This window comes from Vibrio sp. S/42/10 (assembly GCF_029890535.1).
In the GTDB taxonomy this organism is placed as follows: Bacteria; Pseudomonadota; Gammaproteobacteria; order Enterobacterales; family Vibrionaceae; genus Vibrio; species Vibrio cyclitrophicus.
Genome location: NZ_JAKMZC010000002.1, coordinates 346,030 through 394,535, shown reverse-complemented (window position 1 = coordinate 394,535; position 48,506 = coordinate 346,030). Strand labels below are relative to the sequence as shown.

The following is a 48,506-nucleotide window of genomic DNA, read 5'->3' as shown; positions in this document are numbered from 1 at the left end:
ATGACGTGCCATCTAAGTATTGCCTAGCAATGATACATTTTAGCTCTCGGCTATATTTGGACATAAAAAGACCCCCAATAATTGGTGTCCAACTATTGGGGGTCAGTTCAAAATGCGGGGCTTTTTTATTTATAATTAATATACTTAGTCTTTTAAGTTATAACCTGAACAATATATAAAATTCGGCATATCATTTAATTTCATATTCATTATTGCCCTCCTCTCATTTGAATAGAAAACCATATTCATAAACGCCTCATTAATAAATTATTAATTCCCAAAGACTCAAGCTTGCTTAAGTTTTCAACTCATTGAACAAAATACTAAAACTCGTAATTTTGCAATAGAGTGAATTTTACATCGTATGAGTTGTTGTATTTTGTGGTCTGATTTGTGAAATTACATTCAAGTAAATCCAAGTCTCGTCGATATATATAATCACAGAAACAATATTTACTTTAATCTTCGCAAAGACAGTGAGAAGGGGAAAATTCAATGAAATTTAGCCATAAGGTGGTTGCTGCATCATCAGCCTTGCTGCTAGTGACAGTATCATTGCTTTCAATACAACAACTTTACACCGTGAGAAGTGCGGTAGAAAACCACGTCAGTGCGAGCGTTAATGAGATGGTCTCAGGTGTTAAGAACACCGTAGTATCTGAAATGAACGCCAAGAAAGCATTGGCTCAATCAACAACTGAAGTCATCGAGATCGCTCCTCAAGATCATGCTTATGTAAAAACTATCCTAGAAAAGCCTAAGCTTAAAAATAGCTTTCTCGCAGTTGGTTTTGGCTATGAGGCAAACGGTTTCGTCATTGAAAATGATGACGGATGGGAAGCCGGCCCAGATTACGACCCACGAATTCGCCCTTGGTATATTGATGCTAAATCCAAAAACAGTTTAGTAGTTACCGCTCCTTATGTGGATGCATCAAGCAAAAAGGTCATCATCTCAGTAGGTACACCCGTAAAAGACAACGGCCGCTTCACTGCTGGCATGTTCTACGACTTAGAGCTGACTAACCTAGCGACCCTAGTAAATCAAGTAAACTTGTTTGATGCAGGTTACCTATTCCTAGTAACAGCCGACGGTACGACCATCGCCCACCCAAATGCAAAGAACAATGGTGAAATGCTCTCAAGCTACATGCCACAAGCTACGATTCGTGAAGGCTCTCAAGAAATTGAAGTCGATGACAAAACGTTCCTAGTAAACTTCACTCACATTCCAAGTGAAGATTGGTATATTGGGGCAATCGTTGATGAAGCAATAGCTTTCCAAACCGTTGAAGACCTGAAAAACAGCTCGATGATTTACTCGTTGATTGCCGTAATTCTCAGCATCATTGCACTAACGGTTCTGATTCGTGTATTAATGCGCCCACTTGATGCACTTAACGAAGCAATTCAGGACGTAGCAAGCGGACAAGGTGACTTAACTAAGCGCCTAGATACCAACACAGACAAAGAGTTCTCTGACCTAGCGAAAGGCTTCAACACCTTTACCGAAAACCTACAAAGCCAAATCATTCAATCTAAAGCAATTGGCGTTGAGATTAAGCGTGGTACTGAAATCACAGTTAGAGGTGCAGGTGAATCAGCAAACGCAATGAATACGCAATTGCAAGAACTTGAACAGCTAGCAACCGCAATGAACGAAATGGCAGTGACTGCAACAGAAGTAGCAAACAACGCTCAAGGGGCGGCTGCAGCAGCTCGTGAAGCTGACGAAGCAACACTAGACGGTACTTCAGTAGTAAGTGACACCACGCAAGCCATTGATAACCTCTCAGCTCGTATCGACCAAGCCGTTGCAGAAGTACAAGTACTTGAATCAGCAACAGCAAACATTGAAACGATTCTTAAAGTAATCAACGACATTGCTGACCAAACTAACCTACTGGCATTGAACGCTGCGATTGAAGCCGCGCGTGCGGGTGAATCAGGTCGTGGTTTCGCAGTTGTAGCCGACGAAGTTCGTACTCTGGCGCAACGTACTCAAGAGTCGACAACTGAAATCCGCAACATGATCGAGCAGCTCCAAGCTGGCGCAAGCTCAGTATCTAACGCGATGAACCAAAGTAAAGACACTGCGACTGACGCCGTTGAACGCGCGCAGCAAGCGAACTCTTCACTTGACCGCATCCGTGACGCGATTCAGCGTATCTCTGATATGAATATTCAGATTGCTTCAGCAGCAGAAGAACAGAGCTTGGTAGCGGAAGAGATCAATAACAACACGGTTAAGATCAAAGACCTTTCAACACAAGTATCAAACTCAGCTCAAGAAGCGAATACGGCAATGCAAGTGCAAACTGATAATGTTCGTGCGCAGGATGAACTGTTGAATAAGTTTACCGTGTAAGATTGCATCTAAGATGAAACCAACAAAAAAGGCATGCTTAATCATTATTTGAGCATGCCTTTTCTTTTGCGAATCAGTAATTACAAACCTCTGATTTCCTAACTATTTTAGCCTAAATGCATCCATCAGCTATTAGTAATCAACATCATACATTGGTTAGGTTCAACCTTAATGGTTAAAGCCTTGTCTGCACATTCAAACACGTTACCGGACAATAAATCCGTCACATCACCCGTCCAAGTTAGTGATGCCGTTTTACATCGCTTAGATTTATTAATCACCACAATGCCTTTGTCTCCACGAACAAACACCAACAAATCATCATTCGCTTCAACCACACGCATTGCTTCGCCATGAACATGATTATGAAATTGAATCATATTTTTCATGTAAGGCGCTTGCCAGTCGTTAAGCCATCGAGGCTGGCCGTTCTGATCCAGAATACCGCTTGTGCTCAACTCACTGTAAACAAGCGGTACACCGCCATCTCGACCCAGAATGAAAGCATGTGCCAATCGTTCGTCCACTTCATCCATCACATGTTCCAAAAACACCTCGTTGTTTGGAATATCATGAGTCACAGCAAACGTAATGGCTCGCATGTTCGATAGCGCCTGACCAAAACAGTACGGATTGATAAGAGACTTAAAGCTGCCCTGCTCTTCAAAGGCTTTGAAAATGGTATTGAACAGCGGGAAATCATAAGCGCCTAAGCGAGTGTGTTTGAGGTATGGCTCAAGGAACAACTCATACTCTTCTTCCGTCGCACCACCATCAGTAATGATCTCGCCAAAGATGTGCATTTCTTCGCAGATGTCATCAGTCCACACCTTACGCAGATGTGACAGTGTCATGTGCTTTGCGGCATCAATACGGAAACCTTTCACGCCAATAGCTTTCAAGGCTTTGAGATAAGCTCTTTGCTGCGCGACCACATTGTCATTATCTAATAGCGTTGGTAAGCCGGGATCGCTCGCTCCACCGGTAATACGTCCATTTTGTACTTCCCAAGTATCTTTCCAATTCTTAATACCAAACGCTTCTACAAAGTCGTTTTCATCAAACAGAGTTTCAGAAAGATCACCAAACAAACGTATGGATTCGTAATACTCAGAATCTTGCTGGTAGGATGCCATATCTTGTTGATTGGGATACGTTAAATCACCTCGGATGCCAGATTCGTTGGCCATGTGATTGAACACGACGTCCACATAGGTACGAAGCCCATATTGTTTTAACGTGTTCACCATCGCGATGAAATCTTGCGTGTCGCCAAGTTGATTATCAATCACACGATAGTCTTGTGGCTGATAACGTTGCCACCATTCGGTACCAGACTCTCGGTCACAACCTTTGGGGCCGCGTAACGACTTCATTGCTGGTGAAACTAAAACCGATTTATAACCCAACTCTTGAATCAGTGGGGCGTTCTTCATTACGTCAGCGTAACACCAGTCAAAGGCATGCAATATGACATCTGTCGCTGGGTTGCTTAACATAGCTGAACTCTCCATGTTGTTCTCCTACCAAACTTGTTTACAGCTTTCTAGATAAAGACAAGGCTAAAAGGCAAAGCTGCATAAATTTCCTTAAGAATGGCATTTATTATATGACTTACTCATTAAAACCCCTCCTCCTCCTATCAATTAGTCACGGCGGATAGTTGAGGGCGTAGCACCAATTATCGCATAACGTCTGGGATGAACACTCAGCCATCATGCTTTTAAATACGCCAAAAAGTGACAAAAAAGGAGCGTACATACGCTCCTTTTATTCTATTGCACACATATCTTACACTAGGTTCTGTAAAGAACCTTAACCACGTGCCAACCAAATTTTGTTTTTACCAGATGTGGTACCAACGTCTCGCCAGAGAAACAAACCTTATCGAACTGAGGCACCATTTGACCTTTTTGGAACTCGCCTAAGTCACCTCCCTTTTTACCCGATGGGCAAGTAGAGTGCTTCTTCGCTAGTGTTTGAAACTTAGCGCCTTTCTTAAGCTGTTTAATGATGTCTTCTGCTTGTTCTTTATGCTTCACTAAAATGTGAAGCGCTGCTGCTTTTCTTGCCATGATAATTCTCAGTTTGTTTCTGTCAGTTCGTTACTGCTAGTTCTAACGATCAGTTTATCGCGATTTGCCCGTCGACTAGCTTCATCGACAGAAATTGTTCAGCAACTCGCATTTAGCGTGATTTTAACCCAAGAACCACTATTCTTCACTCTATAACCGAAAACAACCCTCTTAAAGGCCCTTAAAAACGGGTTAGTCACTTGCCCCTGCTTCCATTTCCCTTTAAATTAATCCTTATAAGTTAAGCGCGTATTAAGTAGGAGCCACATATGGCTAAAACAATCAGTAAAGCGAGTCAGTCACAGGGAATGTTGATGTTCAAGTTATCCCTCACTCAAAGTTTTGCGATTGGCACGCTTAAAGTTAGAGAAATCGTTCCTTTCCAACCAATGACCCAAATCCCCTACTCTCATCACCACGTCATTGGCACCGTCACTATCCGTGATCTTACGGTTCCTGTCATTGATATGTCTGCGGCGATTGGCTTTCGTCCTATCACCCCTGCTGAATACCAAAGCTGTGTACTCATCGTCACCGATTGTTTAAGAACCGTTGTTGCATTCTTGGTTCGTTCGATTGATAAGATCATTGAGTGTGACTGGAAGAGCATTGAATCGCCGCCCACCAGCGTTGGTCGCAATGTATTTGTTACGGGTATTACACGTTTTGAAGATCGTATCGTGCAGATGCTCGATGTGGAGTTATTGCTTTCTAAAATCTACCCACATTACGAAAATGCGCATATTCCGATGCTTACCGATGTCGAGAGAGAGCGCCTCAAAGCGCTGAATATCTTGTTGGTTGATGATTCTTTGATCGCGCGAAAGCAGCTGTCTGATGCCTTAGACAGTATCAACATCCCATATAGCATTTGTAACAACGGGTTAGACGCAATCGATCTGATGCGACGAGAGGCTAGCAAAGGTAATGCGATTGATCTTCTTGTAAGCGATATCGAAATGCCGGGGCTCGATGGTTATGAGCTTGCGTTTGAAGTACAAAACGACAACGCACTGAGGCATGCTTACTGTATTTTGCATACTTCACTATCGAGTGAGATCTGTGTCGACCGTGCCAATCAGGTAGGGGCTCATGAAGCACTTGAGAAGTTCAATGCAGGTGAATTAATCGAAGCCATGCTACGCGGTGCAAAAGTTTTAAACGAAGCATCTTCGGCTGCTTAGACGCTATTTTGGAAGCTAAACCTAGCATCATGCTTAATGGTTTAGCTTCTTAAGCATCAGAGATAAATCAGTGTAGAACTCTTCCTTAAGATTTCTTTGGCATAGAATAGCTCTTACTCACAAATTCCACTTCTTCAACTTCATTGACATGATTGGTAAAAGACGCCAATGCATAGAGTGTGTTCGCGACTAAGTTAGCGTATTTAAAAAGAATCGGATCTGGCGATTTTTTACTTTCATGATGCTCAATACTCACCAAGGCTCGCACGACTTTTTTAGCCTGACAACGACATAAGTGAAGCTCGCTGGACACTCGGTGCCCGCCCGGTAAGACAAACCCTTTGAAACCACCTTCTAGCTGATCGCGAATGTGATGATAATCTTGCTTGAGATCGACCAATTCAGATTCGGTGATGGCGAGCTTACCGCGCACAGAACCATTCAAGTGATAAATGTTCGGCTGCAAGCGTTGCAAGATCTCACGAACCTGAGGCTCTAGGTCTAAAGACAGTACTAATCCAATACGACAACAAAGTTCATCCGACAAAATTTCAAAATCACAGATAGGACTGTCTTCATAAATAAATGGGTAACAGAACTCATCCCAATCTCGACTTACTGGTTTCACGTATCGATCCTTACACACAAAATATTAATCAGATGCCAATATAGCAAACTCTTTGATTTAGACATAAAAAAGCCCTCACATTAGAGGGCTCTTAAAACAATAGCTTAAGCTAAGTTACTCGTTAGACACTTTTTTGTGGCCTTCTTGTAGGTGAACGAAATCCACCAGATCGTCACCTGACACTTGGTATGCCTGACCAAAGCCTTTAACGAACAGACCGTTCTCTGCTTTAAGGTTGAACAGAGAGAAATCTTGAAGCTGGCTCAGACCATCGATGATCTCGCCGAAACGCTCTTGCATCTGGCAGATCACTTGAGTCCAAAGCTCCGTTTCACGCTCTACAACACTTGCCTGAGCATCAAACGTTAAACGCTTACGTGCGTAAAGCTGCTTCGAGCTCTCTTCGTCTTCAATCATCATCAAAGAGACTTGAGGGTTTGCTTTCAAGTTACGAGCATGACGAGCAATATCAGAAATTAGAATAAAGTAACCTTCTTGGTTCTGAACGAAAGGCGCGTAACTTACGTTCGGGCGACCTTCTTCATCAACCGTTGCAAGTTGAAGGGTACGGCGCTCTTGGCGAAATTCTTTAATTTCTGGACCTAGGCGACCTTGTAGACGTTCTTGTTTTACTTGCTGTTCCATGGGTAATTCCTTTATTCACTTTCTCTGATTTATTATTTTTGCTCGAGGTTGAGCGATCATTAGCGAACTAAACGATCCTCGAGCATTGATGTCTTATTAATTATTACTGCTGATTCTGTTTAAGCTTGTGCTTTTAGCGCTTTGAAGCGTTCTACTTGATCGGCAATAAGCTCACGCTTTTCATTGCGGCCTAGGTAGATCTTAAAAATGTTCTCGCCCGTTTCACTGAAGAAACCGAAGTAATGACTTTCACGACCCATGAACGCTTTGCTCACCAAACCGATCTGTTTCACGTTGTCGAGTTTCAGGTGGCCATGAAGCTCGCCTTCTTTGCCCATAAGGTTGTAGTAACCACGCGCTACTTTGCCTTTAGGGAACGGCGCTTTTACTTCGAAGATTGATCCGAATGAATGCACGATTGTGGTCACAGGGCCCCAACCCACTAAACCTTCTAGAATTTCTTGAGCACGGCTACCATCTAGCATCACCGCCATGTCGTTTGGAAAAGCAGCAACCACTTCAACCTCTGAAACACCTAGCTTCTCAGCAATCGCAGTAGGAAGCAGTTTTGGTTCTTCTTCTAGAATGCGAGCGACACGTTGTTCTAGAGTTTCAGTCATTTCTAATGTTGTATCTGTCATTGAATATGTTTCCGTATAAACGAGTAATTTACGTAAGTTCTAAATTTAAAATTCGATATTAAGCGTGCTTCAAGCTTGCATGCGGGTGAACGCCCGAAGCTGACACTTTCGGTGTAGGGTGCATCGCTTGATATTCAGCGTTAAGCACTTGAATCACACTCTGAGCGAGGCTTACCGCCCAGAAGCTACCAGCAATAGTCAGGCTCAGGTAATTCTCTGAAAGCTCAACTAAACCATTCTGCTCCCAACGTGAGAACAAAGGCTTCAAGTAGTCGAACGTGTCTTGTCCCAAAAAGGTCGGTAACGTACTTCTTCTAACAACACCAGAGTCAAAGCCTGCCTTTAATGTCGAGAAGGTTGGCTCTAGTGAGCTTTGCTTCGTCATCATCGCAATCGGCAGCTGACCTTGTTTTATAGACTCCATGTAGCTGTCTAAAGTTCGATGTTGCATCACTCCATGACCACCGATGTTGCCACCAGCACCACAACCAATCGGCAGAACTTCGGCATAAGTTTTCGCTAAGCTGTTGTAAATACTGCGTTCTCGGTTATCACGAGTCCAGTGATTCACGCTCAGTTGCTTGACCTTATTTTTTGCCATGAACTCGACGCCCGCCAAGTACATACTCGCCTTATCTGGCGTATTGGCAGGCGGTGGGATTTTTCCTTTCTCAACGAGATTAAGCATAGGTGCATTACCCCCAACAATCAGTTGATAGAGGTCAATACCGTGTGCACCAGTAGACATGTAGTCTTCTAAATCTTGTTGGAACACTTCCATTGACTGGTATGGCAATCCGTATAACAGATCAAGAACGATTGGCGCTTGCTCGGTACGACTCAAAGCACTGACCCGTTCTAGCACAATCTCTCGGTCATCTAGGCGCTTAGCACTGCGTCGAACTTGAGTATTAAAACTTTGAATACCGAATGAGAAACGATTGAAACCACCTTCAAGCGCACGATCAAACATCTCGTCGCCAAAGCGATTGATGCGCCCTTCCAATGTCATCTCAACATCGTTTGCTAGTGAGAAATATTGGCGAATAGCCTTACCTAATTGCTCTACTTGTTGAGGTGATAAATCGGTAGGTGTTCCGCCACCAATGTAGACAGCGTGAAATAATCCAGACTGAGCCCAAGGCGTTTTGGCTTTTTGCTTCAACTCAACCATCAGAGCATCGAAGTAATCATCCACTAATTTGCGGCTTGCGGCATTTTGGAAGAAGTTACAGAACGTACAGCGCACACGGCAGAAAGGAATATGGATATACAAGCAACGCTTATCCTGTTTTTTCCCTTCGCTTAGCATCAGTTCATCAAAAAGCTCCAACTTCTTACTCGGGTCGACCGGAATTGTACTTCCTCCGGCGTGTGCAGAATGCTTTTTAGCAAACGCAAAACGAAGCGGATCTGGGGTAGAAACCCCCACAATTGATTCGTCAAATTTATAAATATCAAGACTCATATAATCTCTCTAAACACTTACATAGCAAAGTCTGAAAGACTATTCGCTAAAACTGAAAGAATCATAAATAGACGTAAATGATAATGCAATTGATAATTGATCTTATTTAGATTCTAAGCAATAATCCGATACAGAATTTTGATTTGGTAAAGGATTGAGTGTGAACGTTCCTAGATATGTTATTGCAGGCGGTGCATCGTTGGTGATTCATGCAGCGCTGTTGTTTGTCGCTCAAGAATCCAAAGTATTCGCGATGCCTGCAGGTAGCCAATCGAACACGGTATCGATCAACTTCACGCCTAAGAGCACGCCTTCTCAAGCTCAACAAAAAACCATCACAGAGCCGGTTGAACCAGAACCAATCAAAGAAACAGTCTCACAAGCTGAACCTAAACCTGTCGAACCCAAGGCCGTTGAGCCAAAACAAGCCAAACCGACGCCAAAGAAAAAAGCGATCACCAATAAGCCTCAACCCAAGAAAGTAGAGAGAAAGGTTGTTGAAAAGAGAGTCGAAAAGAAGCCGATTCAAAAGAAACCAGTGACTCAGAAAAAGGTCGTTAAGAAAGAACGCCCAGAACCAAAGTCCAAACCAACGCCTCAACCAGAAAAACTGGCCGACAAGAAAATCGATAGAAATCTGGCCGAGTCTGCCAACCAACCTCAGGAAGTAAACCAAGGCGTATCAAACCAAGAGCCCGTATTAGTGACTAAGCCCTCTTTTTCTTCACGCCCGACACCACCGAATTACCCACGCCAAGCGAGACGTCGTGGGGTTGAAGGTGTCGCAACTTATGAGGTCTGGTTAGACGCTGAAGGCAAACAGATTAAACAAGCATTAGTAAATTCATCAGGCGCACTAATGCTCGACAACGCCGCTTTAGACGCCATTAAACAATGGAAATTCTCACCTCACACTGTCAATGGTCGAGCGATTGCTCACCGTGTACAAATACCTGTTCGTTTTAGGTTGGATTAATCATGCAACAAATCAGTTACTTACAAGATCAACTTGGCTTAATGACTTGGCCTCTTCTTATATGTTCAGCATTAACCGCAATGATCATCGCTGAACGAGTCTTCCAAGTGATGTTAAGCATTGGTGTTGGCAAGCGCGCCATTCGTCGCGAGCTCAATCAAATATCACCAACCAACAACAAAGAGATTGAAGCGCTTGCTCAGTCTATTTCAGGGAAAAGACCGCTGCTGTACAAGGGCGTCTCGATGTTGCTTGCTCACCACTCTTTTTCGAAAGGACTACGTGAAGATGCAGCAGGCATCTGGCTACAAGAAAAACGCCACCAGCTTCATGCAGGTTTAAGGTTGCTTGGTTTAATCGGCGTGATCAGTCCACTAATTGGCTTGCTTGGTACGGTGCTTGGTCTTATTGAGATGTTCAAAGGTGTAGCTGCTACCACCGGAAGTATTACACCAAATGATCTAGCTGACGGCCTTGGCTTAGCAATGAGAACCACAGCTGCAGGTTTGATGATTGCACTGCCTGCAATTTCAGGCGCACAGCTATTAGGCCTTTGGGCTGACCGAGTACTCGCTCAGCTAGAACATACCCTGAACTATGTGAATGTGTGGCTAGAAGGTATGTCGATTCAAACCAATCAATCTGATGATAATCAAGGTAAGCCAGTCAACAAAGCCTCTATCGGTGATGTGAGCCAAGCATGATTAAGACGCCCCACTCATCTCACACACAGAGCCTAGCGCCGGACTTAACACCGCTGCTCGACATCATTTTTATCGTGATGGTTTTTCTATTGCTTACGGCATCAGTAAAGCTGGAGTCACTGGAAGTTGAACTGCCTAGTTCTGACGTTAAAAACGTTTCTGAAGTCCACAAAGACTCGATTAGCGTCAACATTCTAGACCATGAACCCTACTGGGCGATTAACGGCCAAGAGTACATCGACTGGGAAAACTTCAAGATTGCCTTGTTAGAAGAGACAGGTTCAACAGATAAAAAGCCGATCATCATTGGCGCGGATAAAGCCGCCAACGTTGAAAACTTAGTGAAGCTGCTTTCATTTCTTCAAGAAAACGGAATACCAGCGACTCAATTGCTCACTGACGATGGCTAAAACAAGACTCAATTTTCACGAGGTTTGGCTTCTGACCGATAAGACTAAACAATCAGAGCTAAGCCTCTCTATCGACTCGAACTCACAATGCGAACGGACTGCTCACTGAGTATCTTCGCGATACAAAAAGAAAATATAAAGAACTTATTATGAACAACTTAAACGTGCTCAATAAATTAAAGACCAACAAGCATTTACTATCAATCGCTGCGATGAGCTTGGCTCTGACCGCGCCAGCAGCAATGGCCAACGATACAGAACAACCTCGAATCATCAGCGCGGGCAGTGCTGTTACCGAATTAGTTTTAGCGCTGGGTGCTCAAGATCAGTTAGTGGCGATTGATGTAACAAGCCATTTCCCTCAAGCAGAGAACCTGCCGAAAATTGGTTATCACCGAAACCTGTCAGCAGAAGGCTTGATAGCATTACAGCCAACAACACTGGTTGGCTCAGATGAAATGGGGCCAGATAACGCAATATCTCAATTGAAATCTGCGGGCGTCGATGTAGAGATCGTCAATACCGAAGCGAATGTTGAAGGGCTATTACAGCGAATAGACCAAATCGCCAAGATTACCCATACCGAAGCACACTCACAGAAAGTTAAAGCCGAAGTCAATCAGAAGGTTGCAGCACTGAAAGCAAACCAAGTACCAAGCAACGAAGCGAAGAAGGTGCTTTTCCTGTTGTTGCATGAAGGTCGCCCTGCGAACGTTGCCGGTGGTGAGACTTCACCAAACGCGATCATTGAATTGGCTGGCGGTGTTAACCCTGCAGCTCAAAGCCTAACGTCTTACAAGCCATTGTCGATGGAATCTCTGATAGAAATGCAGCCAGATGTCATCTTAGTGAGCGGACGTAGCTACCAGAAAATTGGCGGCGCTGATGCCATTCTTAAATCGTTACCTATGCTAGCGGCGACGCCAGCAGGCATGAACAAGCAAATTATTACTGTGAAGGGCAGCGCTTTAGTTGGAGGGCTTGGCCTTGAAAGCCTTTCTGAAGCGAAGCGATTAAACGCACTTATCTATCCGTTATAACTTATCTACCCGCTATAACTAGACTACCCTATTTCTACTGTTGCTTGCTTAATGCTCATCACCGTCTCGCTTTTTGCGAAGTCGGTGATCAGTATTGAAGCTAGTGATAGACATTGAGGCCCTTTATGTTGCTACGATCCGTCCCACTGAAAACATCGATGTTAGGCCTAGGAACTGCCTTAGTCTTCGTCGCGCTGTACTCGATCACTGTTGGGCCAATGAACATTAGCTTGGCTGACAGCGCAGCCAGCCTGCTCCAACTAAACAATGACTTAGCACCTCACATCAATTTGGTGATTCAAGAAATTCGCTTACCCAGAACGATATTGTGCATGCTAATCGGCGCAATACTCGCTTTATGTGGCGCAGTCATGCAGGGCTTATTTCGAAACCCGCTTGCCGAGCCTGGAATCATTGGCGTGTCAGCCGGATCTGCATTGGGTGCCGCATTAGCTATTGTCCTTTTTTCAAAAATTTCCGTCCAATACCCAGCATTTATGAATTTTGCTGCGGTCCCTGTCTTCGCCTTTCTTGGTGGCGCATTAACTACGCTATTGGTGTATAAGCTGGGTACAGGCAAATTTGGCACTTCAGTCACCATCATGCTGTTAGCGGGTGTAGCGATCAGTGCACTATCTGGCGCAGGTATTGGCTTTTTGAATTTCATTGCTGATGACCAAATGCTGCGTGATCTTTCATTATGGTCAATGGGTTCATTAGCGGGTGCTAAGTGGTCTGGCATTTTACTTGCTGCTGTCACGCTCGTTGGATTGTTTATTATTTTCTACCGCCAAGCGATGTCACTGAACGCCCTGCTCTTAGGTGAGTCAGAAGCGCAACACCTTGGTATCCCAGTACAAAAACTTAAACGAAAGTTGATTCTACTGACCGCCGCAGGCGTAGGAATCACGGTTAGTTTGTCTGGGATGATCGGTTTTATCGGGCTTGTGATCCCTCATTTAGGTCGCATGTTAGCGGGCCCGGATCATCGAGTTCTACTTCCCTTATCTGCCGTTTTAGGTGCATTGCTGTTAACCGCCGCAGACATGTTCTCACGCGTGATACTTGCTCCAGCAGAGCTACCTGTAGGTATTGTCACCGCAATAATCGGCGCACCGTTCTTCCTGTACCTACTATTTCAACAGAAAGGGAGAATCCTTTAATGTTTCCTTCAGCGTTAAAAGCGACCGATATCGAAGTGAAGTTCGGCAATAAAGTGATATTAGATGGCGTTTCTATTGAGGTTGAAGCGGGAAAGGTAACCACACTGCTTGGGCCAAATGGCGCGGGTAAAAGCACACTACTCAAAGCCTTGTGCCAAGAAATATCAAGCAACGGTGATATCCAATATTTTGGACACACTAAAGACAAGTGGCCTTCTCATAAGCTTGCAAAGCATCTGGCTATGCTTCCTCAACACAGTACGTTAACCTTCCCCTTCCTAGCACATGAAGTTGTTGAACTTGGTGGAATCCCTCTGCAAGAATCCCACAAAAACCTCAAAAGCATTGCTAGCAAAAAAATGGATGTTGCCGATGTGACTCACTTAAGTGAAAGGCTCTACCCTTCTCTATCTGGCGGTGAAAAACAACGAGTTCACTTGGCTCGAGTGTTAACTCAGCTTCACTATTCTGGTGATCAATGCATATTAATGCTGGATGAGCCTACGTCTGCACTGGATCTCGCCCACCAGCACAACACCTTAAAGATCGCGAGAGAGTTAGCCGACAATCACAATGCTGCTGTTATCGTCGTGCTACATGATCTTAACTTAGCCGCACAATACTCAGATAGATTGGTAGTCTTAAAAAACGGGAACTTGATTTGCGATGGTAGTCCTTGGGAGGCACTTAGACCTTCGATGATTGAGGATGTATATGGCTATAAGAGTATCGTAGAAAAGCACCCAACCATGAGTTTTCCTCAAGTTCACCCCGCTCAATAAGCTCGGTTTAAGGCCTACTCATTTCAAGTATTCGTTCTTAATAACAACTAAGTCATACTAAGCCTCGATTTTTTCGAGGCTTTTTTATTGGCTCATAGCCTCTCTCGCGTCTCAAACTCAACTTTATTAGCAACCATAGCAATAAAGTCCAAACGTCTCATCCTAAGCGTTTGAGGCTCTAAATATGAACCATAGCCGTTGGTGGTACGGAGATTTGACCATTATTAGTAAAGGCATGGAAAACGTAAGCATATAAAAAGAAAAGAAATAAACGCTATCAAGACGGAAGTAAACCGACGAAAACAAGACCAATACATTAGAGGAGAGTAATGAAAAGTGAAATTACAGCCATAAAAAAAGCCCCCTCAGGAGCTTTTTTTATGGCGTGTTGATTATTGGCTCATACGAATTAATGACTTGCCAATCAACCACTCTAGTTCTTTACCGCTAGTCTCACCAAACTGAGTTTCCGTCAGTTTGTATAGACGATCAATACCGTTTGCAGCAAATTCGTGCGCGCTTTCAGCTGTAACGATATGATGGAAAAGTAGACGTAAGATAGCCAGGAATTCAGCGTCTTCAAGTGCGCTAACCCAGCTAGCCGAAAATGCGTCAAGACCATTTTCAAAGTCAATGTGTTCCATGAACATCTTAAAAATACGACCGTCTAGTGCAGCTGTAAAGTCAGTTTTCTTTGGAAAATGGTGGCTTATACCTGTACGAGAAACGCCCGTTTGCTGACTCAACGTCGTGTATGACATCTTGTCGTAACCCAACCTTAGCAACTGGTCTACAACGGCATCCATGATCTTCTGGATAGTGATTTCTGTATCTTCTTTACTACGCTTTGGCATATTCAGGCTCTTCTCTTTGTAAATCCATCTAACTCAATCAAATGAAGTCAGAATGCAAATCGTTATCAGCATTATGTGAGCAAGGTATTTTTTCGCAAGTATTTATAACTAATTTCACACAAATACTATGTACGAATAATTCTACAGTGACGCCTCTCTGGACGCTTTGTCTAATTATTCTTCGAATAATCACCTTACGATCCTAAGTCTGCAATTTTAAATAACTACTTAGAATATGAAATACCCAACGAAAAATTCATTGTATAAATACCTATCAAGCGATAGATAGTCTTATAAAATCATTCCTGGTGCAACTAAGTGAATGATATTCTGACAAATTAATAACATTAATCTTCGACAAAACATGATGGAGATCACATACATATTTTGCGTCGCGAATGTTGATATTCATTTCACCTCTAAACAAACAACATAGCATACCAGTATAAATTAGTTCAAAGATTTTAATTTTTGTAGATACCGTTCAAATTGCTCGTTAGAATAACCTCAGACTTTGTAAGAGGATTATTTATGAGCCAAGATAACGGTAACAATGATGTATGCGAAGCTTGCGGTTGTGCAGGTGAAATCGGCTTTATCATTAAAGAAGGCGACGAAGTTGCTGAAGTAAAGGTTTACGGTAGCTCTAAAGCCCTTATTGAAGCTGAGTTTGCTAAGTACGTTGAGTTAGCAAAACAAGTGTCTAGCAATGTTGAGTTTGAAGCGTCAGAGATGACAGAAGATAGCACTGAATTGCAAGCGCGCTTTAAATTTGAAGTCAGCGCTGAAAAAATTATTTTTGAACTTAAAACTCGCTCTTTAGCGCGTTAATATAAGCATCAATATTCATACAAATAAAAAGGCGAGCTTACTGCTCGTCTTTTTTTATCATTTCAACCCAACCAAGTGCCCCATTAGTTTCAAAATCATTTTCCGCTGTACATTTAATCACCACTCCTGAAACCTCAACGACAGCACCTATGCTATAAGCCTTATCATTGTAATAACAAACTCGTTGCTGTGAACTACTCTGAGTGACGACCACAGCTGCTTTTGCGGGCGTTGATATTATTTTATTAGCATTCGCTGATATTGAACAACACATAGAAGTTAGAAGCATAAAAGCCTGTAAAGTTTGACGCTTTGTTCCAACCCAAAATTTACCTATCATTGTCGTTCTATTCCTTTTTTACCTACCAATAAATGAGTAAAACACTAGGCGAGAATAATTTTTTCATTATAGTGTTATCGTTTATCGTAATAAAGAAGCTTGTTATGATCCGAATAATTGCACTTATTATTGGTTATTTAACCATAACAAATGTGGCAGCAGAACCCCTCGATCAGTATCAAATATTGAACCATTTGGATAATTACGGAAACTTATATTTACGTAATAAGCCGTACACATCACTTCCTAGCGGCCTGATTGTTGATGGTAATCTAAATATAGAGAACACCGCAATTACCCGTTTACCGAAAGGTTTAGAAGTGAACGGCAGTCTTAAAGCGTCTAACAGCCAACTGACAAGAGTTCCTACAGGCATTAAGATAAAGGGCTACGCCGACTTGATTGGCAGCCAAATCACCAGTTGGCCAAGAGGTGTGCGCGTCGGTGGATTTATTAATCTCACAGATACTCCACTACAGAGGCTTCCAAATGGCTTTAGAGTAAAAGGTGACTTAAGCGTCATTCGAACTCCTTTGACGGAACTTCCAAACGGTATCGTCATTGACGGTGATTTGTATATTGGCGGCTCTGCCATTACCGAGTTTCCAGACACCATGACGGTCAAAGGCAATATCTATCTAGGTGGTAACGCCGTGACGACATGGCCAACCAATTTAGAACTCGGCGGTGCTGTTGCTCGCTAGTTTAGACGAAGTTCGTTTTTTGTTCTTATGGGCAATAAAAGACCAAAACCAGACACAAAAAAGGAGCCCAAGGCTCCTTTTTTTAATTCATTCACTTGTTAGTTAGCTAATGCGCTCGTTCGCCTAATCATCATAAGCAAACTAGCCATAAGTGAACGCGAACTAACCAATGTTCTTCACAGGGTTCGCATAGCTATCAATCAAGTACTGACGAGCACCTTGTGGCAAGATCGATAACTTTTCTTCAAACTCTTTTTTAACCGAATCTGTAATTGAGTCATCTTCTTTTTCGGCTGCTAATAAGTTTACTGGGAACAGTTTGTAGTTATCGTGTATTTGACGATCGATTTCTTCGGCAAGCGCTTCAGGCGTATCAAAGTCTTGGTCAATAACCTGACCAAAACCAACGTGCACGCGCCCTTTGTTACCGATAATGCCTTGAATGATACTTTCGATATCTTCAAATTCACCCTTTTCATAACTGCCGTTTACGTCTTTCTCAAAAAGTTCTATCGCTTTCGCGGTGTCACACGGATCGTTTTCGTATGAAATAGCAACAGGCACGATCTTCAACGACTTCACATATTCAGGGAATGCGATTTTTTGCTTACGTCCTTCTACGTGGAACATTTTTAGAATTGCTGGCTCAGTGAAATCATTACCATCTTTAGCTCGGCCTTCTTTTTGAGCGATCCAGATAGAGTTACCCGTTTCTAAAGAGTGCTTAATGTAAGAAGAAAGCTGGCTTAACGCTTTCATCATTTCACGCGGCCCTTTCAGAGAACGTTTTACGATGAAGCTCTTGTTTAGACGCATCAATTCAGTCGCACATGGCTTCTTCAATAGGTTGTCACCAATAGCAATACGACAAGTCTGATGGTTCTTTTGATGCAAAGCGTAATTAACTAGCGCAGGATCCATAGCAATGTCACGATGGTTTGATACAAACAGGTAAGCTTGATCAGTATCCAATGACTCTAAGCCAGTGTATGTCACACCATTGGTGGTTTTAGCTAGCGTGTCACGTAAGTATTTTTTCACTTCAATCTGAATGGATTCGACGCTAGTCAGCTTGCTCCACTTCATTTTTAAGTAAACGCGTAGAATTGGACTCATTAACGTTTTGAACCAAGACGCATGGTTTGAAAAACGGTAGTGCAAAATCGCACTGATAAATTCTTCATCATTAATAAGACGGTTTAGTGCCGCAGGAATTTCATCATCGCCGTAAGGACGAATATCAACATATGGATCGCTTGGAGAGGTCATTTTTTAATTCATATAATAAAAAGCTGGCTCATTCTACGCGTTGTTTTGACTTCTCGCAGCTACAGAGCCCATACTTTTGACAAGGTCAGACCAGAAACATTGAAAATCCCCTGTTATTGTTGGCATTCTTACAGATTAACGGTAATCTTGACGCCCCAAAATTAAGGTACTATCTATGAACTTCGCTATTGAATATACATCGGCTTACTTTTCACACTTGGTGATCACACCACGCAAGAAAGTACTTAAACATAGCCTTGTATCGGTTCAAAGTGGCTTGGTTTTGATAAAGCTAGGTAAACAAGAGTATGCCGTTGAGCCAGGTCAAAGTATCTGGATTCCCTATGACTGCTTAACGTCACTGACCTACTTTCCAAATACCCAAATTAATCGTGTCGATTTTTCTGTGCGTTTAACGGATTCTTTCCCAAGACAAGCGGGTTACATCACTCAAACGAACCTGTCTTCGGCGCTATTAGAAAAACTAGAGATAACCAAAGCTCGCGCTTCAAATGCTAATAATACCGAGCAAGCATTCAAAGATATGCTTTCTGTGCTTAAACAAGAAGTGTTAGCGTTCAAACCATTACTTTGCGAAAGCGCCCTGTCTCAGCGATTCAATCAATGGAATATTGATGACTCTAACCTGCCACAAGAACACACCTTGGTGATGGTAATGAGGGAAGCAAAGAAACGCATGCAATCAGGTCAAAAGCGTGCGTTGGTGATTGATGACTTGTTCTCAGGTAAGGAAGAGGAGTTTGAGCAACTGTGTATGCTAGTGTTCGGTGAAGAACTCTAGACAAAAGAGTCCGGTCCCCGTTCTTTACTCACTAAATTCAGACGTAAACCAGTCTATGAGCTAACTATTAAACCAAGCCAAAAACACTAGATACTAAAAAGCCGCAAAAACTCAGTTTTTGCGGCTTTTTTAATTCTTAACATTTCAACTTTGAATTCTTCGCATCTCAACATCGACTAATGGCCTTTCGGTCTAGAATGGCAATTCAACCTGCATCATCAAGTCTGCGTCTCGTGAGTCATGCCAACGGTAATCAAAGCGCATACGAGGTTGCCCTTCTACTTTCTCACCAAAACCGATACTCAACTGAAGACCATGGTTCATTAACCATTCTTCTGTAGACATGTCATATTGCTCGTCTTCCAGATCTTCAGGGAACCACATCCCCAAGCCAACATAGTTTGATTCAAGGCTTTGTGTTAACAGAGGGGAATCTTTACTTTGGATAACCCAATCGGACCAATAGTCAGGTTTACTCTCTGAGTCTCCGCCTGAAAATCCACTGATTTCTAGCATACGCTGACCAAAAGATTCGATGCTAGTAGAAAAATTTAGACAACTATTTTCATCACCAGAAGTCAGCATGATCGAATCTAAACTAAAAAAATCACAATCAGCGTACGCAGGCATACTGCATGCAGCAATAATTAACGTCGCTGGTATCGCGCCCTTCAGCATAGTCATCAGACCTCTTAAAATAGTGAATCTATATTATTGTATACAGTTCACTGTCTTGCAATATTCTTGTAACTGACTTTGTACTCAGTTTTGCTACATTGCTCCCATTTTGCAAAGCGTGGCGAATATCAGTGCTTCGAATCTTTACTTTTTCGGGGCAAGCCATAACAGACCAGCGTTCTGTTATTTCATCTGATTTATAAAACGATGAAAACTTAAAGAAATTATCAGGCCCGATGACAAAGGTCAGTTCGGCCTCTGGATGCTGCTTTTGAAGCTGACTAAGGACGGCATAGGTCGTGACACTTTCACCAGGAGTAAATAGTCCTTTCTCAACTAATGACAGTTCAACTTGATCCAGCAATAAATCAGAGATAAACGCCTCGACAAGCTGACATCTCGTATCAAAGTCTAGCATCTCTTTTCCCCAAGCATGGGCAATGCTTGGTACCAGTAGAATCTTGTCAAAGTGAGCCAACGAATCAATCACACTTTTATGCCCTAAGCTCGGTGGATTAAACGCACTACCGAAAATGGCTATTTTTTCCATTGTTAATTACTGCCTTCTCTTTCTAAGCTTGTGCAAAGAGGTTTTTAAATCGAATGATTTAGGTATGATAACACTAGATTTTTAATTTGCTTGCAGGAAAGGAATACGAATGGAACAGTTAATTCGTGATGAAATGCGCGTACTACCTTCAATTGACCCTCACTTCGAAGTGACTCGTCGTGTGGACTTTATTAAAACGAAACTACAACAGTCAGGCTGCAAGTCTCTGATCCTTGGTATCAGCGGCGGTGTAGACTCAACAACCTGTGGCCGTTTAGCACAAATGGCAATTGATAGCCTGAATGAAAGCTCTGGCAGTAACGACTATCAATTCATTGCTGTTCGCTTACCTTATGGCGAGCAAAAAGATGAAGATGAAGCACAGCTTGCTCTGTCTTTCATCCAGCCTTCTCAGTCCGTTTCTGTAAACATTAAGGCGGGCGTTGATGGGCTTCACGCAGCATCTCATGTTGCTTTAGAAAGCACAGGCTTATTACCAACAGATTCGGCGAAAATCGACTTTGTAAAAGGCAATGTGAAAGCTCGAGCTCGCATGATCGCACAATACGAAATCGCAGGTTACGTCGGTGGTCTTGTTATTGGTACCGATCACTCAGCAGAAAACATCACTGGTTTCTACACTAAGCACGGCGATGGCGCATGTGATTTGGCTCCTCTGTTCGGTTTGAACAAACGACAAGTTCGTGAACTGGCTGCAACATTAGGTGCCCCAGAATTGCTGGTGAAGAAAACCCCAACCGCTGACCTAGAAGAACTGGACCCACAGAAAGCTGATGAAGCAGCATTAAACCTTTCTTACGATCAGATCGACGATTTCCTTGAAGGCAAAGAAGTGTCTCAAGATGTATCAGATCGCTTAGTTAGTATCTACAAAGCAACACAGCACAAGCGTCAACCTATCCCAACGATCTACGATTAATTTTAGTTAATTACTGATAACGTAAAGCTAGTGGGATTATACAACTAGCAACGCAGTAAGAACCAAAAAGGCCGGAAGTTCATCTAGACGAACTTCAGGCCTTTTCTACTTGAGGCACTTTTTTATGGTCTAACGAGTCGCTAATCCACAACTTCGATATCCGTTTGCGGAACACTGCAACACGCCAGTATCTGGCCCATGTTACGTTCATGCTCTTGCAGTGCTGGTACGTCAGGTTGGTGAACCTGCCCTGATTCAAGTGTCACTTTACACGCGCCACAAAAACCAGCACGACAGCTAGAAGCAATAGGCACACCCGCCGACTCTGCCTGTTCTAGAAGCGTTGATTGGTTATTACCTTCAAACAAGTAGCCGTTTACACTCAACTGCAGTTGCTTCACAGTTTCTTCAGTGGATTGGGCAACACCAAATGCTTCTTGATGGTAATGCTGAGGGTTAAGCCCCATTTGAATTAACAATTTTTTTGCGTTATCCATAAAACCATCAGGGCCACACACAAACGCTTGGCGCTTGTGCAGTTCTTCAATTTTAGCGATATGCGACACACTCAAGCGCCCAGACAAACCATCCCATTCTTTGGTTGGCTGACTCAAAGAATAAATCACATGCAGACCGGTATGCTCGCTGGCAATCTTATCAATCTCAGCTTGATAAGGAATATCCTCTTCGCTGCTGCATTGGTGATAGAAAACCACATCATCGATTTGACCATGATCAGCTAAATAACGAAGCATCGACAACATTGGGGTTACACCGCTACCGGCAGACAAAAGCAGTAACGGGTGCGTTGGATTTTCTTCTAAATAAAATGCGCCATCTGGATTTTTCGCGACTAAGGTATCGCCTACGTGAAAGTGATCATTGAGCCAGTTAGAAATTTGACCATCATCTACACGCTTAACTGATATAGCTAAACGGCCCAATCGTGATGGGCTTGAAGACAGTGTGTAACGACGTGAAACCGTCTCGCCATCAATAACCATTTCAATCGGCAAATGCTGACCAGGTTGATAACTTGGTAATGCGTGATTCTCTTTCGCAGGCTCTAACCAAAAAGTTGTAAAATCACGTGCAATCTCTTCACGCTCAACACAGGTTAAATGTAACGACTCTATCCAAGTATCTTCATAGTGCTCTTTCTCTTTAGTTTCTAATACTTCAACGACATCACCTGCTTTGACTAAACCTTCATTTTTAGCAACTAGGTTTTGACCAAAGAAAACGCCACCACGCTCGTTGGCTCTAAATTTAGAAAAAGTGTTAAGCGGCTCTTTTGTTTCTCTAAACTCACCACGTTCAACGTCAACCGTTGTGAGAATGCACCGTTCACAAGGCTTAACGGATTCAAATTCAACCTCACCAATTCGTATACGCTTCCAGCCGTCTTCAGCAAATGCTTCGGTATTAGAAACAACAAAGTTGGTGCGGAACTGATCCATCGAATGAGTTTCAGGACTACGACGATTGAGTTCATCAAGAGAGGCTTGGCTAATCACTAACATTGGGTAACCGTCGGCAAAGCTCACATTGTGACCGAGCTTTTCACGAACACGATTCGATTGATCTCCAGAGAACAGAAGCTCAACTCGAACCCCCAACACTTCACTGAACCAATCGTCAGCTTCGTCGTTGGTCGTATACGCCGTGAAACTGTCTTTCCAGACCGTTGCTGGCGCCTCTTGCATCTTAAAGCTTGTGTACTTTAAACGCAGCGGCTCTTTACCTTCATAAGTAAAAATCAAACCATCAGGCTGCAAACTTGAAGATACCTTGACCATTTTCGGATACTTACGGGCCGTCACCATTGAACCGTCAGCTAGCGCTAACATAAAACGTCTGTCGAAGGTGAGACCTTGTTTTTCGACCCAAGCAGAAGAGAGTGAAATCCCACCTACTGATTTAACCGGAAACACATTGATTTGAGATAGAGAAGGCACTTGCTCTGAAGCCTTTTGATCTGACGGTAGCTGCGACATAACGATTCCAATGTTTTGTTATTTGTCCTAATGCTAACAAATGGTTATAAATAGATAAACTGACAAGCACTAAACACTTGATACCAAGCTATTATCTTGAGATGTTTATCCTAGTATCCCATATACATAAAAACAGCAATGTATTAACACTCTCCATACGTTCTATAATTTGAACACGGTATCGCATTAAACTTTCATTGAATAAAAAGGATTTATCATGAACAAACTCGTCATTATCATCTTATGTGTCCTGCTCCCGCCTGTTGGGGTATTCTTCGCTCGCGGCGCAGGTAAAGATTTACTGATTAACATCGTCCTCACTTTCTTTTTCTGGGTTCCAGGAATGATTCACGGGCTATGGGTCGCCACTCGCTAGCCCTTCGACTAATCTAATACAGAATAAATACCTATAAAAACAGGCTCCTAACCCTGAAGAGTTAAAAATAGGATGAAATGAAAGTGCTTTTCCACTATCATCCTGTCGCCTAAACGTAAGCGATTGCTTTCACAGATTTCGCCGAGTTTAGGCTCCAACTACATAACACTTCAATTGGTGGGAGCCTTCAATGACACAACTTACGATTACTCGTCCTGACGACTGGCACGTTCATCTACGCGATGGCGACGTATTAAAAGATACAGTGCGCGATATCAGCCGCTACAATGGTCGAGCGTTAATCATGCCAAACACCATCCCACCGGTAACCGATACCGAAATGGCTTTAGCTTACCGTGAACGCATCATGGCAGAGCAGCCAAGTGAACAGTTCCAGCCTTTAATGGCACTTTACCTAACAGATAACACGACTCCTGATGAAATTCGCAAAGCGAAAGAGTCTGGTGCAGTTGTTGCAGCGAAGCTTTACCCAGCAGGCGCGACGACAAACTCGGATTCAGGCGTAACTTCGGCTCAAAAGATTTACCACGTGTTAGAAGCAATGCAAGAAGTGGATATGTTGCTTCTGGTTCACGGCGAAGTAACCACTCACGATGTTGATATCTTCGACCGTGAGAAGCAGTTCCTAGACACAGTACTCGCTCCAATTGTAAACGACTTCCCTAACTTGAAGATTGTTCTAGAGCACATCACAACCGCTGATGCTGCAAACTTCGTGAAAAACGCAAACGACAACGTAGCCGCAACAATTACAGCTCACCACTTACTTTACAACCGCAACCACATGTTGGTTGGTGGCATTAAGCCACATTTCTACTGCCTACCTATCCTAAAGCGCAACACTCACCAATTAGCGCTAATCGAGGCTGCAACAAGTGGTAGCAAGAAGTTCTTCTTGGGTACAGACTCTGCACCACACGCAAAAGGCGCAAAAGAGTCAGCATGTGGCTGTGCAGGTTCTTACACAGCGCACGCTGCCGTTGAACTGTACGCAGAAGTGTTCGACTTAGAAGGTAAAATTGAGAACCTAGAAGCGTTTGCAAGCCACAACGGCCCTGACTTCTACGGTATGCCGCGTAACACAGACACCATCACTCTTGTTAAAGAAGAGTGGAACGTTGCTGAAACCATGCCTTTCGGTTCAGACATCGTAGTGCCAATCCGTGGAGGCGAGACGATTGCTTGGTCTGTAAAGTAAACACTTGGTCGTAAAAATAAGCGCTTATATTGAAAAATAAGAGCGTGGTGTTAATTAAACACGACCCATTAGATTAAAAGGGGCACCATAATGATTATGGTGCCCCTTTTTGTTCTGATGACAGGCATCCTTTCACCGAACACAATTTATCACTTATTTACCACGAACTTTCTCTATTGCACCCCAAACGACTACGACAAGCAATCCAGCGAGAACACCAATCACGGCATTCAACAGAGTTGGAATAATCGCTGTCGCAATCGTGTGACCACTAAAATCCATAATGATCGGTTCGATTAAATGGTGGATAACTGGCACGCTGTGTACCACAATACCGCCACCAACTAAGAACATCGCAGCCGTACCAACAACAGCAAGTAACTTCATTAGTTTTGGGGCAAATGCAACTAGCCCATTCCCCAACTTGGTTTTAATGGCATTACCACTCGATGTACGCTGGAGATAAAAACCTAAATCGTCTAGCTTCACGATTCCTGCAACCAAGCCATAAACACCCATCGTCATCACAACTGCAATTAAACTCACAACAAGAATTTGAGTCACAATACTTGTCCCCGTTACAGTACCCAGCGCAATCACTATGATCTCTGCAGACAAGATGAAGTCGGTCCGAATCGCACCCGCTACCTTTCTCTTCTCATACTCTTCTAAGGATTCATTAGTGTCATTTTCTGCACTTTTTTCTTCATGTGGATGAGCATGAGGGAAGATCTTCTCTAATACTTTTTCTGCCCCTTCAAAACAAAGAAACAAGCCACCAATCAAGAGTAATGGCATGATCAGCCAAGGAATAAACGCGCTGATCAATAATGCTGCAGGCACTAAGATCAGCTTGTTTTTAAATGAGCCTTTTGCAACCGCCCATACCACTGGGATCTCTCTTTCAGCAGCAACACCTGATACCTGTTGGGCATTCAGAGCTAAATCATCACCTAATACACCTGCGGTTTTTTTCGCCGCAACTTTAGACATTAGCGCGACATCGTCTAGCACTGTTGCTATGTCATCTAGCAATGTGAGTAAACTTGCTCCAGCCATTTTTTATTCTCTTTCAAAGGATTGAACAACAAATGGAATGTAACACTATCAATCCACTCATCAAAGTTATGAGTCTGTAATAAATAAAGTCACAAACTGTGTTTTCTATTGCTGTCGCAGTTAGACAGGACTAGTCTGTCTTCATCTTTCATGAACATAAAAGAAAAAGTATAGATGAAAAGTGAATACTTCTACCCAATCGGTCAGCCAGGACAAAAGTGGCAACAAGCAGAACGTGAAGCGTGGTTCACTCAAAGAACGGTTAAGCGTGAATACCAACAAGAAGTTGTACCAAAGATTAAAGCGCTTGCAGACCGCCTCGACATCGAACAATACGGTGCATTGAGCTACGATGAAGATCGCTTCCCGCTTTTCGCTATCAAAAGCAAAAACTGGGATGCATCAAAACCCACGGTTCTAGTAACAGGTGGTGTACACGGTTACGAAACCAGTGGTGTACACGGTGCGATTAAGTTCGCGGCAACTCAAGCAGAACAATACTCAGCACACTTCAACATTGTTGTTGCTCCCTGTGTGAGCCCTTGGGGCTACGAAGTGATCAACCGTTGGAACCAAAATGCGGTCGATCCAAACCGCTCTTTCTACGACGGTACGCCAGCAGAAGAATCAGCAAACCTACGTGCGTTAGTGGCTTCTTTGCCAAAAGTACTGGTTCACGTTGACCTGCATGAGACGACAGATTCTGATGAAACTGAATTCCGACCAGCACTCGCAGCGCGTGACGGCCTTGAATACATTGAAGGCATGATCCCAGACGGTTTCTATACTGTTGGCGATACTGATAACCCACAACCAGAATTCCAAGCAGCGGTTATTGCTTCAGTAGAAAAAGTAACGCATATTGCTCCAGCAGATGCAGATGGCAAGATCATTGGTTCAGACGTCACTCAGCACGGTGTGATCAACTACCCAATGAAGAAGCTTGGCTTATGTGGCAGCGTTACTGATTGCAAATACGGCACAACCACAGAAGTTTACCCAGACAGCGACAAAGTGACAGACGAAGAGTGCAATGACGCTCAAGTGGCTGCGGTAACCGGTGCTTTGGATTACGTAATCCAACACGAATTAAACGCTTAAGCGACTACTTAAGACCTCGCACCAAGCACTTAATAGCGAGTTCCCTACCTAAAGCGAATCTCTAAAACTAAAAAAGAGCCATAAGTGACGATTCACTTGTGGCTCTTTTATTATGTCTTTTCTGCTTATCTTTGATTTCTTCTTAGACATAAAAAAGCTCCCTTGCACAGTACAAGAGAGCTTTTAAATAACGCTTCATCCGGAATAAGTAGTTATTTACCTAATTACTTACTCAGAGTCTTAGCTATTTTATTTCGCTGTTTCGCTAACGCTTGCTTGTCCTTTATCTACTTCAGTCAGTAGACCTTTCAACAAGCTGACACAGCCAATCAGAAGAATGATCGTAAACGGCAATGCTGCGATGATAGTGATCGATTGAAGTGCTTGGATAGATTGAGTGCCACCAATCCATAGCATCACCATTGCGATCGCGCCTGAGATAACCGCCCAAACCACTTTCTGTTTCACTGGCACTTCAAGCTTACCACCTGCCGTCATGCCATCGATAACGATAGAACCTGAGTCCAACGTGGTAACGAAGAACACGATGATCAACGCGACTGCGATAACAGATAGAATGTTGCCAAACGGGTATGCATCTAGCATGTAGAACAAACTTAGAGAAACGTCTGTGATGCCTTGGTCAAGGCCAAGTTGCCCTACCTGATTAATTACTTGTTCGATAGCCACACCACCGAAGATAGACATCCAAGCTGAAGTTACTAATGTTGGGATAATCAGTACGCAAAGTAGGAATTCACGAACCGTGCGACCTTTAGAAATACGCGCTACAAACATGCCGAAGAAAGGTGCATACGCAACCCACCATGCCCAGTAGAACACAGTCCAACCATGCAGCCATGTTGTGTCTTCACGACCAGAACTTTGGCTTAAAGCTACGATATTTTTCACATAGCCCGTCACCGCTGTTGCCACGGAATCAAGTACAGTCGTGAAGTTCAATACTGCGATAAGACCAAGGAATACGAACGCGATAACCATGTTCAAGTTACTTAGGAACTTAACACCACCGTCCATACCACGTAGAACAGAAATGATCGCCAAACCCATGATTAGAACAATGATAGCTTGCTGAAGAAAAATGTTATTTTCCAAACCGAACACATGGCTAATACCACTTGCCGCTTGTGTACCGCCTAAGCCTAATGAAGTTGCTAGACCAAACAAAGTAACCAGTACGGTTAGTACGTCGATAACATCACCGGTTTTACCCCAAACACGTTCACCCAGAATTGGATAAAACACTGAGCGCATTGAAAGCGGCAAACCTTTGTTATAAACGAAGTACGCAAGACAGAGCGCCGTCATGCCATAGATAGCCCATGCATGAAAGCCCCAGTGGAATACGGTTGCACCTAGTGCGAGTTCACGGCCTGCTTCTGTAAAAGGTTCTGCATTAAGTGGGGTTCCGAACCAGTTAGTGAAGAACGCGGTTGGCTCTGCCACACCCCAGAAAATAAGCCCGATACCCATGCCTGCTGCGAATAACATCGCAATCCAAGATGACATTGAATAGTCTGCTGTCGCATCTTCGCCACCTAAACGAACTTTACCCAATGGTGAGAAAGCAAGAACAACAGCAAATGCTAGCATGATATTAGCTCCCCACATAAACAGGAAGTCAAACTTTGATAGAACAGCACCCTTAATAGAATCAATAGCAGCTTTAGCATCTGCTGGAGGAAGAGCAAGAAGAGTGATGATAAAGAGAAGAGATAAGCCAACTGAGGCTAGAAAAACTGTGTTGTGGACATCCATGCCCCATTTACTGACGTTATCTTGACCAACTTGATAGTCAGTAGAATCGATACTGTATTTTTTTGATTTAAAACTCATAAATTATGATGTTCGCATATCCGAATCAACGAATATAAGGACGCTCTCCATATCCAATTACTACTTGATTGACTTGCCGAGCCACGTAAATAAAACGTGATAAAAATCACCGAAATAGATGATGATTGGACTTACTTGCTCAATCCCAAGGCGCGCATTATAGCACAGCACGAAGCATTTTGACGGAGTTTCAGCTTAAAAGTTACCCGAACCACCGTTGATAGTGACAGTTACGCCAATAAAATCAGAATAAAATAAAGAAATAAAAACCTTTAAAGACAGCATCTTAAATCAAAGTTGCACACCGTAAAATCTAAACTAAACTTTCGACAGATAGTATTAACAACAGCCCAATTTATTTATAGCTCTAACAAAAAAGCCCCGCTATAGGGGCGGGGAAATTACCAAAGGTAAAAGAGAAATCAATAATGAAATTTTAGCGCCACGTATCGCAGCGCTCAGATACGAAATCGCTACAGAGTATTAGAGCGCGTAGCAAAAACCTAAGTTATAGTCTTCGCCATTCTTCGCCGTGAACTCTTTGTCTTCGCTCGATGCGTTCGAGCGACCGCTTTCATCGCCTTTCACCAGACTCACCCAGTGACGGATTCCTGAAGAGCGGCTAACCTCTGTTTGGCCAAATGTAGTACATGTTTCTAGCTGGATATCTTGAATATCAACCAATTCCAAGTGGCCAGTACCTTTACGAGCACCGATTGTCACTTCAACGTGTGTACCGCTTTCGTCACGGAATAATATTGCTGAAGGCTTAGATTTATCACCTGTGTAAGCCACAAAGTGTTTAGCGCGTTTCAGGCCTGTGTGTTCACCGTTTTTGAAGTAAACCTGAACATGTCGATAATCAATCTCGTAGCTCACCACGTCTTCGTGTGAACCCGCCTCAAGAGGAAATAGAGTATCAAGCAACTGTTTCGCCATTCTCTGCTTTTCGAGTTGCTTGTCTGCTTTCACCATTTCAACGGCAAAGACAGCTTCAGCAATAAATGTTGAATGGTTTCTGTGAAGTTCTGTTTTGTCTAGTGTCAGCATATTCATAGTTTTTCCCTCTTACGGCTTTGAATTTCATGTAGGTCAAAAATCCTGATTGACCCTTTTCAAAATTGTTCTTTACTGTGTTGCTTCCATGTATTTCATACTACTTGTATTTTCCAAACAATTTCACAACAAAAATTTCACAGTGTGAATTTTACTAAATTGCTTTTTTACACAAACCGGTATTTCGAGTCCTCAGCCTTTAACTGATGGGGTTGAGGGCTCAGTAGAAACACTTTTACGTGCTGTTTGAATTAGTGTAGTAACCAACACCAACCAGCTTATTGTCGATCACTCGATAGTAAGTGTGTTTGGTTTCCACTTTTCTCGACAGCGGGTTTAACCATTGATAGGTGTAAACGCCACGACCATTTTCTTTAGCGAGATTCAGCATCTCAGTAAGAATTGGCTTATTGTCAGGGCTTAGAATTTCATTGTGTGACCGTCCGACAAGCTCAGGAGACACGCCATGAGCGAGCAGTTTCCCGGAGTTCATGTCTATCACAAACACATACAGGTCTCCTTCAACAAAGCTGCCTTCACTATTATTGAACTCGGCAATGCTGTCTTGCTCAGACTCTACCATCGCGGTCATGGCTCTTGCCAATAACCGCTTAGCTTCTGTTGCACTGGAGCGTTCTGGGTAATACCCCACGGCAACAATCACGTCACCGACACGCTCAAAGAAGGTCGTTTTAGGTTCGCCCATGCGATCAGTAGGGTTAGTCCAATGGTACTGAACTTCGCCAAACCCGTTGTGCACAGCTTTAGTGATCATTTCTCTAAAAAAAGGATTACCGTAGACGTCTTGGGTATCCAAAACACTGTCGCCCACCAACACCATTGAAGAGCCACCACTGGCAAGGAATTGACCATCAATACCAAGCGCAAATACATAGAGCTCACCGTCTATATATTCGGCGCTACTCATAAAGTCTTTTACGCTCTCATCGCCTTCTTTTTGTACATGGACAACCGCTTTAGCAAGCAGGGTTTTGGCTCTTCTTTCAGCGTCACTGACCACATGTGGCTCTGAAATTTCGAGCACATTGACTGGCTCATTTTCTTTCGCTGTTTCTGAATGTTCGGCACGTAATCCAATACCACTGATCACTGCAAATACGGCACAACCAATAAGGATAATTCTTGATATATTCATAGTGACTTCTCCTAATAGCCCACTAAGGACGGTAGCCAAAGCGTAATTTGTGGGAAGAAAGCGATAACGAACACGCCCACTACGGATGCAAGAACAAAGGGGTGGATCTTCGCGGTGATCTGCTCGACCGTGGCCCCGCCTATCCCCGAGGCGACAAAAATATTCTCACCGAGCGGAGGCGTAGCAAAACCTATCGACAACGTACACACCACCACAATACCTACGTGGGTTGGATCCGCGCCTAGCATATACATAATTGGCAACAGCACTGGCACGATAATCATGATCGCGGCTAACGTTTCCATGAACATGCCGACGAAAAGCAATAGCACAATAGTCAGTGCCCACACCATATACATATTGTCAGTGAAACCTAGTAATGACTCAGCCACCACGACCGGAATTTTTTGTTCGATTAACAAGCGACCAAATACCGTTGCAGCGAATAGAATCAGCAACACACGCCCGGTAATCCATGTGGTTGTCGATAATGATTTGATGGTGCTTTTAAACGATAACTCTCGGTGAATAAACACACCGACAAACAGCGAATAGAAAATTGCCACAACCGCTGACTCTGTTGGTGTGAACATACCGCTGTAGATACCTCCGAGAATCAAAAATGGAGCCAGTATCGACCATATGCCACGGCGTAAAGCATGTCTTACTTCGCCAAATGACCAATTCTCAGACAGCCCTTTATAGCCTTCTCGCTTGGCAATGAAGTAGTTAGTGACAACGAGTGTAGATGCCATGATGAAGCCAGGAACAACGCCTGCAACAAACAATTTAGGAATAGATAAAGAAGCAAATTGCCCGTGTTGAGCGATGGCTTCAGGCGGTGCCATTAATCCCATTGCTGAGATGCCGAAAATAACTAACGGGATGGATGGCGGAATAATGATCCCCAAGCCCCCTGATGCAGCCGTTACTGCCGATGCGTAACTCTTATCGTAATCTCGCTTAACCATTGCAGGCACCATTAGCATGCCTACCGCTGCTGTGGTTGCAGGGCCTGAACCTGAGATAGCACCAAAAAACAAACACGCCATCACGGTTGCAGCGCCAAGGCCACCCGTCACGGGTCCGGCTAAGCTCTCTGCAATATCCACCAGACGTTTGGAGATACCCGCCGCCTCCATTAATGCGCCAGCAAGAACAAAGGCTGGCAGCGCCATTAATGGGAAGTTACCCACCGAAGTGAACGCGATTTGTACTAAAGCGATGGGGTTTTTGTCGAGCAACATATAGGCCGCCATTGAAGCGCCGGCCAGTGATACTGTGATTGGTGCACCCAGAATTAACAGGGTTAAGAAACCACCAAATAAAATTAGAGTTAAATAGGATTCCATTATTACATCTCTCTATTACGGCTATTCTCTGTGACGACTACTGTGATGACTTTTGTGCCGTCATTTTGCGCAGTTCTTTGACTTCAGGATCTTCGTTCTTAGCGCCCTTAAATAAGCGCTCGTAGTTGTTCCAGATAATGCGCAGCATCATTAGAGAAAATGCGATTGGCAAAATCATATAGAAGTATTTCATTGGGATGCCTGTCGTCTGAGACTTCCAGAACAAATTCATTTTGTTGAACACGAAATCGTAGCTGAGATAAACAAAGTAGCCGTTAAACAGCAGCCATAAGAAGTCAGCAATGGTTTCACAGACGGTCTGAACAATCGGGGGGAAGAACTTGAAGTGAAAACTGACTCGGTTATGCGCCGACATCTTGGCCGCAACAACAGCCCCTAGATAGGCAAACCAAACAAACATGTAAGTAGCGACTTCATCACCCCAAGGTATGGAGTAATCGAAAAGCTGACGAGTAAGGATTTGTGTGAACAGCAATAGGACAAAGCTTGCTAGCAACAAACAACATGTATATTCCTCAATGTTGTTAAGGTGCTTTTTTATTGTTTTAGCGACTGACATATAACCTCCAATGTTGATTTCCACATGACAACCAGTCGCTCGCGGTACTAAAAAGATCAGGTACTGGACAGATCAACGAGTAAAGCCATGTAAATGCCCTACCTAACCGTTCTATCGCTAGGCGATTAAGTCGCGAAGAACAGCAGATAGGGCGAATCTAATCGTTACTTTCTACCTAGTAACTCAAGAACGTCGTCTAGCTTGTCTTTGCCTCCAATGCTTGAATAGAACTTAGGCCAAACTGACTTAGTGACTTTGCTGATCCACTCTTGCTCGTTGTCTGCAGGGTCAGTGAAGACCATGCCTTTTGCTTGCAGTTCTTCACGGATCTTGTTTTCAGTATTTTCTAAGTATGCAAAGCTGTGCTCTGTCGCTTCCTGACCCGCTTCAAGAATGATTTTTTGCATTTCAGGCGTCTGTTGTTGGAAGACTGTTTCACTGACGATTAGCGGCTCAAGAGAGAAGATATAACGAAGGTTTGTGACGTACTTTTGTACTTCATTGAACTTCATCGCATGCACAGTGATGTATGGGTTGTCTTGTCCATCAACCACACCTTGCTGCAGGCCAGTAAATGTTTCTGACCATGCCATTGGTGTTGGGTTTACGCCCCATGCTTGGTAGGAAGCAATCATGATTTCGTTACGAGGAACACGAATCACTAGTCCTTTTAGATCCGCTGGTGAAGCCACTGATTTTTTAGAGTTAGTCAGAACCCTAAAACCAGAATAAGCCCAGCCAACGATACGAACGCCAGCATCACGAATGGTGTTATCGACAAGGTCTTGACCCACTTGGCCTTGAGTTAATAGCACCGCTTCTTCTGCACTTTGAATGACATAAGGCATGGTCAATAGACCAACCGTTGGAGAGAAAGGCGTCACGTTGTTGATCGCCAATACTGAGAAGTCGAGAAGGCCGATTGCCGCGTCGTTAACGGTGTCTTGCTCGTTGCCCAATTGACCATTCGGGAACAGGTCGATTTTGACTTTGCCGTCTGTTTTTTGCTCCATCAATTCAGAAAATGAGGTCGCTAATTCCCACTGAGTACCACCAGCAGCATCTCCGATAGCCATTTTAAAATTTGCTGCTGCCGCGGTATGAGATAGCATCGCTGTTGCTACAATTGTGACGCCAGCAATAATTTTATTTTTAATCAATTTCATAGTCTTAACCTTTCATATCATACAGACTTCCTGCCTGTACTTTGCTCACAAGGTGACCTGGTACAACTTTCCTGGTCGTAGTTCTATTTCCCTATTTTGGAAACAATGTTCGAGTAGCTAAAGCACTTCATCTTTTAGCGAATACCACTGATAAAGGAACTGTTGCCCTACTCTTCGAAATGGTGCAAACATCTCAGATTCCACCACTTCCCTCACGTTGGGGAACGGAAGTTTTGATTCAAATATTGGCAAGTCAAGCTTATGACCTTCACCTGCGATCCACTGAGCGAGGCGCTTGCCTGCTTGAGCGGAGTACATCACACCATTGCCGCCATACCCTAGTGCGTAGAATATGGATTGCTTTGGATTCGGCTGATAGATTCTTGGCATCATGTCGTGGCTAACATCTACCCACCCCCACCATGAATAATCGATTTTGATCTGATCGAGAGAAGGGAATTTTCGAGTTAAATCCGCTCTCAACATGTCTTCGTATTTCTTTTCGGGTGCATTCTTGCCACTGATGGCACTGCGTGTACCGATCTGCACTCGGTTATCGGGTAACAAACGGTAGTAATGACGCAAAATTCTGGTATCAGTAATCACCTGATTGGTTTTGAAGTTACACGCAGCGATTTCATCTTGAGTTAACGGACGCGTCACCATCGAGTTAGAAAGTACGGGTAATAAGCGATTCTTAAGCTCTGAATGCAAACCTTGGCTGGTGTATCCACCGGTACAAACACCGACAGAACGAGCCTTAACCACACCACCAGGCGTTTTCAGGTAATGCACACCGTTGCGAGTTTCCCATCCCATCACAGGGCTTGCTGGGTGAACTTTTACGCCGAGTGCTCTCGCCTTTCTTAGATAACCAAACGCCAGTTTCCCTGCATGGATGCCAATACCTTCTGGCTCATGCATTGCGCCTGCTGCTTCTTGGTCGCCGACGTAATCACGCTTTACGGTTTCCGCATCTAAGATCTGCGCATCGTAATCAAACGTGTCACGCAGCAACTTGGCTTCTTTCTCGAGTGTTGCCATCACTTTTGGACGGTGAGCAACATATAAGTGGCCACCCGGCTGCGGGTCACAATCAATGTCTTTGATTAGAGACTTAAATGTGTTCATGCCATCGACGCATTCGCGGTGCATTTTTAGCGCGGTTTCTAATCCCCAGCGTTCAATCCACTGAGAACGCTTCAAACGTCCTGACGCACACTGAGCCTGACCACCATTTCGGGTACTGCAGCCCCAACTCATACGGTTAGCTTCAATCACAATCGCTTTAATGCCGTACATTTCAGCAAGGTGTATCGCAGTACTTAGGCCTGTGTAGCCTGAACCGATTATCGCCACATCGACATCCATATCCGATGTAATTGGGCCATCATCTTCAGGTGGCACGCCTGCGGTATCTACCCAATAAGTCGGGGCGTATTCCTTGCCGTGACCTGGGCTCTTGTCTTTAAGTGGGTCGTATTTTGGATCGTATCTTTCTTTTGCTTGGGTACTTTCTTGTGCTCGGGTGCTTTTCACCTTTGGTGGCACATCGGCTGCCGGTTGTTCCATTACTAAACTCATAATTCGACTCTCCTAGTCATAACACGTGAACGGGTTGTGGTTTCGTGTCTAGCTCTTGGGAGTGTTGTTAGGAGTCAAAAGAGGTCGTGTTTTACGGAAGGCATTTTTTACGCTGATTTTTCCCTCTTTCAGGGTAAACACATCAACCATACGAGCTTCGATGACGGTGCCATCAGGGTTAGTCGCAGAGAACGTTGATTCGCTTACCGCGCGGTCGCCACACACAAAGTGGACAGGGTCGCTCCAGGCTGCATCTGGAAAGTTCTGCCAAACCAATTCAAAGCTATTACGAACGGCTTCGTACCCTTCGATAGTGTTTCCAAGTTCGCCTTCTCCTGCCACGGTGTGGAAGACACAGTCTTCGGTCATAAACGACATTAGCGCTTCAATATCATGGTTATTCCATGCATCACTAAAAGACTGTAAAAAGGCGGTGTCGACTTGGTTTTCCAGCACGAATGTCGCTGCATTGGTTTGCATATTCATATTCCAGAATCCTTTATGTTTTCGTTATTGGTTTAAATTTCAGTAGCTTTGCGCCACTTTTTTATTAGAGTGTTTAAACTAGATCTGTGAAAATTTAACAACTTGATAACAAGATTCGCCACTCTAACTTCGAGTTACTTTATAAACAATCTTTAAGCTCACAGATTTCATCTTTTTATAAATTAATTAGTGTTCTGATTTTATTTATCTCGTAATCACTAGATTTATATGAGGTCTAAATAAAATCATTAGAAATATTAGACTTTAGTCGAAATCAAAATCTTGATGGTACTTTCGGCCATACTGCTCAAGCTGGCGATCATGAGTATTAACTTGTAACTCGATATTACCCTCGCCTTTATTCATTGCTTGATTGCTGTCTATATGGGCTTCATTTTTCAAATCAGCCAGTTTCTCTTCAATATATTCTGTCGGTTCATTTAAAACATTCATGGAGATTAATTCCTTTATCAGGTTTACTTTCGCTGATGGAAGAATATGAACGGATACTAGACCGTTTGAATATTCTTTTTCATCGTACAAAGGCTGAATGGCATCATTGCCACCTTCCTTAAATGGGTGAATGGAATACCACTTATCTTTTCGTTGCTCTTGCTGATCACAATCAGCCACATTGAATATCTGAGTCCTATTGAGGTCACATGGTGAGTTGAAAACACTAACTTTATGATAATCAATGGCTTTAATAATATTGATACAGTCTTTACTTTGGCTATGACATACAGACCACAGCGCATTAATCAGGTTATCTGTCCATTCAAGTAAACGGGTTGGAAACCCCTGTTTCTTGGCTAAACACATCAGTAACCAATCGTTTATCTCGTGTGCACTCAACGAATGCCCACCATAAACTCTCACGGTCGAGAGAAGCTCTTGTTCGAAACGGCGAATATTCTTTCGATTTGATCGGCCTAAGCTCGGCATCAAGTTATTATTTTCATAATCACACACGTTATAAATCAAATCACGATGTCCACTACACTCAGCAATGAGTGAATCGATTATTTCATACAGCTCTTCGAGTGAGCTTATATAACGTTTATTTTTCACAACATTCATACAATAAGTCATTTAATTTATATTCGGTAAAGTTAAAGTATTAATAATCACGTTAATCAATTGTTCAATTGTTCAATTGGTATAGTTGTAATTATTGAAAAATGATAATAGGTATATATCTTCGTCAAAGATGACCATTTATGGATCCATTAGTTAAGGATCGAACAATAATAATGAGTGACAAAATTTATATAGCTAGAACCACTTATGTACCGATGGAACATTTAATTAGTGTTCTAATGTTTAAGTAGAAATTATTGAACTAAGCGTTTACGTTCTTCACTTAAGCACTTTGCCAATACCCGTTAATATTGCCCGACCACGTTCTTTATAATGCGGTGGCCGGACAAACTTCCTATGACTTATACGTAGTCTTTATATTTATCTAGGAAACGAACCGGTGTTGATAGTGCATCTCGGCGGAACGGGTCGCCCAATTCCTGAGTACACATGATTTCAATGATGGTTGTTTTGCCTTCGTTCATTTGCATGTCGATAGCTTTTTGCAGAGTTGGGCCTACATCTTCTAGCTTATCAACTGTGATACCTTCAGCGCCCATTGCTCGTGCGATCTCTGCAAAGCTTTGGTTCTCAAGTTCACCAGCAACAAAGCGTCGGTTGTAGAAGTCGACTTGGTTCTTCTTCTCAGCACCCCATTGACGGTTGTGGAATACCACGGCTGTCACTGGAATGTTATGGCGAACACATGTCATGGTTTCCATCAAGCTCATGCCCCACGCACCATCGCCAGCATAAGAAATAGCGGGACGATGAGGTGCCGCTGCTTTCGCACCAATGATGGTCGGGAACGCATAACCACAGTTACCGAAACTCATTGCAGCAAAGAAGCTACGTGGTTTTTCAAAGCGTAAGTAGCTGTTTGCCACTGAGTTGATGTTACCGATGTCCGTCGAGACCATTACCTCTTCAGGCATCGCTTTTTCTAGCTCACGCAATACTTGGCGTGGGTGTAGATATTCGCCACCAGAGAACGGAGTCTCGTGTGAGTTTTCTTCAATCATATCTAAGCTGAACGAGTCACGTTCGTGTGTCCACTCATCAAGCTCTTTTTCCCACAGTGCTTTCTCTGTTGCGACTGTATCTTGACGAGCGCCTTTGTTGTCATCACACAACAGTGCGCGGCCTTCCAACCTTTCAGATAGAGCAACCGCAGCTGCTTTCGCATCGCCACAGATACCAACAGAAATCTTCTTAACCAAACCTAGCATCTTGTTGTCTGCATCAATCTGAATGATTTTCGCGTTCTTCGGCCAGTAGTCCATGCCATGTTGAGGCAAGGTACCAAATGGACCAAGACGTGTACCCAACGCGATAACCACATCCGCTTGAGCCATCAATTTCATTGCTGCTTTCGAACCTTGGTAGCCTAGAGGGCCACACCATAATGGGTGACTCGCAGGGAAAGAGTCATTGTGTAGGTAGCTGTTCACTACGGGTGCGCCTAATCTTTCTGCCAGTGCCGCACACTCTTGAACTGCGTCAGCCATTACCACACCGCCACCAGAAATGATGACTGGGAATTTCGCTTCAGCTATCAGGTCTGCTGCTTCATTCAGAGATTTCTCGCCACCTGGACCACGGTCTAAACGCGCGGGTTTAGGGATCTCAGTTTGAGTTTCGCCGTAGAAATAGTCACGTGGAATGTTCAGCTGAGTCGGACCCATTTCGCTCATTGCGCGGTCAAAACATCGCCCTGTGTATTCCGCCATACGGTCTGGGTGCGTTACGTGTCCTTGATACTTAGTAAACTCTTGGAACATTGGAAGCTGGTTACACTCTTGGAAACCACCTAAGCCCATTGTTTTAGTGCCTGTCTCTGGCGTCACAATGACGACTGGGCTATGTGCCCAGAACGCCGCTGCAATAGCGGTCACACAGTTACTAATACCCGGGCCATTTTGCCCGATAACCACACCATGACGACCAGATACACGAGAGTAACCATCTGCCATGTGAGCAGCACCTTGCTCGTGTACCACTGGGACCAATCGAATGCCAGCAGGAGCAAAGATATCCATTGCGTCCATAAATGCTGACCCCATGATGCCGAACATGTCGGTAACATCATTAGCAACCATAGTTTCAACGAACGCTTCTGATGGTGTCATTGTTACTGTGCCGGAAACAACCGTACGTTTTTCTTGCTCACTCATTCTTCCATTCTCCTTGAGTTAACCAAAATTTCATTTTTCGGAATGAATTGTCTCTTTTTCGAATTCATTTTCACCTTAGTAGTAGAATTTTTGCACGTCAACTTTTTATATTAAATTGGAACAATTCATTCTAATTAATAAAACTGGATCACATTATTGGTAGTTTTTCGTACAAAAAGTGCCATTAACTTAAGAGGAGCTGTTAATAATCGATGTCATATCGCGATAGCAGCGACAAGTTATGAGCTATATAGAGGGAAATATGATGAAAGAGGCGGAATTGATACCAACGCAACCAGTAAGTGTGAGAGAACGCTTTGGGATAGACAGCAATCTAACCGTGATGGCATTTGAAAACGCGGGCGAATATGTGCCGAAAGTCGACCCTAATTACTGTTTTGACCCCGAAGTGACGCTAGCTATATTAGCGGGGTTCACTTCCAATCGTCGCACACTGATTCAAGGCACACATGGGACGGGCAAGTCGTCTCACATTGAGCAAATCGCCGCGAGATTGAACTGGCCATGCTTGAGGATCAACCTAGACGGACACCTAAGTCGCTTGGATTTCATAGGTAAAGACAGCATCGTCATTAAAGACGGAATGCAGGTAACAGAGTTTAAAGAAGGCATTCTTCCTCAGAGCATTCAACAACCCATCGCACTGGTGTTAGATGAGTACGACGCTGGTCGCCCTGACGTGATGTTTGTGATTCAACAGCTATTAGAGCAAGACGGTAAATACACCTCTTTAGAACAAAACCGAGTGATCACGCCTCACCCTTCTTTCCGCCTGTTTGCTACCTGTAACACGCTTGGCTTGGGTAACTTCTCAGGTTTGTATTCTGGCACTCAAGTGCTTAACCACAGTCAATTAGATAGATGGAACATCATCGCCACGCTTAACTATTTAGATCCACAGCATGAAACTAAGATCGTGTTATCCAAGCTTCCAGAGCTGAATAATGAAAGTGGCCGACAACTGGTTGAGAAAATGATCGCCACCGCAGGATTAACGCGTAACGGGTTTCGAGCTGGCGACCTTTCAACGGTGATGTCTCCGCGAACGGTGCTCACTTGGGCCGAAAATATCCAAATATTCGACGATGTAGCGACGGCATTTAGACTGTCATTCTTGAATCGCTGTGAAGACGAAGAAAAAGAACTGGTTAGCGAATATTATTTCCGTTGTTTTGGTGAAGATTTAGAAACGCCCACTCAAAACTATTCGCACTCGGAGTCGTAAACCATGGCCAATGTTTCTTCCCAGCAGAAAAAGATCCTCGATCTTGGCGTGTCTGTCGCCAGAGCGATCAGCGGTGAGTTGAGTCTGAATTATCGGGGAGAACGTCTCTATAAAGGCAATAGCCCCTGTTATTATCAGTCTGCACATACTAACGATCTCACCTTTGTTTCTCGCCATGAGTTGAAAAACAGCAAGCTTTCGATGCAAGGCAAGATCGATTCATCAGCATTACGACTCTTGCTTTCAGATGCTGATCTTCACTATTCACTACGCCCTCAAAACGAAATAGAACGTCTGCTTTACGACTTCTGCGAACAAGTACGAATTGAATCGCAAGTTCCATCTTATCTAAAAGGCGTGACCACCAGTATTCAGTTTAATTTTGCGTATTGGAGCGACCAATATCATCAGAATGGCTTCACCGAATCACGAATCGGCATGTTGCTGTTTACACTGATGCAAGTCATCCACACCCGCTTAACCGGTGTCCCAGTTTCGGAGCCCATTGCTGAAACCATCGAATCGACTCGCGCCGGCATCGTGCCTACTTTCGGGTACAGCCTGAAGCGCTTAAAGCAACATAGAACCGACCAACAACAGTTTGCTCACTGCGCTAAGGAGCTTACAGCCCTTGCACAAGAGTTAATCATCCAAGAACAAGAAAGTGATAACTCGCCCACGCCTACGGTCGAAGAAGACATTAAGATCCTTGCACAGCTTGCCTTGATTGTTGATGGTGACATTCAAGATCAAGACGTCGATACAGACATCACAGGCAGTAGCAAGGTATTCGAGCTGTCGGGTGCCAATTATCAGGTCTTTAATTCAGAATTTGATCAAGTCATCGCGGCAGACAAACTCGTCAGGCGCGCCCTATTACTCGAACTGAGGCAGAAACTCACCGATGACATCATGGCGAGACAAGTCAACACTCGCCGCTTGGCCGCTATGCTCACCAGCTTTGTTGCGACGCCACAAACGAACCGACGTCAGGATCATTTAGAAGAAGGCATTGTTAACGCCACTACCATCACCAAGCTCATCACTTCGCCATTGGATCGCACTGTCTTTTATCAACCTGACATCGGCGCATCTCATCAATGTGTGATCACGTTTTTAATGGATTGCTCAGGTTCAATGCAAAAGCACAGTCACAAGTTAAGCCTGTTGATGGATACGATTCTTAAATCCGTTGGACTGGCCAACATTCCATTTGAGATCATTGGATTCACGACCAATAACTGGAACGGTGGAAAAGTTTATCGACAGTGGCTCAAGCAAGGTCAACCAAAACACCCAGGCCGCTTAAACGAAGTTCGACATATTGTGTTTAAAGATTTTGATACACATTGGAGACGCTCTCGCCTAGGCATTGCTAGCCTTCGGAAAGCAGACATCTTTAAAGAAGGGATTGATGGCGAAGCAGTGCAGTTCGCTAGCCTGCGTTTAAAGCAGCACAGTGCACAACGAAAGGTTTTGATCGTGTTCTCAGACGGCTGTCCGATGGATACCGCCACCAGCACCGCCAACGATCAGTTCTATTTGGATAACCATCTCAAACAAGTCATTGAACGCGAGTCGACCAAAAACGGTATTGAGATTCATGGCGTAGGGATGGGCGTCGATTTAAGCCCGTACTACCGCAGTAACATCACCTTAGATGTGCAGGAGAGCTGCTTATTTGGATTATCTAAGAGCGTATTTGAGATGCTAAAGCGCTGACGTGTCAGTAAGGAGGGCTTCATCAAGCATTAAACGAGAATCAAGCCCTCCTCTTTCAAAGATAATTTTGATAAAGAAAACGTTCTAAGCCAAAAACAACGACCATGCAGAGACCGCCATCAAGTACCCACCAATCAACATCAACACAATAAACACTAACTTTCTGAGTTGATCATTAGACAACGGCGGTGGGAAGCGCCGAGCAAACATAGTGACAAGCGCCACCAAGGGGACAGCAATAGCGGATAGCCACAGTATGCTCGGTTCCATGTCGCCTGCAACGTAGACATTGACAGTACGCGACATCGACGTACAAGCGAACACCATCAGCAGTGTGCTTCGCACCAGATCGAGTGTAAAAGGTTGCCGATAGAGATGATAAACAATCGGAGGGCCCGCCATCCCAAATAACCCGCCCGCTAAACCAGAGCTAAATCCTGATATAAGGAATGATACCGTTGCCGAACGATCCTTTCTGGTTTTAGGTTTGAACATAAAGCTCAAACCTGCGAATAGCACCATCGCACCTAATAACCCTCGTAGGATATTGGTCGCAGAGTCACTCAACTCGTTCAGCAAAAACACCCCCATCGATACACCGGGAATAATACCGATGACTAACACCACCAGAATTTTGAGCTCCCCAAGCAGTGGCTTACCCATCAAAGCGACAAAGCAATTAAACAAAGTCACAATACTGACCACAGCAGCAATAACGGGTAAGGAAACCAGATTAAGACTGACCGTTAAACCAATTACAATGATCCCAAGACCAAACCCCGTGACGGTTTGGAAATAGGTACCCACCGCGATGGTGGCAAGAATGGCGAGTAAAACAGGTAACTCCATCAGCAATCCTAATTAGGTTGTTTAGGGTTTTATTTTGGGTGCAAGATTCAGTATTAGCTTCGGGAGCTAAATGTTAATACCTAAAATCAAACGTCGACTCTTCTCTTTCTTCAACATCAGCTTCAATATCAATATCAATATCAATATCAATATCAATATCAGCGTTAGAATCAGACACTTTCCCTTGCTGCGCTTGTACCGCGGTCACCGCGATCACATTAAAGATATCTTGCGCGCTACACCCTCTCGATAGATCATTGGCAGGTTGGTTCAGGCCTTGTAATAACGGTCCAATCGCAACTGCCCCACCTAACCTCTCCGCAAGCTTATAACCAATATTGCCTGCTTCTAAATTGGGGAATATCAACACGTTCGATTGACCTTTCACCTCTGAATCTGGCAGCTTCTTCGCGGCAATCTCAGTCACAATCGCGGCATCGAGTTGAACATCCTGATCGACAGCTATTCCGGGACAGCGTTGCTTCACTAACTGAGCGGCATTACGAACCTTATCGACCGATTCGTGTTTAGCGCTGCCGTTGGTAGAAAATGACAACATTGCGACTTTAGGTTCTTCCATCAGCAGTGTTTGAGCACTGTTTGATGCCGCTACGGCAATCGATGCCAGCTCGGTTTCATTGGGGTTAATCACCAAACCACAGTCACTGAAAATCATGCCACCTTTGAGATTATGGAAAGGCTCACACAACATCATCAGAAAGAAGCTAGACACCAATTCACTGTCTGGCGCGGGGCCGATAATCTGAAGCGCAGCTCGCACCACATCAGACGTGGTATAAACTGCGCCATTTACTGTCCCATCCACCAGCCCTTCTCTTACCATCAAATTGGCAAAGATCAGTGGGTCTTTAACCTTCTCCAATGCATCTTCATAAGTCATGCCTTTGGCTTTTCTTAACTCATACAGACGTTCAGCCAACACGGCTTTAAGTGCTGATGTTTGTGGTGAAACAATATGAATGCCGGCGAGATTAATGTGGTTCAACTGCGCTGCTTCGATAATCGCCTTTTCATCACCGACCAGCGTGATGTAAGCGAGCTGTTTATCTATCGCCAATCGCGCCGCTTTGAGTACACGAGGGTCTTCTGCTTCGCTCAAAACCACTCGCTTACGATCTAAGTGAGCCTTATCAATAATCCGTTCAATCGCCTTCATCTTAAATTCCATTTATTGAGATTAATTGTTCCATAATTTATATTTATATTATTGAAATAATAAAAAAGGTCAAATTTTATTCAGATAATTGAAGAATAATGATTTGGTATGTACACTCTTAGGCATAGACATATCGCAAGGATGGATCATTATATGCAAACAGAAACACCACCAGTTCAAGGGGATACACCGACTCTCCGACTTTTTGCACTATTAGAGGTGATAGCGCAAAAAGACGAGTTTATTTCTCTTCAGGGATTAGTCGAAGAAACTGGACTACCAAAACCGACCCTGCACCGAATGCTTCAGCAGTTAGAAGCAGCAGGCATCATTCAACGAGACGGCGATGAGAAGCATTACAGCTCTGGTATTCGACTCAGAAAGCTTGCTGAAAATCTGCTGTTGAATAGCACCATGCACAGCGCACGACGCACTATTCTTGAAAACCTTCGAGCAGAAGTCGGCGAGAGCTGCAACCTAACGGCACTGTCGAGCGGTGAGATCATCTATCTTGATCGCGCAGAAACTGAAGCCCCGCTGCGCTTCCATCTACAGCCAGGCTCTCGCGTACCCGTGCATTGCTCAGCTACAGGCAAACTGTTTTTGGCGCACATGTCGAAATCACAGCGCAGAAGACTGATTGAAAACGTGCCACTGACTCAGTACACAGTGAAAACCATTACTGACTATTCGACGTTAGAGAAAGACATCGAAGAAGCGAAGATCCAAGGTTTTGCTATTGATGATGAAGAGTTCTTACCAGGGTTAGTCTGTATCGCCGTATTAATACCGTCTTCTACTGGCCAATCCAATCTTGGCTTAGCAATACAAGCTCCAGTGATTCGAGTAAAACCAGACGAAGCGATCAAGTTTCTGCCAGCTCTTCAAAAAGCAGCCAAAGCGCTCGCGAAGATAGAGTCTGATAACTGGGGCTAGTGAGAAGATTTATCTCAGAGAATAACCAAGATTAGCGACTTAACATCCATGCCCTTCGACCAATGAACATTTGGTCGAAGTCATTTGAACACTCGCCAACCCGCACATAAGCAACACGTCTAAAGTAATCACAACAAAGGAATCACGATGCTAAACATTAAGAACCAGCACTTACTCTCTTTTATGGTGACAGAAGCGAACAACGCAGTTGCAGTCACAAACCCAGCAACGGGTGAGCTTATTGGGCATGCACCAATCTCATCTGAGGCAGAGTTAGAGAGCGCTATCGAACGCGCTCATGTTGCGCAGAAAGAGTGGGCAAAAATTCCCGCTAAATCCCGTGCTGCATTGCTAAGTGGTTGGCATCAACTGATCCTTGAAAACAAAGAAGATCTTGCTCGCCTAATGACCATCGAACAAGGTAAGCCGTTAGCAGAAGCGACGGGCGAAGTGGTGTATGGCGCGAGTTTCATTGAGTGGTTCGCCGAAGAAGCCAAGCGCACTTACGGTGACTCCATTCCTAGCACAGTCGCTGGCAAACGCTTAGTAACAATCAAGCAGCCGATTGGGGTCGCGTGTGCCATTACGCCGTGGAACTTTCCGATTGCAATGATCACTCGTAAGGCCGCCCCTGCCCTTGCTGCTGGCTGTAGTTTTATTGTGAAGCCCTCAGACGAGACACCACTGTCTGCGTTTGCTGTGGTTGAGCTGGCATATCAAGCGGGCATTCCTAAAGATCTACTTCAAGTCGTACTCGGTGAAAGCCCAGAGCAAGTGGGTGGTCTTTTCACCTCACACCCACTGATTAAAAAAATCTCTTTTACTGGGTCTACCCGAGTCGGCAGTATCTTGATGGCTCAAGCTGCGAAAAGCATTAAGCGCACTTCAATGGAACTGGGCGGCAACGCACCTTTTATTGTGTTTGACGATGCAGACATCGACGCGGCCGTTCAAGGCGCAATGGCTTCAAAATTCCGTAATGCAGGCCAAACCTGTGTTTGTGCAAACCGTTTCTACGTACACAGTAAAGTACACGATGAGTTTGTGGCTAAATTCGACCAAGCGGTACAGCTGCTTAAAATTGGAAACGGCTTAGATGAGGGTGTAACGGTTGGCCCTGTTATCAATGAAGGTGCTAAGCAAAACATCCAAGGATTGATAAACCGAGCTATTGAACAAGGCGCGACACCTGTGACGCCACTTCAACAACTTGATGGACTCTTCCTTCAACCCGTTGTTCTTAAAGATGTAAAACACAGCATGGACATTGTTCAGCAAGAGATCTTTGGTCCTGTCGCTCCTGTGATGCGATTCGAGACAGACGAAGAGCTTATTGAGATGGCAAATGACACCATTTATGGATTAGCGTCGTACTTCTACAGTCAGAACATTCATCGAGTATGGAACATAGCAGAGGCACTTGAGTACGGTATGGTCGGCATTAATGACGGTATGATCTCGACTGAAGTCGCCCCTTTCGGTGGTGTTAAGCAATCAGGTATTGGCCGTGAAGGCGCAAAGGAAGGCATCGATGAGTATATGGATATTAAGTATCTTTGCTTTGGTTGAAAATAGGGTTGGTAGTCACTAAGTTTCCTCACTGACTCAGCTATTCTCTTTCTATAACCCCTCAAAAAAAAGCCGCGCTATAAAGCGCGGCACCTTGGGCTCGGTTTAAATGGGTGTTTCTTTTCTTAGTGGTTTTATTATTTAGTGACGTTGTTATTTAGCTACTCCGTAACACAGTTACGTGACGTTGTTATTTAGCTACTCCGTAACACAGTTACGTTACTTTGCTATTTTGTTCTGTGGCCTATTTAGCAACCTTGTTTTATGCAAGTGCTTTTAACTTCAATCGCATCGCATGTAGCACTGGCTCTGTGTAACCACTTGGTTGGGCGCAACCTTCGAATACCAACTGACAAGCTGCTGAAAATGCAATGCTGTTTTCAAAGTTAGGAGCCATATTACGGTAGCTAGGGTCGCCAGCGTTTTGCTCATCAACCACTGCTGCCATGCGCTTCATAGTTTTCATTACTTGGGCTTCATCGCAAATACCGTGACGTAGCCAGTTAGCGATGTGTTGGCTTGAAATACGCAGTGTTGCGCGATCTTCCATCAAACCTACATCGTTAATATCAGGTACTTTAGAGCACCCTACGCCTTGGTCAATCCAACGAACCACGTAACCTAGAATACCTTGCGTGTTGTTATCCAATTCGTTTTGGATATCTTGAGCTGTTAGCTTTTGATTACCTAATAGCGGAATAGTAAGGATATCGTCTACATTGGCTCTCACTCGCTCACGAAGCTCTTTCTGGCGGCTTGGTACACTCACTTTGTGATAGTGCAGAGCATGCAAAGTCGCAGCAGTTGGAGAAGGTACCCAAGCCGTATTCGCGCCAGCTTGTGGGTGTCCGATTTTCGCGTCCATCATCTTCGCCATATTATCTGGCTCTGGCCACATACCTTTACCGATTTGAGCTTTACCTTGCAGGCCACAAGCTAGGCCAAGATCAACGTTTTGATCTTCGTATGCGCCAATCCAAGTCATAGTTTTCAGCTGTGTTTTAGGCGCAAATGGCCCAGCTTCCATACTCGTGTGAATCTCATCACCCGTTCGGTCTAAGAAACCGGTATTAATGAACACAACACGATCTTTAGCCGCACGAATACATTCTTTCAGGTTGACCGAAGTACGACGCTCTTCATCCATAATGCCAACTTTGATGGTGTAGCGGTCTAAACCTAAAGCATCTTCAATGCGACCAAACAACTCATTGGTAAACGCCACTTCTTCAGGGCCATGCATCTTAGGTTTTACAATGTTGATACTGTTTGCGGTCGAGTTTTGGTAAGCGCTATTGCCTTTTAAATCATGTATCGCGATTAGCGAGGTGATCATACCATCCATAATGCCTTCAGGTACTTCATTACCTTCGGCGTCAATGATCGCAGGGTTGGTCATTAGGTGACCCACGTTACGTATAAATAACATGCTGCGGCCTTTGAGCGAGATCTCACCGCCAATGACACTGGTGTATTGGCGATCTGGATTCAAACTACGAACGATGGTTTTGCCGTTTTTCTCTAGCGACTCTTTCAGGTCACCTTTCATCAAACCTAACCAGTTGCTATAGGCAAGCGCTTTATCTTCACCATCAACCGCAGCAACCGAGTCTTCACAATCCATAATGGTCGTCAAGGCAGCTTCGACTAATACATCTTTAATACCAGCAACATCAACGCTACCAATCGGTGCGCTCGGGTCAATTTGAATTT

General features: G+C 44.0%; 45 protein-coding genes (1 of these 45 running past the window's edge). 19 read left to right on the top strand and 26 right to left on the bottom strand.

Going from position 1 to position 48,506, the window contains the following annotated elements:
- Positions 1-495 precede the first annotated feature (495 nt).
- Positions 496-2,367 carry a methyl-accepting chemotaxis protein gene (locus L8S15_RS04025; RefSeq protein WP_010431204.1) on the top strand — a complete coding sequence of 624 codons (1,872 nt, stop codon included), beginning with the start codon at positions 496-498 and terminating at the stop codon, positions 2,365-2,367.
- A gap of 125 nt (positions 2,368-2,492) precedes the next feature.
- Here the strand turns inward: L8S15_RS04025 and L8S15_RS04020 are convergent, their stop codons facing one another.
- Together L8S15_RS04020 and ppiC are read right to left on the bottom strand one after the other, a co-directional pair.
- On the bottom strand, positions 2,493-3,881 hold the full coding sequence (locus tag L8S15_RS04020; RefSeq protein ID WP_016788093.1) for an alpha-amylase family glycosyl hydrolase: 1,389 nt from the start codon (positions 3,879-3,881) through the stop codon (positions 2,493-2,495).
- A 282-nt stretch (positions 3,882-4,163) separates the two neighbouring features.
- Entirely contained in the window at positions 4,164-4,442 is a 279-nt protein-coding gene (gene ppiC / locus L8S15_RS04015; protein ID WP_010431207.1) for a peptidylprolyl isomerase PpiC, read from the bottom strand.
- Positions 4,443-4,711: 269 nt separating this feature from the next.
- Between ppiC and L8S15_RS04010 the strand changes: the two genes are divergently transcribed.
- Positions 4,712-5,626, top strand: a complete 915-nt coding sequence (locus L8S15_RS04010) for a chemotaxis protein (RefSeq protein WP_016788094.1) — start codon at positions 4,712-4,714, stop codon at positions 5,624-5,626.
- 85 nt (positions 5,627-5,711) lie between these two features.
- Here the strand turns inward: L8S15_RS04010 and L8S15_RS04005 are convergent, their stop codons facing one another.
- The 4 genes from L8S15_RS04005 to hutW form a co-directional block, all read right to left on the bottom strand.
- Positions 5,712-6,254, bottom strand: a complete 543-nt coding sequence (locus L8S15_RS04005; RefSeq protein WP_016788095.1) for an ATP:cob(I)alamin adenosyltransferase — start codon at positions 6,252-6,254, stop codon at positions 5,712-5,714.
- Between the two features lie 114 nt (positions 6,255-6,368).
- Positions 6,369-6,899, bottom strand: coding sequence for a heme utilization protein HutZ (gene hutZ / locus L8S15_RS04000; RefSeq protein WP_010431215.1), 531 nt, complete (start codon positions 6,897-6,899; stop codon positions 6,369-6,371).
- 119 nt (positions 6,900-7,018) lie between these two features.
- Complete coding sequence (gene hutX / locus L8S15_RS03995) at positions 7,019-7,540, bottom strand: heme utilization cystosolic carrier protein HutX (RefSeq protein WP_008215687.1); 522 nt, start codon at positions 7,538-7,540, stop codon at positions 7,019-7,021.
- Positions 7,541-7,598: 58 nt separating this feature from the next.
- Entirely contained in the window at positions 7,599-9,008 is a 1,410-nt protein-coding gene (gene hutW / locus L8S15_RS03990; protein ID WP_016788096.1) for a heme anaerobic degradation radical SAM methyltransferase ChuW/HutW, read from the bottom strand.
- Positions 9,009-9,168: 160 nt separating this feature from the next.
- Between hutW and L8S15_RS03985 the strand changes: the two genes are divergently transcribed.
- The 6 genes from L8S15_RS03985 to L8S15_RS03960 all read left to right on the top strand — a co-directional run bounded on the left by L8S15_RS03985 (position 9,169) and on the right by L8S15_RS03960 (position 14,083).
- Positions 9,169-9,984, top strand: coding sequence for an energy transducer TonB (locus tag L8S15_RS03985; RefSeq protein ID WP_280572028.1), 816 nt, complete (start codon positions 9,169-9,171; stop codon positions 9,982-9,984).
- A 2-nt stretch (positions 9,985-9,986) separates the two neighbouring features.
- Positions 9,987-10,688, top strand: a complete 702-nt coding sequence (locus L8S15_RS03980; protein WP_016768803.1) for a MotA/TolQ/ExbB proton channel family protein — start codon at positions 9,987-9,989, stop codon at positions 10,686-10,688.
- The gene (locus L8S15_RS03975; protein ID WP_016768804.1) at positions 10,685-11,098 is read left to right on the top strand and encodes a biopolymer transporter ExbD; all 414 of its coding nucleotides are present in this window, start codon (positions 10,685-10,687) and stop codon (positions 11,096-11,098) included. Before L8S15_RS03980 ends, L8S15_RS03975 begins: the two co-directional genes overlap by 4 nt.
- 149 nt (positions 11,099-11,247) lie before the next feature.
- A complete protein-coding gene (locus tag L8S15_RS03970) occupies positions 11,248-12,138 on the top strand; it encodes an ABC transporter substrate-binding protein (RefSeq protein WP_016768805.1) in 891 nt (296 codons plus the stop codon).
- Between the two features lie 125 nt (positions 12,139-12,263).
- Entirely contained in the window at positions 12,264-13,301 is a 1,038-nt protein-coding gene (locus L8S15_RS03965) for an iron ABC transporter permease (RefSeq protein WP_016768806.1), read from the top strand.
- Complete coding sequence (locus L8S15_RS03960; protein WP_016768807.1) at positions 13,301-14,083, top strand: heme ABC transporter ATP-binding protein; 783 nt, start codon at positions 13,301-13,303, stop codon at positions 14,081-14,083. Before L8S15_RS03965 ends, L8S15_RS03960 begins: the two co-directional genes overlap by 1 nt.
- 392 nt (positions 14,084-14,475) lie before the next feature.
- Here the strand turns inward: L8S15_RS03960 and L8S15_RS03955 are convergent, their stop codons facing one another.
- A complete protein-coding gene (locus L8S15_RS03955) occupies positions 14,476-14,937 on the bottom strand; it encodes a TetR/AcrR family transcriptional regulator (RefSeq protein ID WP_010431239.1) in 462 nt (153 codons plus the stop codon).
- A gap of 531 nt (positions 14,938-15,468) precedes the next feature.
- Between L8S15_RS03955 and L8S15_RS03950 the strand changes: the two genes are divergently transcribed.
- Entirely contained in the window at positions 15,469-15,768 is a 300-nt protein-coding gene (locus tag L8S15_RS03950) for a YfcZ/YiiS family protein (protein WP_016768808.1), read from the top strand.
- Positions 15,769-15,805: 37 nt separating this feature from the next.
- Here the strand turns inward: L8S15_RS03950 and L8S15_RS03945 are convergent, their stop codons facing one another.
- Entirely contained in the window at positions 15,806-16,108 is a 303-nt protein-coding gene (locus L8S15_RS03945; protein ID WP_016784268.1) for a DUF1496 domain-containing protein, read from the bottom strand.
- A 104-nt stretch (positions 16,109-16,212) separates the two neighbouring features.
- Here L8S15_RS03945 and L8S15_RS03940 point away from each other — a divergent pair, with 104 nt between their 5' ends.
- Positions 16,213-16,812 carry a hypothetical protein gene (locus L8S15_RS03940; RefSeq protein ID WP_010431249.1) on the top strand — a complete coding sequence of 200 codons (600 nt, stop codon included), beginning with the start codon at positions 16,213-16,215 and terminating at the stop codon, positions 16,810-16,812.
- Positions 16,813-16,974: 162 nt separating this feature from the next.
- Here L8S15_RS03940 and L8S15_RS03935 read toward each other — a convergent pair whose 3' ends face one another.
- Entirely contained in the window at positions 16,975-18,081 is a 1,107-nt protein-coding gene (locus L8S15_RS03935; RefSeq protein ID WP_016767906.1) for a 1-acyl-sn-glycerol-3-phosphate acyltransferase, read from the bottom strand.
- Positions 18,082-18,256: 175 nt separating this feature from the next.
- On the opposite strand from L8S15_RS03935, the gene L8S15_RS03930 reads away from it, so the two are divergent.
- Entirely contained in the window at positions 18,257-18,883 is a 627-nt protein-coding gene (locus tag L8S15_RS03930) for a hypothetical protein (RefSeq protein WP_016767905.1), read from the top strand.
- Positions 18,884-19,075: 192 nt separating this feature from the next.
- On the opposite strand, the gene L8S15_RS03925 is transcribed toward L8S15_RS03930, so the two are convergent.
- Positions 19,076-19,567 carry a hypothetical protein gene (locus L8S15_RS03925; protein WP_010431257.1) on the bottom strand — a complete coding sequence of 164 codons (492 nt, stop codon included), beginning with the start codon at positions 19,565-19,567 and terminating at the stop codon, positions 19,076-19,078.
- Between the two features lie 22 nt (positions 19,568-19,589).
- Positions 19,590-20,111, bottom strand: a complete 522-nt coding sequence (locus tag L8S15_RS03920) for a nicotinate-nicotinamide nucleotide adenylyltransferase (protein WP_010431259.1) — start codon at positions 20,109-20,111, stop codon at positions 19,590-19,592.
- A 109-nt stretch (positions 20,112-20,220) separates the two neighbouring features.
- Here L8S15_RS03920 and nadE point away from each other — a divergent pair, with 109 nt between their 5' ends.
- Positions 20,221-21,051 (top strand): ammonia-dependent NAD(+) synthetase, encoded by an 831-nt coding sequence (gene nadE, locus L8S15_RS03915; protein ID WP_010431261.1) that lies wholly within the window; start codon positions 20,221-20,223, stop codon positions 21,049-21,051.
- A 140-nt stretch (positions 21,052-21,191) separates the two neighbouring features.
- Here the strand turns inward: nadE and L8S15_RS03910 are convergent, their stop codons facing one another.
- The gene (locus L8S15_RS03910; protein WP_010431264.1) at positions 21,192-23,048 is read right to left on the bottom strand and encodes a hybrid-cluster NAD(P)-dependent oxidoreductase; all 1,857 of its coding nucleotides are present in this window, start codon (positions 23,046-23,048) and stop codon (positions 21,192-21,194) included.
- Positions 23,049-23,265: 217 nt separating this feature from the next.
- Here L8S15_RS03910 and L8S15_RS03905 point away from each other — a divergent pair, with 217 nt between their 5' ends.
- Positions 23,266-23,424 (top strand): YqaE/Pmp3 family membrane protein, encoded by a 159-nt coding sequence (locus tag L8S15_RS03905; protein ID WP_008215717.1) that lies wholly within the window; start codon positions 23,266-23,268, stop codon positions 23,422-23,424.
- Between the two features lie 190 nt (positions 23,425-23,614).
- Entirely contained in the window at positions 23,615-24,643 is a 1,029-nt protein-coding gene (pyrC, locus tag L8S15_RS03900) for a dihydroorotase (RefSeq protein WP_016790492.1), read from the top strand.
- Between the two features lie 153 nt (positions 24,644-24,796).
- Here the strand turns inward: pyrC and L8S15_RS03895 are convergent, their stop codons facing one another.
- The gene (locus L8S15_RS03895) at positions 24,797-25,702 is read right to left on the bottom strand and encodes a DUF808 domain-containing protein (RefSeq protein ID WP_016767903.1); all 906 of its coding nucleotides are present in this window, start codon (positions 25,700-25,702) and stop codon (positions 24,797-24,799) included.
- Between the two features lie 174 nt (positions 25,703-25,876).
- Here L8S15_RS03895 and L8S15_RS03890 point away from each other — a divergent pair, with 174 nt between their 5' ends.
- Entirely contained in the window at positions 25,877-26,803 is a 927-nt protein-coding gene (locus L8S15_RS03890) for a M14 family metallocarboxypeptidase (RefSeq protein ID WP_280572027.1), read from the top strand.
- A gap of 249 nt (positions 26,804-27,052) precedes the next feature.
- On the opposite strand, the gene L8S15_RS03885 is transcribed toward L8S15_RS03890, so the two are convergent.
- The 10 genes from L8S15_RS03885 to xsc all read right to left on the bottom strand — a co-directional run bounded on the left by L8S15_RS03885 (position 27,053) and on the right by xsc (position 39,294).
- A complete protein-coding gene (locus L8S15_RS03885) occupies positions 27,053-28,660 on the bottom strand; it encodes a BCCT family transporter (RefSeq protein ID WP_010431283.1) in 1,608 nt (535 codons plus the stop codon).
- Positions 28,661-29,143: 483 nt separating this feature from the next.
- Complete coding sequence (locus tag L8S15_RS03880; RefSeq protein WP_010431291.1) at positions 29,144-29,716, bottom strand: malate synthase; 573 nt, start codon at positions 29,714-29,716, stop codon at positions 29,144-29,146.
- A 235-nt stretch (positions 29,717-29,951) separates the two neighbouring features.
- On the bottom strand, positions 29,952-30,872 hold the full coding sequence (locus tag L8S15_RS03875; RefSeq protein ID WP_016793780.1) for a cache domain-containing protein: 921 nt from the start codon (positions 30,870-30,872) through the stop codon (positions 29,952-29,954).
- 11 nt (positions 30,873-30,883) lie between these two features.
- Complete coding sequence (locus L8S15_RS03870; RefSeq protein ID WP_009845768.1) at positions 30,884-32,224, bottom strand: TRAP transporter large permease; 1,341 nt, start codon at positions 32,222-32,224, stop codon at positions 30,884-30,886.
- Between the two features lie 37 nt (positions 32,225-32,261).
- Positions 32,262-32,804 (bottom strand): TRAP transporter small permease, encoded by a 543-nt coding sequence (locus tag L8S15_RS03865; protein WP_009845769.1) that lies wholly within the window; start codon positions 32,802-32,804, stop codon positions 32,262-32,264.
- Between the two features lie 164 nt (positions 32,805-32,968).
- Complete coding sequence (locus L8S15_RS03860; RefSeq protein WP_010431300.1) at positions 32,969-33,970, bottom strand: TRAP transporter substrate-binding protein; 1,002 nt, start codon at positions 33,968-33,970, stop codon at positions 32,969-32,971.
- Positions 33,971-34,087: 117 nt separating this feature from the next.
- Positions 34,088-35,554 carry an FAD-binding oxidoreductase gene (locus tag L8S15_RS03855; protein WP_010431303.1) on the bottom strand — a complete coding sequence of 489 codons (1,467 nt, stop codon included), beginning with the start codon at positions 35,552-35,554 and terminating at the stop codon, positions 34,088-34,090.
- A gap of 48 nt (positions 35,555-35,602) precedes the next feature.
- Positions 35,603-36,040, bottom strand: a complete 438-nt coding sequence (locus L8S15_RS03850; protein WP_016767899.1) for a nuclear transport factor 2 family protein — start codon at positions 36,038-36,040, stop codon at positions 35,603-35,605.
- Between the two features lie 264 nt (positions 36,041-36,304).
- Positions 36,305-37,120 (bottom strand): FRG domain-containing protein, encoded by an 816-nt coding sequence (locus L8S15_RS03845; protein WP_280572025.1) that lies wholly within the window; start codon positions 37,118-37,120, stop codon positions 36,305-36,307.
- 362 nt (positions 37,121-37,482) lie between these two features.
- A complete protein-coding gene (xsc, locus tag L8S15_RS03840; protein ID WP_280572024.1) occupies positions 37,483-39,294 on the bottom strand; it encodes a sulfoacetaldehyde acetyltransferase in 1,812 nt (603 codons plus the stop codon).
- A 262-nt stretch (positions 39,295-39,556) separates the two neighbouring features.
- On the opposite strand from xsc, the gene L8S15_RS03835 reads away from it, so the two are divergent.
- Positions 39,557-40,540: a MoxR family ATPase gene (locus L8S15_RS03835; RefSeq protein ID WP_280572023.1), complete on the top strand. Its 984-nt coding sequence runs from the start codon at positions 39,557-39,559 to the stop codon at positions 40,538-40,540.
- A 3-nt stretch (positions 40,541-40,543) separates the two neighbouring features.
- The gene (locus L8S15_RS03830) at positions 40,544-42,262 is read left to right on the top strand and encodes a cobalamin biosynthesis protein CobT (RefSeq protein WP_280572022.1); all 1,719 of its coding nucleotides are present in this window, start codon (positions 40,544-40,546) and stop codon (positions 42,260-42,262) included.
- 84 nt (positions 42,263-42,346) lie between these two features.
- Here the strand turns inward: L8S15_RS03830 and L8S15_RS03825 are convergent, their stop codons facing one another.
- Both L8S15_RS03825 and pta read right to left on the bottom strand, forming a co-directional pair.
- Entirely contained in the window at positions 42,347-43,111 is a 765-nt protein-coding gene (locus L8S15_RS03825; RefSeq protein ID WP_016789650.1) for a sulfite exporter TauE/SafE family protein, read from the bottom strand.
- A gap of 73 nt (positions 43,112-43,184) precedes the next feature.
- A complete protein-coding gene (gene pta, locus L8S15_RS03820) occupies positions 43,185-44,288 on the bottom strand; it encodes a phosphate acetyltransferase (RefSeq protein WP_280572021.1) in 1,104 nt (367 codons plus the stop codon).
- A gap of 153 nt (positions 44,289-44,441) precedes the next feature.
- On the opposite strand from pta, the gene L8S15_RS03815 reads away from it, so the two are divergent.
- Both L8S15_RS03815 and L8S15_RS03810 read left to right on the top strand, forming a co-directional pair.
- Positions 44,442-45,224 (top strand): IclR family transcriptional regulator, encoded by a 783-nt coding sequence (locus L8S15_RS03815; protein ID WP_016794524.1) that lies wholly within the window; start codon positions 44,442-44,444, stop codon positions 45,222-45,224.
- Between the two features lie 147 nt (positions 45,225-45,371).
- A complete protein-coding gene (locus tag L8S15_RS03810) occupies positions 45,372-46,793 on the top strand; it encodes an NAD-dependent succinate-semialdehyde dehydrogenase (protein WP_016792247.1) in 1,422 nt (473 codons plus the stop codon).
- A 262-nt stretch (positions 46,794-47,055) separates the two neighbouring features.
- On the opposite strand, the gene L8S15_RS03805 is transcribed toward L8S15_RS03810, so the two are convergent.
- Positions 47,056-48,506, bottom strand: partial view of a malate synthase G gene (locus L8S15_RS03805; RefSeq protein ID WP_280572020.1) — the 3' portion only. 733 nt of this gene lie beyond the right edge of the window; 1,451 of the gene's 2,184 nt are visible here — the last part of the coding sequence; the start codon falls outside the window, past its right edge; the stop codon is at positions 47,056-47,058.

Excerpts from the sequence above, each read along its gene's own strand:
- L8S15_RS03970 (WP_016768805.1), top strand. The coding sequence starts at position 11,248 with ATGAACAACTTAAACGTGCTCAATAAATTAAAGACCAACAAGCATTTA.
- pta (WP_280572021.1), bottom strand. The coding sequence starts at position 44,288 with ATGAAGGCGATTGAACGGATTATTGATAAGGCTCACTTAGATCGTAAG.
- L8S15_RS03890 (WP_280572027.1), top strand. The coding sequence starts at position 25,877 with ATGAAAAGTGAATACTTCTACCCAATCGGTCAGCCAGGACAAAAGTGG.
- L8S15_RS03895 (WP_016767903.1), bottom strand. The coding sequence starts at position 25,702 with ATGGCTGGAGCAAGTTTACTCACATTGCTAGATGACATAGCAACAGTG.
- hutZ (WP_010431215.1), bottom strand. The coding sequence starts at position 6,899 with ATGGAACAGCAAGTAAAACAAGAACGTCTACAAGGTCGCCTAGGTCCA.
- hutX (WP_008215687.1), bottom strand. The coding sequence starts at position 7,540 with ATGACAGATACAACATTAGAAATGACTGAAACTCTAGAACAACGTGTC.
- L8S15_RS03980 (WP_016768803.1), top strand. The coding sequence starts at position 9,987 with ATGCAACAAATCAGTTACTTACAAGATCAACTTGGCTTAATGACTTGG.
- L8S15_RS03850 (WP_016767899.1), bottom strand. The coding sequence starts at position 36,040 with ATGAATATGCAAACCAATGCAGCGACATTCGTGCTGGAAAACCAAGTC.
- L8S15_RS04020 (WP_016788093.1), bottom strand. The coding sequence starts at position 3,881 with ATGGAGAGTTCAGCTATGTTAAGCAACCCAGCGACAGATGTCATATTG.
- L8S15_RS03955 (WP_010431239.1), bottom strand. The coding sequence starts at position 14,937 with ATGCCAAAGCGTAGTAAAGAAGATACAGAAATCACTATCCAGAAGATC.
- xsc (WP_280572024.1), bottom strand. The coding sequence starts at position 39,294 with ATGAGTGAGCAAGAAAAACGTACGGTTGTTTCCGGCACAGTAACAATG.
- L8S15_RS03975 (WP_016768804.1), top strand. The coding sequence starts at position 10,685 with ATGATTAAGACGCCCCACTCATCTCACACACAGAGCCTAGCGCCGGAC.
- hutW (WP_016788096.1), bottom strand. The coding sequence starts at position 9,008 with ATGAGTCTTGATATTTATAAATTTGACGAATCAATTGTGGGGGTTTCT.
- L8S15_RS03920 (WP_010431259.1), bottom strand. The coding sequence starts at position 20,111 with ATGGAAAAAATAGCCATTTTCGGTAGTGCGTTTAATCCACCGAGCTTA.
- L8S15_RS03960 (WP_016768807.1), top strand. The coding sequence starts at position 13,301 with ATGTTTCCTTCAGCGTTAAAAGCGACCGATATCGAAGTGAAGTTCGGC.
- pyrC (WP_016790492.1), top strand. The coding sequence starts at position 23,615 with ATGACACAACTTACGATTACTCGTCCTGACGACTGGCACGTTCATCTA.
- L8S15_RS03930 (WP_016767905.1), top strand. The coding sequence starts at position 18,257 with ATGAACTTCGCTATTGAATATACATCGGCTTACTTTTCACACTTGGTG.
- L8S15_RS03910 (WP_010431264.1), bottom strand. The coding sequence starts at position 23,048 with ATGTCGCAGCTACCGTCAGATCAAAAGGCTTCAGAGCAAGTGCCTTCT.
- L8S15_RS03885 (WP_010431283.1), bottom strand. The coding sequence starts at position 28,660 with ATGAGTTTTAAATCAAAAAAATACAGTATCGATTCTACTGACTATCAA.
- L8S15_RS03880 (WP_010431291.1), bottom strand. The coding sequence starts at position 29,716 with ATGAATATGCTGACACTAGACAAAACAGAACTTCACAGAAACCATTCA.
- L8S15_RS03815 (WP_016794524.1), top strand. The coding sequence starts at position 44,442 with ATGCAAACAGAAACACCACCAGTTCAAGGGGATACACCGACTCTCCGA.
- L8S15_RS03950 (WP_016768808.1), top strand. The coding sequence starts at position 15,469 with ATGAGCCAAGATAACGGTAACAATGATGTATGCGAAGCTTGCGGTTGT.
- nadE (WP_010431261.1), top strand. The coding sequence starts at position 20,221 with ATGGAACAGTTAATTCGTGATGAAATGCGCGTACTACCTTCAATTGAC.
- L8S15_RS04025 (WP_010431204.1), top strand. The coding sequence starts at position 496 with ATGAAATTTAGCCATAAGGTGGTTGCTGCATCATCAGCCTTGCTGCTA.
- ppiC (WP_010431207.1), bottom strand. The coding sequence starts at position 4,442 with ATGGCAAGAAAAGCAGCAGCGCTTCACATTTTAGTGAAGCATAAAGAA.
- L8S15_RS03945 (WP_016784268.1), bottom strand. The coding sequence starts at position 16,108 with ATGATAGGTAAATTTTGGGTTGGAACAAAGCGTCAAACTTTACAGGCT.
- L8S15_RS04010 (WP_016788094.1), top strand. The coding sequence starts at position 4,712 with ATGGCTAAAACAATCAGTAAAGCGAGTCAGTCACAGGGAATGTTGATG.
- L8S15_RS03940 (WP_010431249.1), top strand. The coding sequence starts at position 16,213 with ATGATCCGAATAATTGCACTTATTATTGGTTATTTAACCATAACAAAT.
- L8S15_RS03965 (WP_016768806.1), top strand. The coding sequence starts at position 12,264 with ATGTTGCTACGATCCGTCCCACTGAAAACATCGATGTTAGGCCTAGGA.
- L8S15_RS03860 (WP_010431300.1), bottom strand. The coding sequence starts at position 33,970 with ATGAAATTGATTAAAAATAAAATTATTGCTGGCGTCACAATTGTAGCA.
- L8S15_RS03830 (WP_280572022.1), top strand. The coding sequence starts at position 40,544 with ATGGCCAATGTTTCTTCCCAGCAGAAAAAGATCCTCGATCTTGGCGTG.
- L8S15_RS03835 (WP_280572023.1), top strand. The coding sequence starts at position 39,557 with ATGATGAAAGAGGCGGAATTGATACCAACGCAACCAGTAAGTGTGAGA.
- L8S15_RS03855 (WP_010431303.1), bottom strand. The coding sequence starts at position 35,554 with ATGAGTTTAGTAATGGAACAACCGGCAGCCGATGTGCCACCAAAGGTG.
- L8S15_RS03935 (WP_016767906.1), bottom strand. The coding sequence starts at position 18,081 with ATGACCTCTCCAAGCGATCCATATGTTGATATTCGTCCTTACGGCGAT.
- L8S15_RS03875 (WP_016793780.1), bottom strand. The coding sequence starts at position 30,872 with ATGAATATATCAAGAATTATCCTTATTGGTTGTGCCGTATTTGCAGTG.
- L8S15_RS03925 (WP_010431257.1), bottom strand. The coding sequence starts at position 19,567 with ATGACTATGCTGAAGGGCGCGATACCAGCGACGTTAATTATTGCTGCA.
- L8S15_RS03810 (WP_016792247.1), top strand. The coding sequence starts at position 45,372 with ATGCTAAACATTAAGAACCAGCACTTACTCTCTTTTATGGTGACAGAA.
- L8S15_RS03825 (WP_016789650.1), bottom strand. The coding sequence starts at position 43,111 with ATGGAGTTACCTGTTTTACTCGCCATTCTTGCCACCATCGCGGTGGGT.
- L8S15_RS03905 (WP_008215717.1), top strand. The coding sequence starts at position 23,266 with ATGAACAAACTCGTCATTATCATCTTATGTGTCCTGCTCCCGCCTGTT.
- L8S15_RS03865 (WP_009845769.1), bottom strand. The coding sequence starts at position 32,804 with ATGTCAGTCGCTAAAACAATAAAAAAGCACCTTAACAACATTGAGGAA.
- L8S15_RS03870 (WP_009845768.1), bottom strand. The coding sequence starts at position 32,224 with ATGGAATCCTATTTAACTCTAATTTTATTTGGTGGTTTCTTAACCCTG.
- L8S15_RS03845 (WP_280572025.1), bottom strand. The coding sequence starts at position 37,120 with ATGAATGTTGTGAAAAATAAACGTTATATAAGCTCACTCGAAGAGCTG.